Origin of the sequence: Streptomyces sp. NPDC059166 (assembly GCF_042755185.1) — a bacterium.
Lineage (GTDB): Bacteria > Actinomycetota > Actinomycetes > Streptomycetales > Streptomycetaceae > Streptomyces.
In genome coordinates this window covers 1-52,535 of record NZ_JBHZCI010000048.1, presented here as the reverse complement: position 1 = coordinate 52,535, position 52,535 = coordinate 1, and the positions used below count along the sequence as shown (strand labels likewise).

At 70.4% G+C, this 52,535-nt stretch carries 43 protein-coding genes and 6 pseudogenes; 29 read left to right on the top strand and 20 right to left on the bottom strand.

The features are described 5' to 3' along the window. Window positions 1–196 precede the first annotated feature (196 nt). A complete protein-coding gene (locus tag ACFXOA_RS28295) occupies window positions 197–649 on the top strand; it encodes a glutaredoxin domain-containing protein (RefSeq protein WP_385034341.1) in 453 nt (150 codons plus the stop codon). A gap of 304 nt (window positions 650–953) precedes the next feature. On the opposite strand, the gene ACFXOA_RS28290 is transcribed toward ACFXOA_RS28295, so the two are convergent. Further along, on the bottom strand, window positions 954–2,084 hold the full coding sequence (locus ACFXOA_RS28290; RefSeq protein ID WP_385034339.1) for an AI-2E family transporter: 1,131 nt from the start codon (window positions 2,082–2,084) through the stop codon (window positions 954–956). A gap of 337 nt (window positions 2,085–2,421) precedes the next feature. On the opposite strand from ACFXOA_RS28290, the gene ACFXOA_RS28285 reads away from it, so the two are divergent. Both ACFXOA_RS28285 and ACFXOA_RS28280 read left to right on the top strand, forming a co-directional pair. Continuing rightward, window positions 2,422–2,760 (top strand): DUF6233 domain-containing protein, encoded by a 339-nt coding sequence (locus ACFXOA_RS28285; RefSeq protein ID WP_385034337.1) that lies wholly within the window; start codon window positions 2,422–2,424, stop codon window positions 2,758–2,760. A gap of 453 nt (window positions 2,761–3,213) precedes the next feature. Further along, the gene (locus tag ACFXOA_RS28280; protein WP_385034335.1) at window positions 3,214–4,443 is read left to right on the top strand and encodes a cation:proton antiporter; all 1,230 of its coding nucleotides are present in this window, start codon (window positions 3,214–3,216) and stop codon (window positions 4,441–4,443) included. Window positions 4,444–4,502: 59 nt separating this feature from the next. Here ACFXOA_RS28280 and ACFXOA_RS28275 read toward each other — a convergent pair whose 3' ends face one another. Together ACFXOA_RS28275 and ACFXOA_RS28270 are read right to left on the bottom strand one after the other, a co-directional pair. Further along, window positions 4,503–6,140, bottom strand: a complete 1,638-nt coding sequence (locus ACFXOA_RS28275) for an acyl-CoA dehydrogenase family protein (RefSeq protein ID WP_385034333.1) — start codon at window positions 6,138–6,140, stop codon at window positions 4,503–4,505. Window positions 6,141–6,167: 27 nt separating this feature from the next. Then, window positions 6,168–6,776: a TetR/AcrR family transcriptional regulator gene (locus tag ACFXOA_RS28270; protein WP_385034331.1), complete on the bottom strand. Its 609-nt coding sequence runs from the start codon at window positions 6,774–6,776 to the stop codon at window positions 6,168–6,170. Between the two features lie 281 nt (window positions 6,777–7,057). On the opposite strand from ACFXOA_RS28270, the gene ACFXOA_RS28265 reads away from it, so the two are divergent. The 4 genes from ACFXOA_RS28265 (at window position 7,058) to ACFXOA_RS28250 (ending at window position 11,927) form a co-directional block, all read left to right on the top strand. Beyond that, on the top strand, window positions 7,058–7,660 hold the full coding sequence (locus ACFXOA_RS28265; RefSeq protein ID WP_385034329.1) for a TetR/AcrR family transcriptional regulator: 603 nt from the start codon (window positions 7,058–7,060) through the stop codon (window positions 7,658–7,660). 235 nt (window positions 7,661–7,895) lie between these two features. Next, on the top strand, window positions 7,896–8,831 hold the full coding sequence (locus ACFXOA_RS28260; RefSeq protein WP_385034327.1) for a TauD/TfdA dioxygenase family protein: 936 nt from the start codon (window positions 7,896–7,898) through the stop codon (window positions 8,829–8,831). 39 nt (window positions 8,832–8,870) lie between these two features. Next, window positions 8,871–10,169: an MFS transporter gene (locus tag ACFXOA_RS28255; protein ID WP_385034325.1), complete on the top strand. Its 1,299-nt coding sequence runs from the start codon at window positions 8,871–8,873 to the stop codon at window positions 10,167–10,169. Window positions 10,170–10,214: 45 nt separating this feature from the next. Continuing rightward, window positions 10,215–11,927, top strand: a complete 1,713-nt coding sequence (locus ACFXOA_RS28250; protein WP_385034323.1) for an aldehyde dehydrogenase family protein — start codon at window positions 10,215–10,217, stop codon at window positions 11,925–11,927. 78 nt (window positions 11,928–12,005) lie between these two features. On the opposite strand, the gene ACFXOA_RS28245 is transcribed toward ACFXOA_RS28250, so the two are convergent. The 5 genes and pseudogenes from ACFXOA_RS28245 to ACFXOA_RS28225 all read right to left on the bottom strand — a co-directional run bounded on the left by ACFXOA_RS28245 (window position 12,006) and on the right by ACFXOA_RS28225 (window position 15,371). Further along, window positions 12,006–12,353 carry a VOC family protein gene (locus ACFXOA_RS28245; RefSeq protein WP_385034321.1) on the bottom strand — a complete coding sequence of 116 codons (348 nt, stop codon included), beginning with the start codon at window positions 12,351–12,353 and terminating at the stop codon, window positions 12,006–12,008. A 110-nt stretch (window positions 12,354–12,463) separates the two neighbouring features. Continuing rightward, complete coding sequence (locus tag ACFXOA_RS28240; RefSeq protein ID WP_385034319.1) at window positions 12,464–12,964, bottom strand: DUF3291 domain-containing protein; 501 nt, start codon at window positions 12,962–12,964, stop codon at window positions 12,464–12,466. A 41-nt stretch (window positions 12,965–13,005) separates the two neighbouring features. Further along, complete coding sequence (locus ACFXOA_RS28235) at window positions 13,006–13,677, bottom strand: helix-turn-helix transcriptional regulator (protein ID WP_385034317.1); 672 nt, start codon at window positions 13,675–13,677, stop codon at window positions 13,006–13,008. Between the two features lie 104 nt (window positions 13,678–13,781). Then, window positions 13,782–14,196, bottom strand: a pseudogene (locus ACFXOA_RS28230) (cupin domain-containing protein). 158 nt (window positions 14,197–14,354) lie between these two features. Next, on the bottom strand, window positions 14,355–15,371 hold the full coding sequence (locus tag ACFXOA_RS28225) for a zinc-dependent alcohol dehydrogenase family protein (RefSeq protein ID WP_385034315.1): 1,017 nt from the start codon (window positions 15,369–15,371) through the stop codon (window positions 14,355–14,357). A 254-nt stretch (window positions 15,372–15,625) separates the two neighbouring features. Between ACFXOA_RS28225 and ACFXOA_RS28220 the strand changes: the two genes are divergently transcribed. Then, window positions 15,626–16,516, top strand: a complete 891-nt coding sequence (locus ACFXOA_RS28220; RefSeq protein ID WP_385034313.1) for a helix-turn-helix transcriptional regulator — start codon at window positions 15,626–15,628, stop codon at window positions 16,514–16,516. A 96-nt stretch (window positions 16,517–16,612) separates the two neighbouring features. On the opposite strand, the gene ACFXOA_RS28215 is transcribed toward ACFXOA_RS28220, so the two are convergent. The 3 genes from ACFXOA_RS28215 to ACFXOA_RS28205 form a co-directional block, all read right to left on the bottom strand. Then, window positions 16,613–17,266 (bottom strand): endonuclease, encoded by a 654-nt coding sequence (locus tag ACFXOA_RS28215; RefSeq protein WP_385034311.1) that lies wholly within the window; start codon window positions 17,264–17,266, stop codon window positions 16,613–16,615. Between the two features lie 105 nt (window positions 17,267–17,371). Beyond that, on the bottom strand, window positions 17,372–17,500 hold the full coding sequence (locus ACFXOA_RS28210; protein ID WP_385034309.1) for an LPFR motif small protein: 129 nt from the start codon (window positions 17,498–17,500) through the stop codon (window positions 17,372–17,374). 111 nt (window positions 17,501–17,611) lie between these two features. Further along, window positions 17,612–18,175: a type 1 glutamine amidotransferase domain-containing protein gene (locus ACFXOA_RS28205; protein WP_385034307.1), complete on the bottom strand. Its 564-nt coding sequence runs from the start codon at window positions 18,173–18,175 to the stop codon at window positions 17,612–17,614. Between the two features lie 548 nt (window positions 18,176–18,723). Here ACFXOA_RS28205 and ACFXOA_RS28200 point away from each other — a divergent pair. Beyond that, complete coding sequence (locus ACFXOA_RS28200; RefSeq protein WP_385034305.1) at window positions 18,724–19,050, top strand: plasmid stabilization protein; 327 nt, start codon at window positions 18,724–18,726, stop codon at window positions 19,048–19,050. 365 nt (window positions 19,051–19,415) lie between these two features. On the opposite strand, the gene ACFXOA_RS28195 is transcribed toward ACFXOA_RS28200, so the two are convergent. Further along, a complete protein-coding gene (locus tag ACFXOA_RS28195; protein ID WP_385034303.1) occupies window positions 19,416–20,270 on the bottom strand; it encodes a LysR family transcriptional regulator in 855 nt (284 codons plus the stop codon). Window positions 20,271–20,410: 140 nt separating this feature from the next. Here ACFXOA_RS28195 and ACFXOA_RS28190 point away from each other — a divergent pair, with 140 nt between their 5' ends. From ACFXOA_RS28190 to sbnB, 12 genes are all read left to right on the top strand, one after another. Beyond that, window positions 20,411–21,265: an alpha/beta fold hydrolase gene (locus ACFXOA_RS28190; RefSeq protein WP_385034301.1), complete on the top strand. Its 855-nt coding sequence runs from the start codon at window positions 20,411–20,413 to the stop codon at window positions 21,263–21,265. A 939-nt stretch (window positions 21,266–22,204) separates the two neighbouring features. After that, on the top strand, window positions 22,205–23,485 hold the full coding sequence (locus tag ACFXOA_RS28185) for a condensation domain-containing protein (RefSeq protein WP_385034299.1): 1,281 nt from the start codon (window positions 22,205–22,207) through the stop codon (window positions 23,483–23,485). A 409-nt stretch (window positions 23,486–23,894) separates the two neighbouring features. Beyond that, on the top strand, window positions 23,895–26,360 hold the full coding sequence (locus ACFXOA_RS28180; RefSeq protein WP_385034297.1) for an ATP-grasp domain-containing protein: 2,466 nt from the start codon (window positions 23,895–23,897) through the stop codon (window positions 26,358–26,360). Further along, on the top strand, window positions 26,357–27,658 hold the full coding sequence (locus ACFXOA_RS28175) for an MFS transporter (protein WP_385034295.1): 1,302 nt from the start codon (window positions 26,357–26,359) through the stop codon (window positions 27,656–27,658). The genes ACFXOA_RS28180 and ACFXOA_RS28175 overlap by 4 nt, the downstream gene beginning before the upstream one ends. A 55-nt stretch (window positions 27,659–27,713) precedes the next feature. After that, window positions 27,714–28,025 carry a hypothetical protein gene (locus ACFXOA_RS28170; RefSeq protein WP_385034293.1) on the top strand — a complete coding sequence of 104 codons (312 nt, stop codon included), beginning with the start codon at window positions 27,714–27,716 and terminating at the stop codon, window positions 28,023–28,025. Window positions 28,026–28,048: 23 nt separating this feature from the next. Next, the gene (locus tag ACFXOA_RS28165; protein WP_385034291.1) at window positions 28,049–28,741 is read left to right on the top strand and encodes an SDR family NAD(P)-dependent oxidoreductase; all 693 of its coding nucleotides are present in this window, start codon (window positions 28,049–28,051) and stop codon (window positions 28,739–28,741) included. After that, the gene (locus ACFXOA_RS28160) at window positions 28,741–30,111 is read left to right on the top strand and encodes a long-chain fatty acid--CoA ligase (RefSeq protein ID WP_385034289.1); all 1,371 of its coding nucleotides are present in this window, start codon (window positions 28,741–28,743) and stop codon (window positions 30,109–30,111) included. The genes ACFXOA_RS28165 and ACFXOA_RS28160 overlap by 1 nt, the downstream gene beginning before the upstream one ends. Beyond that, window positions 30,104–30,733 (top strand): hypothetical protein, encoded by a 630-nt coding sequence (locus tag ACFXOA_RS28155; protein WP_385034287.1) that lies wholly within the window; start codon window positions 30,104–30,106, stop codon window positions 30,731–30,733. Before ACFXOA_RS28160 ends, ACFXOA_RS28155 begins: the two co-directional genes overlap by 8 nt. 10 nt (window positions 30,734–30,743) lie before the next feature. Continuing rightward, window positions 30,744–32,456, top strand: a complete 1,713-nt coding sequence (cmlS, locus tag ACFXOA_RS28150; RefSeq protein WP_385034285.1) for a chloramphenicol-biosynthetic FADH2-dependent halogenase CmlS — start codon at window positions 30,744–30,746, stop codon at window positions 32,454–32,456. Between the two features lie 168 nt (window positions 32,457–32,624). Next, window positions 32,625–33,989, top strand: coding sequence for a cation:proton antiporter (locus ACFXOA_RS28145; RefSeq protein WP_385034283.1), 1,365 nt, complete (start codon window positions 32,625–32,627; stop codon window positions 33,987–33,989). 299 nt (window positions 33,990–34,288) lie between these two features. Further along, the gene (sbnA, locus tag ACFXOA_RS28140; RefSeq protein ID WP_385034281.1) at window positions 34,289–35,254 is read left to right on the top strand and encodes a 2,3-diaminopropionate biosynthesis protein SbnA; all 966 of its coding nucleotides are present in this window, start codon (window positions 34,289–34,291) and stop codon (window positions 35,252–35,254) included. Continuing rightward, window positions 35,247–36,230, top strand: coding sequence for a 2,3-diaminopropionate biosynthesis protein SbnB (gene sbnB / locus ACFXOA_RS28135; RefSeq protein WP_385034279.1), 984 nt, complete (start codon window positions 35,247–35,249; stop codon window positions 36,228–36,230). Before sbnA ends, sbnB begins: the two co-directional genes overlap by 8 nt. Before the next feature lie 476 nt (window positions 36,231–36,706). On the opposite strand, the gene ACFXOA_RS28130 is transcribed toward sbnB, so the two are convergent. The 3 genes from ACFXOA_RS28130 to ACFXOA_RS28120 form a co-directional block, all read right to left on the bottom strand. Next, complete coding sequence (locus ACFXOA_RS28130; RefSeq protein ID WP_385034277.1) at window positions 36,707–37,156, bottom strand: hypothetical protein; 450 nt, start codon at window positions 37,154–37,156, stop codon at window positions 36,707–36,709. Window positions 37,157–37,596: 440 nt separating this feature from the next. Next, on the bottom strand, window positions 37,597–38,277 hold the full coding sequence (locus ACFXOA_RS28125; RefSeq protein WP_385034275.1) for a response regulator: 681 nt from the start codon (window positions 38,275–38,277) through the stop codon (window positions 37,597–37,599). Further along, the gene (locus tag ACFXOA_RS28120; RefSeq protein ID WP_385034273.1) at window positions 38,274–39,578 is read right to left on the bottom strand and encodes a sensor histidine kinase; all 1,305 of its coding nucleotides are present in this window, start codon (window positions 39,576–39,578) and stop codon (window positions 38,274–38,276) included. The genes ACFXOA_RS28125 and ACFXOA_RS28120 overlap by 4 nt, the downstream gene beginning before the upstream one ends. A gap of 212 nt (window positions 39,579–39,790) precedes the next feature. On the opposite strand from ACFXOA_RS28120, the gene ACFXOA_RS28115 reads away from it, so the two are divergent. The 3 genes and pseudogenes from ACFXOA_RS28115 to ACFXOA_RS28105 form a co-directional block, all read left to right on the top strand. After that, window positions 39,791–40,495: an ABC transporter ATP-binding protein gene (locus ACFXOA_RS28115; protein ID WP_385034271.1), complete on the top strand. Its 705-nt coding sequence runs from the start codon at window positions 39,791–39,793 to the stop codon at window positions 40,493–40,495. Between the two features lie 80 nt (window positions 40,496–40,575). Further along, window positions 40,576–42,852 carry an ABC transporter permease gene (locus ACFXOA_RS28110; protein ID WP_385034269.1) on the top strand — a complete coding sequence of 759 codons (2,277 nt, stop codon included), beginning with the start codon at window positions 40,576–40,578 and terminating at the stop codon, window positions 42,850–42,852. A gap of 406 nt (window positions 42,853–43,258) precedes the next feature. Beyond that, a pseudogene (locus tag ACFXOA_RS28105) lies at window positions 43,259–43,650 on the top strand (transposase); the annotation flags it as partial. A 573-nt stretch (window positions 43,651–44,223) separates the two neighbouring features. Here ACFXOA_RS28105 and ACFXOA_RS28100 read toward each other — a convergent pair. Together ACFXOA_RS28100 and ACFXOA_RS28095 are read right to left on the bottom strand one after the other, a co-directional pair. After that, the gene (locus tag ACFXOA_RS28100) at window positions 44,224–44,907 is read right to left on the bottom strand and encodes an ABC transporter ATP-binding protein (RefSeq protein WP_385034267.1); all 684 of its coding nucleotides are present in this window, start codon (window positions 44,905–44,907) and stop codon (window positions 44,224–44,226) included. Then, a pseudogene (locus ACFXOA_RS28095) lies at window positions 44,904–45,128 on the bottom strand (ABC transporter permease); the annotation flags it as partial. The pseudogene ACFXOA_RS28095 and the gene ACFXOA_RS28100, both read right to left, overlap by 4 nt. A 49-nt stretch (window positions 45,129–45,177) precedes the next feature. Between ACFXOA_RS28095 and ACFXOA_RS28090 the strand changes: the two are divergent. After that, a pseudogene (locus ACFXOA_RS28090) lies at window positions 45,178–46,465 on the top strand (IS256 family transposase). Between the two features lie 27 nt (window positions 46,466–46,492). Here the strand turns inward: ACFXOA_RS28090 and ACFXOA_RS28085 are convergent. Further along, on the bottom strand, window positions 46,493–47,302 hold the full coding sequence (locus tag ACFXOA_RS28085; RefSeq protein ID WP_385034265.1) for an SDR family NAD(P)-dependent oxidoreductase: 810 nt from the start codon (window positions 47,300–47,302) through the stop codon (window positions 46,493–46,495). Further along, the gene (locus ACFXOA_RS28080) at window positions 47,299–48,204 is read right to left on the bottom strand and encodes a helix-turn-helix transcriptional regulator (protein WP_385034263.1); all 906 of its coding nucleotides are present in this window, start codon (window positions 48,202–48,204) and stop codon (window positions 47,299–47,301) included. Before ACFXOA_RS28080 ends, ACFXOA_RS28085 begins: the two co-directional genes overlap by 4 nt. A gap of 180 nt (window positions 48,205–48,384) precedes the next feature. On the opposite strand from ACFXOA_RS28080, the gene ACFXOA_RS28075 reads away from it, so the two are divergent. Both ACFXOA_RS28075 and ACFXOA_RS28070 read left to right on the top strand, forming a co-directional pair. Then, window positions 48,385–49,227 carry an oxidoreductase gene (locus ACFXOA_RS28075; protein ID WP_385034261.1) on the top strand — a complete coding sequence of 281 codons (843 nt, stop codon included), beginning with the start codon at window positions 48,385–48,387 and terminating at the stop codon, window positions 49,225–49,227. 108 nt (window positions 49,228–49,335) lie between these two features. Then, entirely contained in the window at window positions 49,336–50,235 is a 900-nt protein-coding gene (locus tag ACFXOA_RS28070) for an NAD-dependent epimerase/dehydratase family protein (RefSeq protein ID WP_385034259.1), read from the top strand. Between the two features lie 3 nt (window positions 50,236–50,238). Here the strand turns inward: ACFXOA_RS28070 and ACFXOA_RS28065 are convergent. Further along, window positions 50,239–50,442: pseudogene (locus ACFXOA_RS28065) on the bottom strand (hypothetical protein); the annotation flags it as partial. 677 nt (window positions 50,443–51,119) lie between these two features. Between ACFXOA_RS28065 and ACFXOA_RS28060 the strand changes: the two are divergent. Both ACFXOA_RS28060 and ACFXOA_RS28055 read left to right on the top strand, forming a co-directional pair. Continuing rightward, window positions 51,120–52,297 (top strand): annotated as a pseudogene (locus ACFXOA_RS28060) (IS110 family transposase). Further along, window positions 52,294–52,535 (top strand): hypothetical protein (locus ACFXOA_RS28055; RefSeq protein WP_385034257.1); only part of this gene is annotated, 242 nt, incomplete at its 3' end. The pseudogene ACFXOA_RS28060 and the gene ACFXOA_RS28055, both read left to right, overlap by 4 nt.

The window sequence follows — 52,535 nt, the reverse complement described above, 5'->3', positions numbered from 1 at the left end:
CGCGCCCCCCCCGGCCCACGCTGGGGGCCGCTATCCGCCGGCGGTCCCGGGGCGCCCGTTCCTGCCACACGGGGCGGGCCCCCCCCGGGGGTGGGGGGGGGGGGGGGGGGGCGCCCCGCCCCCCCCCCCCCCACCGCGCGTCCCTCGAACCGGCCGCCGTACCGGCACCGGCCGAGCACCGGTAGCCTTCGGCTCCATGACACGCGCCTGGATCCTGCCGCTCCTGCTCATGGCATGCGGAGCACTCGTCGCGACGGCTCAGTTCGTCAGAGGGAGCGCGGTCGGCGCCGTACCCTTCCTGCTCCTGTTCGCGCTGCTCGCGGGGATGAACTCCCCGCTGGTGTTCCCGAAGTCGGTCACCGAGGCGGAGGCGCGGCGCCGGAGCCAGGCCGACGGGAGGCCGGTCGTCTACTGGCGGGCGGGGTGCAAGTACTGCCTGCGCCTCCGCTTCCGCCTCGGTCCCTCCGCGCGACAGGCGTACTGGGTGGACATCTGGCGTGACCCGGCCGGGGCGGCGGCGGTTCGGGCGGTCAACGACGGCGACGAGACCGTACCCACCGTGGTGGTGGCCGGCCGGCCACACGTGAACCCGGACCCCGCATGGGTACGCGCCCGACTGCGTGAGAGCCGCTCGGCCGAGGCGGGTTGAGGCCGCCCCGGCCCCCGCCCGCCGGTGTCTTCGCCGGCCGGTCCCAGCAGACAGAACCGCATCGGAACGACGTGCTGCGCCGTCGAGGCCGTCCATGGACACGAGTTGCCGGTGACCGGACGCCACTCGGTCTGCGGCACCTCGGCGATCGGGATGAAGCCGGCGGTGGAGGATTGTCCGGTGCAGGCCGGACAGCCCGACCGGGTGCGCCGCTTCAGGTGACGGTACGTCCGCGACCGGCTGGTGCCACCCTCCCCGGGTCCACGCCCCGTGCCGGAACGGTGGACCCGGGGAGCTCGTGGTCTCAGGCTCCCGCGACGGGGTCGCCCAACGTCCCCCGGGGCGACGGGACATCGTCGTCCCCTTCGGCCTCCGGCTCGCTGAGCTGTTCGCGCAGGTAGTTCCAGACCACCGCGATCAGCGCGGCGACGGGTACGGCGAGGAGGCTGCCCACGATGCCGGCCAGGCTGCCCCCGAGCGTGACGGCGAGCAGGACCACCGCGGCGTGCAGGCCGAGCCCACGGCTCTGGATCATGGGCTGGAAGACGTTGCCCTCCAGCTGCTGCACCACGACGATGACCGCCAGCACGACCAGGGCGTCGGTGGGGCCGTTCGAAACCAGCGCGATGAGCACCGCCACGAATCCCGCGAACAGGGCTCCCACGATCGGCACGAACGCGGACACGAACGTCAGCACGGCGAGGGGGAGCACCAGCGGGACCCCGACGACCCAGAGGCCGATTCCGATGAGCACGGCGTCGAGCAGGCCGACGTACGCCTGGGAGCGGACGAATTCGCCGAGCGTCGACCAGGCGCGCTCCGCGACGACGGGGATGTCGGTGGCGAGGCGGCCGGGCAGCTGGCGTCCGAGCCACGGCAGGAAGCGGGTGCCGTCCTTGAGCATGAAGAACATGAGGAAGACCGCGAGTACCGCGGTCACCACCCCGTTGACCACCGTGCTCACCCCTGTGACGACGGTGGTGACCATGCTGCCCACGCTGTCCTGGATCCGGGCGGTCGCCGAGTCGAAGGCGCCGGTGATCTGGTCGTCGCCGATGTTGAGGGGCGGTCCGGACGCCCACTCGCGCACCCGCTGGATGCCCTCGACCACCCCGTCCGCCAGCTCACCCGACTGTGAGGCGACCGGAACGGCGATCAGTGCCGCCACCCCCACCGCGAGCAGCAGGAACAGCACCGTCACCGCCGACGCCGCCAGAGCGGGGGGCCATCCCCACTGGCGCAGCCGTCGTGCGGCGGGCCAGGTCAGCGTGGTGAGCAGCAGTCCGACGACGAGGGGCCAGACGACCGACCACATCCGTCCCAGTAGCCAGAGGAAGGCTGCGGTCATGACAAGTACGAGGAGCAGTTCGACGGAGACACGCGCCGATGTGCGCAGAGCCGCGCGCGTCCTGGTGGAGCTCAGCGTGACAGACATGCGGGACACCCTATTGGCCTACGCCACCGGATACCCGCGCGGCGCCGGGGCACGCCACCCGCCGAGCGCTTCACTCCCCGTCGGTGATCGAAGCGCGCCCGAGGCGCGGTGCGCGCTCGCATCCGCAATTCGAACAGACGTACCCTTCCGGTGTGAGCACCTGCACCTTTCCCCAGGACCGGCGCGACGCCCGGCCCTTCCCGCGACGCCGCCCCGCTGCCGCCCGAAGCACGGCACCCGCCCGGCCGCACCAGGGCGCGCCGGAGAGTCACGGGCACACCACGGGGTGTACGGGGTGGGCCGGCTCCGGTCGCACCCGCGAGGCGGTCCGAGCCCTATGACCGGACACGACGGGCTCTCCCGTCTGGACAAATGGCGGACCACGCGTGAGTACCTCGCTTGGCAGCTGCGATGCGCCGACCAGAAGGTCCGGGAGCTGGAGGCCGAGGAGAGGCAGTCCAGGCTCAGGCGGGAGAAGGCGCACGCCGAGCGCTCGTGGAAGATCCAGCCGCAGCGCTCCAGCGACAGCGCGTTGCTGCACCGGGGTTCGTGCACCTTGTACAAGAGCGACTTCGGCTACATCAGCCGCCAGGAGGCCCTGGTCGCCCTGGCGGAGCCGGACATCGAGGCGTGCCAGATCTGCCGGCCCGAGACGGGTCTGACGGGTCCGGAGTAGTGGGGCCCGCCGCCTGGTCCCGGCGGGCCGGGCCCCCGCGTGCCACCGCAGAGCCGACGGGCCGCACCCGCCCTCGTGGACGCGTGTCCGGCCCGGGGCGGGCTCACGGCCGCACACCGGATCGGTGCCGCCCGACGCGCGCCGGCGGGGGCCCGCACCGCGGGCGCGCACGCGTCGCCTACCGCCTCGCGGCACCGTTCGTCCTGTCGGACCAGCCCCGGTAGTGCGCTCGCCGCAGGCGGGTGAGGGTGGCAGCGACCGTGTACGCCGTCGGGCTCCGGCCACGGCGTGCCCGACTGCGAAGGAGTGCCGAGATGTCCCGATCCACGGATGCCGGGCCCGCGGAACCGACGACCGTGCCGGGGCGGCGGCCGGGGCTCGTGCGCCGCCTCGGCGCTCCCGGCCCCGGCCTCACCGCCCTCGCTCCGTGACCCGGCACCGCGGCGGCACCTCATGAGCCACCCGGGCACGCTCGTCCTCATCCTGGCCGCCGCCGTACTGGCCCCCCTTCTGGTGTACGCGACCCGGCGCAGGTTCCCCGTCCCGCTGGTCATCTTCGAGATCGCCCTGGGCATCCTCATCGGCCCCGACGTGCTGGGCTGGGCCGAGCCCGACCAGGTCGTCGACACGCTCGCCGACCTCGGGCTGTCGATGCTGATCTTCCTCGCCGGGTACGAGATCGACTTCGCGGCGGTCCGCGGCGACACCCTGCGCCGTTCGCTCTGGGCCTGGCTGATCTCGCTCGCCGCCGGTATCGGACTCGGCTTCCTGATCAGCGGCGGGGCGACGTTCAAGGCGTTCGTCATCGGGACGGCACTGACGAGTACGGCGCTCGGTACGGTGCTGCCGATGCTGCGGGACCGAGGTGAGCTGAAGGGCCGGTTCGGCACCGTCATGACAGCGGTCGGCGCGGTGGGGGAGTTCGGTCCGGTCGTCGCCATCGCGCTGCTGCTCAGCGGACGCCGCCCTGCGGAGTCGGCCGCACTCCTCGCGGCCTTCGCGGTCATCGCGGCAGCCGCCGTCTTCTGGGCTCTTCGCCCTCGGCCCCCTTGGTTCAGCCGGCTGACGGAGCGGACCCTGCGCAGCAGCGGACAGTTCGCGGTCCGCTTCGTGATGCTCCTGCTGGCCTGCATGCTGGGCCTGGCCGAAGCGTTCGGCCTGGACGTGCTGCTGGGCGCCTTCGCCGCGGGTGTCGTCACCCGGCTCGTCCTGCACCGGGCTGCCCCCACGAGCAGCGACGAGGTGCTGGGCAAGGTCGAGGCGATGGGCTTCGGCTTCCTGGTGCCGCTGTTCTACGTGGTCACCGGCATCGAGTTCGATCTGGACGCGTTGCTGGACAACCTGGCGGACCTGATGGTGGTGCCTCTGTTCCTGCTCCTGTTCCTTCTCGTCCGGGGCGCCCCGGTGTTCGTGTTCGCGCCGAGGGATCTCGACCGCGCCGACCGGGCCGGCCTCGCCCTGTTCGCCTCGACGTGTCTTCCCCTGGTCGTCGCGATCACCACGATCGGCGTGGACCAGAAGATCCTCGCTTCCAACGAGGCCGCGTCGATGGTGGGTGCCGCGATGCTGTCGGTGCTGGTCCTGCCGTGGATGGCGGGCCGGGTGCGTTCGGCGTCCGCCCGGCCGGACACGGCCGACCGGGCGGATTCCCCGTCGGCCGCGGCGGACTCCGAGGCCTGGTGACCGCCTCGGGGCGCGTCCGGGTCACCGGGCCCGCGGTCCGCGCGTGAGCACGGTGCCGTTCAGGCCGGGAGCCGCTCCAGCAGTGCGGCGAAGTCCGTGCCCGGTTCCAGGGTCCCGAAGGCGAGTCCGTGGTCACCCGCGAGACGCGACGCGCAGAAGGCGTCGGCGACGGCGGGGGGCGCGTGGCGTACGAGGAGCGACCCCTGCAACACGAGTGCCGCGCGTTCGATCAGCCGACGGGCCCGCAACGGGGCGTCCTCGGTGAGGGTCAGCTCGCCGCTGAGCTCCCGCCAGGCGGCGTCCAGCCGCCGGTCGGCCCCCGCGGCCTGCTCGATCTCCGCACGGAAGGCTTCCAGGCACTCCGGCTCGCGTGACAGCGCCCGCAGCAGGTCGAGGGCGTTGACGTTGCCGGACCCCTCCCAGATGCCGTTGAGCGGAGCCTCACGGTAGAGACGCGGCATGCCGGACGCCTCGTCGTACCCGTTGCCGCCCAGGCACTCCAGCGCCTCGGCGACCGCGACGGGCTGCCGCTTGCACACCCAGTACTTGGCGACCGCCGTGGCCACCCGGAGGAAGGCGCGCTCCCGGGTGTCACCGCGCTGCGCCCGGTCCGTGGCGCCCGCGAGCCGGAGGGCGAGCGAGGTGGCGGCCTCGGACTCCAGCGAGAGGTCGCCGAGGACGTTGCGCATCAGCGGCTGGCCGATCAGTTCGGTGCCGAAGACCGAGCGGTGCCTGGCGTGGTGCGCCGCCTGCGCGAGGGCGGCCCGGGTGCCGGCCGCGGAGCCCAGCACGCAGTCGAGCCGCGTCATCGTCACCATGCCGATGATGGTCCGTACGCCCTTGCCCTCCTCCCCCACGAGCCAGGCGACGGTTCCGTCGAACTCGGGCTCACTGCTGGCGTTGGAGCGGTTGCCCAGCTTGTCCTTCAGGCGCTGGATGCGGAAGTTGTTGCGGGTGCCGTCCGGCAGGACGCGAGGGACGAGGAAGCAGGACAGCCCGCCCGGTGCCTGGGCGAGCACGAGGAAGAGGTCGTTCATCGGGGCGCTGGTGAACCACTTGTGTCCACGCAGATGCCAGGTGCCGTCGGACTGTTCGGCCGCGGTGGTGGTGTTGGCCCTGACATCGGTGCCGCCCTGCTTCTCCGTCATGCCCATCCCGGCGAGCAGCCCGGCCTTCGCCGCCGGGGTGCGCAGCCCGGGTTCGTAGACACGGCTGGTGAGCAGGGGCTCGTAGGTCCCGGCCAGGTCGGGTGCGTGGCGCAGCGCGGGCACGACGGCATACGTCATGGAGACCGGGCACAGGTGTCCCGGCTCCACGGTCCCGGCCAGCATGAGCCCCGCCGCCCTGGCCACGTGCGCGCCCGGCCGTTCGTCCGCCCAGGCGGCGCCGGCGAGCCCCGCGCCGACCGACATGTCCATCAGGCGGTGGTAGGCGGGGTGGAACTCGACCTCGTCGATCCGGTGCCCGTAGCGGTCGTGGGTCCGCAATTCGGGCTCGTGACGGTTGGCCTGGTCCGCCCAGTGCTGCGCCTCCTCGGAGCCGACGACCCGGCCGAGCCGGTGCAGTTCGTCCAGGTGCCAGGCGGCTCCCTCCCGCCGGACGGCCTCGACGAGGACCGGGTCGTCCGCGACGTCGTGGCCGGTGAGGGGCGGGGCCTGGTTGGTCACCTCGTGGGTGGACGGGCCGCTGGTCGTCATGGGGGCTTCCTCCGGGGGTGTTCGTGGTCAGTCGGTCGGGGCGCCGGCGCACCTCAGTGCTGTGGCGACGAGATCGTCGAGCAGTTCTTCGGTGGCACCCTCGTCCGGGGCTCCCAGCGGGTCGACGAGCACCTCGCCGATCGCGCCGGTCAGTGCGGCGGCGGTGATCCCGGCGTTCTGGGGCGGGAGTTGCCCGGACGTCACGCCCTGGTGGACGATCTCGGCGAACAGGGCCCGGTAGCGGCGCCGGAACTCGAGTCGCTCCGCGCCCACGGCGGGCTCGGCGGGCGCGGCGAGCAGGGCGTAGGCGAGGCCCCTGTTCTCCAGGGCGCGACGGGCGAAGACCTCTGCGCCACGGCGCAGCCGCTCGACCGGGTCGCCCACGCCGTGCAGCACTTCGCCGAGCACCTCCACCTCGCGCCCGGCGGCGCGCCGGAACACCTCGACGGCGAGCGCCGCCTTCGACGAGAAGTGCTGGTACACCGAGCCGGCGGCGATGCCCGCCGCGTCCGCGACGGCCGCCACGGACGCCTGTGACCAGCCCACATCGGCGACGACCTGGGTGGCGCAGGTGACGAGGTGCTCCCGTGCGGCTTCGAGCCGGCCGATCTCGGCCGGGGTCTTGCGGTAGGCCATCCAAGAAGTGAACCATCATTCAAAGTTTCCCGCCACGGTCGCCCGGTACAGGATCCCGCGCGAGGTGGTGCCGCGATGGATCTTCCCCGCACCCCGTCGGGGAGATCGCCGAGCACTCGCCGAGGGCCCGTCCGACGGCCCGTGAGAAGCCCGCCGCGGCCGGCCGACAGCCGCATACCCGCGCACCCCGGGGGCACCCTCCCGACCCCCGGAGACCTCGCGTGCACAGCCGGCCGCATCCCCGCTCACGCCGGGGCGCCGATGCCGCGTAGGGTCGTGCCATGACGGAGGAGCGGGCGCAGGGCACACGGAGGGGGCCGGGACGGCCCCGCCAGGCGCATGTCACGCGCGCCGTCCTCGACGCCGTCGTCGAACTGGTGGCGGAGAGCGGCATGGGCGCGCTGACCATGGATGCGGTCGCCGCCCGAGCCGGCGTCAGCAAGCCCGCCATGTACCGCCGCTGGCCCACCAAACAGGATCTCGTCATCGCCGCGGCAGAGTCACGGATCGGCCCTCTGGCCGTCCCCGACATGGGGGACTTCCGCACCGAACTGAGGGCGGTACTGACCGCGCGGATGGAGGCCTACCGCCGGCCGGGCGTCGACCGGTTGCTGGCCGGTGTGATCGGCTCCGCCGCGGAGGCCGGAGCCGAGACGGGCGCCTACCGGGACTACACCTCGCGCGTCATGAGCGAGACCCGGCACCTGCTGGAGCGCGGGGTCGCTCGTGGCGACGTCCGGCCGGACGTCGACGTGGCTGACGCGGCCACGCTCGTGGCGGCCGCTCTGGTCTTCCGCATGGTCGGCGAGCAGCGGATGCCCGACGCGTCGCTGGTGGAGTCCGTGGTGGACATGGTCGGCCGCGCGGTGAGCACGCAGCCCTGAGGGCCGCCCCGGCGCCCCCCCTCGCAGCGGCCCCCTGCGTGCGTCCAAGAGCAGGTGAACCCGTCGCGCACGCGGGGCGGTCGCCCGCGTGCGCCGCCTCGCCACGCCCGGCGGCGACCTCGTTCGCGCCTCGGGGAATCCACCGGAATCAAGTCCTCCCGACCCCTTGACCCGCCTCGGCGCAGATATCGATACTGCCGGTTACGTAATACGAATCCGTAGCCGGGAGGCACCCATGCAGTCCGTCGCTTCGACCTCTGTGACGAATCCCAGGCCCGTGCTCGACAAGCCCCTCATGCACTACGGGAGCCGCGTCCTGGACCGGGTGGCGCCCGGTGCCACCCCGTTCGAGTACCGGCTGCTCGACGTCGCCCCGCTCACCCCGCACTTCGGCGCGGTGCTCGGCGGCGTCGATCTGACCCGGCCCGTGAGCGAGGAACTGGCGGAGGAGCTGCGGCAGGCCCTGCTCGAGTGGAAGGTGATCTTCTTCCGCGGGCAGACCGGTTTCAACGCCGAGCACCAGCTGGCCCTGTCCGGCCTGTGGGGCCCTCCGGAGGCCAACCCGTTCTTCGCGCAGACCGGGACGCCGGGCATCTCCCGCCTCGCCAAGGACGCGAAGGCGGCGGGGAACAAGAACATCTGGCACAGCGACCACTCGTTCATGGCCAACCCGTCGCTCGGCGCGGTCCTGCGGGCCGTCGAGGTGCCCGCCGCCGGTGGCGACACGATGTGGGCGGACATGGCGGCCGCCTACGACAACCTGCCCGCCGACCTCAAGGCGCGGATCGAGGAGCTCACCGCAGTACACGACTGGGAGGCGAGCTGGGGGGCTCTCATGGACGAGGAGCAGAAGGCCTCGTTCCGTGAGAGCTGGCCGCAGGTCGAGCACCCGGTCGTCGTACGCCACCCGCGCAGCGGCCGGAAGACCCTGTACGTGAACGAGCCGTTCACCCGGTACATCAAGGGCCTGTCCGAGGCGGAGAACCGTGAACTCCTGGACGTCCTGGTGCTCCAGGCGCGTATCCCCGAGTTCCAGATCCGCTTCCGCTGGGAGGCCGACTCCATCGCGATCTGGGACAACATCGCCACCCAGCACTACGCGGTCAACGACTACTTCCCGCAGCGCCGCGTGATGGAGCGCATCGCCATCGCCGGTGTCCCGCTGTCCTGACCGCCCATCACTCCCCCTCCTCACTCCCCAGGAGCACCCATGACCGCGGTACCCACCGTGCCCCAGCCGTCGACGGGGGCCGCAGAGCCCACCGGTGACGGCGGACGGCGCGCCTGGACGGTGACCGTCCTGCTCGTGGTCTTCATGATGGTCAACTTCGCGGACAAGTCGGTGCTCGGCCTCGCCGCCGACGAGATCCGTGCGGACCTCCATCTGAGCGCCACCCACTTCGGTCTCGCCAACAGCGCGTTCTTCCTGCTCTTCTCCGTGGCCGCCGTCGTCGTCGGCCTGGCCGCCGACCGGATGTCGCCGAAGCTGCTGCTGCTGGTCATGGCGGTCCTGTGGTCCGTGGCCCAGGTCCCGGCCGCCGTCGGCGGGGGCCTGGCCGTGCTCGTCACCTCGCGCGTCTTCCTCGGCGCCGCCGAAGGCCCCGCCTTCCCGGTCGCGCAACAGGCCACGCTGGCGTGGTTCCCGGACCACCGGCGCAACCTGCCCGGCGCGCTGATCACCCTGGGGGTCACCCTCGGAGTGATCGTCTCGGCTCCTGGACTGTCCTGGGTGATCCAGAACCACGGCTGGCGGGCGGCCCTGTGGGTGCTCGCCGCGGCGGGGGTGCTCTGGGCCGCCGCCTGGGCGGCGCTCGGCGCGGACGGGCGCCACAGCACGGCGACGACCGCCGTGACCGGCCGGCGGGAGGAGCGGCCGGCGGTCCCCTACCGGAGGATCTTCACCAGCCGCACCTGGATCGGTGCCACCCTCGCCTACTTCACCAGCTACTGGACCGTCGCCCTCATGCTGGTCTGGCTGCCCTCCTACCTGCGCAACGCGCTCGGCTACGCGGCCGGACAGGCCGGCGTCGTCGTGGTCGCGCCCTGGGCGGTCGGCGCGGTCGTACTCCTCGCTCAGGCCGGCATCACGGGGCGGCTGATGCGGCGGGGCGTCAGCAGCCGCCACGCCCGGGGCCGGGTCGGCGGCTGGATCCTGGCGATCGGCGCGGCCTGCTGTGCGGCGCTGCCGTTCGTGGACGGCACGGCCGCGAAGACCGTGCTGGTGGCCCTCGGCTTCGGGTTCGGCGGCTCGTACGCCACGGTCGCGGCGACCACCGTCGCCGAACTGGCCCCGCCGGCCCGGGGCGGCGGCGCTCTGGGCACCATGAACGCGGTCGTGACCGCGGCGGGTCTGGCCGCCCCCGCGATCGTCGGAGCACTCGTCGACGCCCAGGGCAACGACGGGTACGGCAGTGCCGTCCTGCTGTCCGGTGCGCTGCTCGCCGTGGGCGCGGCGGCGTCCTTCCTCCTCGTCGATCCGGCCCGCGACATCGCGCGGCTGAGCGGCTGACGCGGCCTCACCACCCCAACCCGACACACCCAACGGAGTTCACCTGTGACTGCCGCACCCCCGCTCGACACCGCCTCCCTCGACGCCGCGCTCTGCGACCTGCGCGACCACGCGGAGTCCTGGACGGTCCTGCCGCTCGCCGGGCGCATCGGCCTGCTGGAGCGGCTCCTTCCCCGCATCGGTGACGAGGCCGCCGCCATGGCCGCCGGCTCCGCGAGTGCCAAGGGCTACGACCCCTCCTCCGGCTGGGCCGCCGAGGACTGGGTCACCGCCCCCTGGGCACTGGCCCAGACGGTGAGCGCGTATCTGCACGTACTGCGCCGCCTGGCGGCCGGGAAGGAGCCCGTCCCCTCCCGTGCCGTCCGTACCCGGAACGGCCGTACGGTCGTCGACGTCTTCCCCGCCACGGCCACCGACCGGCTGCTGCTCAACGGATTCACCGCCGAGGTCCGGACACGGCCGGGCACGACCCGGGAGCAGGTCCTGGCACGCGCCGCGGGCGAGTACCGCGGCCGCCCCGGCGCGACGGCCGTCGCGCTGGTGCTGGGCGCCGGAAACGTCCCGTCCATCACCCCGCTCGACATACTGCACAAGCTGTACGCCGAGGGTCAGGTCGTCCTCGCCAAGATGAACCCGGTCAACGCCCATCTGCGACCGCACTTCGAGAAGGTCTTCGCGGAGTTCGTCGAGGCGGGCTGGGTGCGCTTCGTGGACGGCGGCGCCGCCGAGGGTGCCTATCTCACCACCCACGACACGGTCGACTCCATACACGTCACCGGCAGTGAGCGAACCCACGACGCCATCGTGTGGGGCACCGGCGACAGCGGTGAGGAACGCCGGCGGTCCGACACCCCCGTCAACGACAAGCCGTTCACCAGTGAACTGGGTGGGGTCAGTCCCTGCATCGTCACCCCCGGCCCGTGGAGCGCGGCGGACTTCCGCTTCCAGGCGGAGCACATCGTCACCAGCAAGCTGAACAACTCCGGCCACAACTGCGTCGCCACGCAGATCCTGCTCGTGCCCCGGCACTGGGACGGCACCGAACGACTGCTCAACGAGATACGCCGGGTGCTGCGCGAACTGCCGCAGCGCGGCGACTACTACCCCGGCGCGGCCGGCCGCCTGGGCGCCGTGACCGGCGCCCACCCGGAGGCCGAGGTGTACGGCGACGGAGCCTGCCGTGTCCTCGTACCGGACATCACCGGCGACGACGACACGATGCTCACGGACGAGGTGTTCGCCAGCGCCCTCGGTGTGGTGCGGCTGCCGGGCGAGGACGCGCCCGGATTCCTCCGCGCCGCGACGGAGTTCGCCAACGACAGGCTGCCCGGCACCCTCGGCGCCACCCTGCTGGTCCATCCCAGGACCGAGCGCGCGCATCGGGCCGCCGTGGACGAGGCGGTCGACGCACTGCGGTACGGCACGCTCGGCGTCAACTGCTGGTCGGCGTTCGGGTTCCTCATCGGATACACACCCTGGGGGGCCTTCCCGGGCCACACCCGTCAGGACATCGGAAGCGGCACCGGGTTCGTGCACAACGCGTTCATGCTGGAGGACGTGGAGAAGACGGTCCTGCGGGCACCGTTCGCGCCCGCTCCGCGCGGGCTGTTCACCGGCTCGCCCTCCCTGTCGCCCCGGCCGCCGTACTACGTCACCAACCGGACCGGGCTCACGACGATGTCCCGCCTCACCGCCTACACCGCCGATCCGCGCGTGTCCCGCCTGCCTGCCGTGTTCGCGTCCGCGCTGCGGGGCTGAGCCCGCCGGGGCGTGGGGCCTGGGGCGGTCACCTGCCCGGGCACGCGGAGTCCGGACGCCGGGGACGGCTCGCGGTGGTCAGAGGTGGCCGAGTACGTTGACGACCGTGCCGCCGGGGTCGCGGACGAGGAAGCGCCGCACGCCCCACTCCTCGTCCTGGAGGGGGTGGAGGATCTCGGCACCGGCGTCCCGCACGGCCGCGTACGCCGCGTCCACGTCGTCCACCTCGATGCTCAGATCAGGGGTGACCGGGGCGGTTCTGTCACCGGTCATGATGCTGACATGTGCCGCCGGGGCGCCCGGGGAGGCGAGCGTCATGATCCAGCCGTGGTTCATGACCTCCTCCAGTCCCAGCAGGCCGTAGAACTCGCTGCTCCGCGAGAGCTCCCGCGACCGGATGTTGGGTACGACACGGCGGACGGACACGGGCTGCTCCTCAGCATCGCTGGATTCCGGGACGCTCCACGAGTATTCCCGCGCGTCCCCTGCCACGCGGGATCTCGCGAGGAACGGCGCGCCCGGATCGGCCTCTCAGGTCAGGTCTCGTCGGCCACGGCGTACGTCGCCTGGAGCGCCTCGGCGCAGGTGTACGAGGACGTGAAGGTGAACGCTCTCGGGGACGGGCCGTTCACCCGCAGCTCCGCCAGTCGCTCCAGGGCCTCGGCGACGGTCGGGAGGTGTCCGGCCGGCACCCACCACAGAACCAGGTGCGCCTCGACGTTCTTCTCGAAGAACTCGCGGCGCCGCCGCAGCAGGTCCAGGTGCCCGCTCCGGTATGTGAAGTCCCACAGGGCTTGTCGTGTCTCCCACACCGAGAGGTTGACGATGACGTGCTCACCGGCCGGTCGCAGGCCGGTGGCGTCACTCTCCCCGTCCCCCACCAGTCGCCAGACGAACCCGGGTGTGCCGTCGGCGACGGCGTTCAGCGGCTCGAGCATCTCGACGAAGGGCGCCATCCGCGGGTCGTCGAGCGGGTGACGGAGTGTCGAGACATTGAGCTGGGCGAGGTGCGCGGCAGCGTGCCGGGAGGCGGTCATGGCCCCATCCCAGCACCCCTCGGATTTCTATGTCAACGAATTTACATTTTAGAGTCCTGGACCGTCACACAGCACTCCCCCGCCCTGGCGTCCATCCGGGCACGCATCGGGCTCCCCCTCCCCAGCAGCCCTTCGACGAGGGCGAGGTTCATCCCGCACACCAGCGGCGGGTAGCGCTCCGCGACGGCGTGAAAGGGGCAGTTGCGCATCCGGACGGCCCGGCCCTCCGAGCCCGTCGCGCCCCCTGCCGCCTCCAGGTGCGGTTCGTAACCACGCGCGGCCAGCAGGTCCACGACCGCTTCGAGATCACCGCAGGGTTCCGCCGTACCACGCAGGGCTTCACCCCGCCGGCGCGCGGACACGCAGAGTTCCGCGTCCAGACCGGCGCCCTCGGCGGCCTCCGCGAGCAGTTCGGCGGCGGTGCGGTAGTCGCGGGCGGGCAGCGAGAAGGTCCGCTCACCGCCGGCGCGGGTGTAGACCTTGGCAGGACGGCCCGCCCCGGGACCCGAGCGGCCGGTCAGGCGGCGGCTGCCGCTGTCCAGCAACCCGACGGCCGTCAGCTTGTCCAGATGGTGCGCGGCAAGGGTGCGCGCCACACCGGCGGCCTCGGCGGCCTCGTTCCGGCCGACTTCGCGTCCTTGTGCGGCCACGTACTCGTACAGGCGGCGGCGCACGGGATCCTGCAGCGCCGCGATCGCGTCGATGTCCTCCACCGGGCCATTCTAGGAACAACGCAACTTGTCGACAGAGCTGCGCTCCCGGGCCCGCAGCCGCCCCGGCACCCCGGCGGTCGCGGGCCCTGGAGCCCACGTGGCGGTCAGCCGTCGGCCGCGCCCGTTGCCGCGGCGTACTGCTCGTCGGTCACCGGCTCCAGCCAGGTGGTGCCGTCGCCCTCACCGTCGCCGACGACCATGGCGATGTGGGCCATGAACGTGGTGTCGGTAGCTCCGTGCCAGTGCTCCTCACCGGGCGGGCACTTGACCGTCTGCCCCGCGCCGACACGTACGACGTCGCCGTCACGGGTGCCGACGAGGCCGGTGCCGTCGGTGATGTGGAGGGTCTGCCCGTTGGCGTGGGAGTGCCAGTTGGTCCGTGCCCCCGGGGGTGAAGCGCACCAGTGCGGCGGCCAGCCTGGCGGGGTCGGCGGGGGTCTCGATCATGTCGAGGTGGACGTCGCCGGTGAAGCGCTCGGCGGGGCCCTTGACGGTGGGTGTCCGGGTGATGTGTTCCACGGTGCTGTTCCTCTCGCGGGTTCAGATGACGGAGGGTCGGTTCCGGCGATGGTTCCCACCGGGGCGCGACGGCGCGGCGCGCCCCGGGGCGGCCGGACGGCCGGGGCGCGGCCCGGGGCGGGCGTACGGCCGGGGCGCGGCCCGGGGCGGCCGGACGGTCAGGGCTTGAGGAGGGCCTTGACCGCGCGGCGTTCGTCCATCGCCTTGTAGCCCTCGGCGACCTGGTCCAGGGGCAGGGTCAGGTCGAAGACCTTGCCCGGTTCGATACGGCCCGTCAGGACCAGGTCGACCAGTTCGGGAAGATAGCGCCGCACGGGTGCGGGGCCACCACGCAGGCCGACGTGGGAGAAGAAGAGCTCCTGGCCGTCGACCGCGACCTCGTGGGGGACGCCGACGAATCCGACGTTGCCGCCGGGACGGGCGGACCGGAGAGCCTGCCGCACGGCCTGGGCGGTGCCCACGCACTCGAGCACGCTGTCCGCGCCGATGCCGCCGGTGAGGTCCTTGATCCGAGCGATGCCCTCGTCGCCGCGCTCGGAGACGATGTCGGTGGCACCGAACTCCCGCGCGAGCTTCTGCCGGGTCTCGTGCCGGCTCATCGCGATGATCCGCTCCGCGCCCATCTCCTTGGCGGCGATCACCGCGGACAGGCCCACCGCGCCGTCTCCGACCACCACCGCGGTCGAGCCGGGCCTGACCTCGGCTGCGTCGGCGGCCCACCAGCCGGTCCCCATGACGTCGGAGACGGCGAGCAGGCCGGGCCAGAAGGCCTCGTCAGGCACCTGCTCGGTGGCGACCAGGGTGCCCTGGGCGTTGGGGATGCGGACGTAGTCGGCCTGGCAGGTGCTCATGAACTCACGGTGCAGGCAGTTCGACTGGAATCCGTTGCGGCAGTTCGCACAGGTGTTGTCCGACGTCGCGAACGAACCGACGACGAACTGCCCGGGCCGGACGGAGGTGACCTCGCTTCCCACCTCCTCGACGAAACCGACGTACTCGTGGCCCATGGGGTGCGGGTCGCCGATCGGCTCCAGGCCCCGCCACTGCCACAGGTCGGATCCGCAGACGCAGGTGACGGCCGTGCGGATGATCGCGTCGGTGGGCGTGAGGATCTTCGGGTCGTCGAGCGTCTCGAGACGGACGTCGCCGGGGGCGTGGATCACTGCGCCGCGCATGATGGTGCTTCCTTACGTACGGGGGTCGGGCCCGCCCGTGGCGGCCCTCGTGCTGCCGGATCCGGCCGGGGGCGCCGTGACGCCCCCGCTGCTGCCGGAATCCCGGTGGCCTCCGTCCTGCCCGCGCCTGTGAGGGAACGGGGGGAGCGCCACGTCATCCAGGAAACCGCTGTTCGGCGGACGCAGCCAGTCACCGTCGATGGGTGTACCGGCAGTACACCTCTCCGACGGCCCGATGCACGTACCGTCGAAGGGTGGACAACCAGCAAGAGGTCCGCGAGTTCCTCACCTCGCGAAGGGCCAGGATCACCCCCGAACAGGCAGGGCTGCCCTCGGGCACCAGGCGTCGCGTCCCCGGGCTGCGCCGCAGTGAGGTCGCCGCCCTCGCCGACATGAGTGTGGAGTACTACGCCAAGCTCGAACGAGGCAGTCTGGCGGGCGTCTCCCCCGCCGTCCTGGAAGCGGTGGCCCGAGCCCTCCGGCTCGACGACGCCGAGCGCGCCCACCTGCTGCACCTGGCGCAGGCGGCCGACGGCTCCGACTCGCTGAGCCGCCCCAGGCGCCGGCGCACCGCCCGGCAGTGGACCCCGCACCCGAGCCTCAGGTGGACCCTGGACGCCATCACCGCGGGACCCGCCTTCGTCCGCAACGGGCGCATGGACATCCTGGCCGTGAACCCGCTGGCCCGGGCCTTCTACAGCGATGTCTACGCCACGCCGCACAACCAGGAGAACCTCGCCCGCTTCACGTTCCTGGACCCCGCCTCGCGCCGCTTCTACCCCGACTGGGACCTCGCCGCCGATGTCACCGTGGCGATCCTGCGGACCGAGGCCGGCCGCAACCCGCACGACAAGGACCTGCACGACCTCGTGGGAGAGCTCTCCACGCGCGACGACGCCTTCCGCACGCGCTGGGGCGCGCACGACGTCCGCAACCACGGAACCGGCACCAAGCGCTTCCGTCACAGCGCCGTGGGTGCGCTCACCCTCGCCTACGAAGGGCTGGAGATGGCCGCCGAGCCCGGCCTCACCCTCACCATCTACGCCGCGGAGCCGGGCTCACCGTCCGAAGAGGGCCTGCGCCTCCTGGCCTCCTGGGCCGCCACACGGGAAGTGCCCTCGGGGAGCGCCCCGGCCCCGGGGTGACACGTTGCGTTCGCGCGGACCCGCGCTGCTCCGGCGACCTGTTCCGCCCGGCCGGTCACCGCCCGCGACGTCTGCCGGGTGCCCCGGTCGGCGGGTTCACGCCCTGGGTGCCCCGTCGACGGGCGAAGCCCCTTCGTCCCGTCGATCGAGTCGGGTCCTGACCAGCGCCGCAGCGAGCCGGGGTAGGTCCTCGTCATCGACGAGGAGAGCGAGCTCGTCCGGGGCGTGCGGCAGCCCCAGGGCGTCGGCGGCGTCCCTGGCCCGCTCGTCGAAGGCGGGGCGCAGCTCCGGCCAGACGCCCTGGGCCTCGCGGCTGAAGATGTCCGCCCCCACCGGACCGATTCTCGGGAACTCCCGCAGCAGCTCACGCACCTGTCCGGGTTCTCCCGCGGCGTCCTCGCGCAGGCGGCGCAGATCTCCGCGGTACCGGTCGAGGGCGAGCCGGGCGGCTTCGCCGAGTGCGGTGGCGGTGCTCTCGTCGTACCGGCGGTAGTGGGCGCGCCCCAGCGCGTCCACCCGGTCCTGCCAGGAGGCCTCGGCCATCGCCGCGGGCGTGCGCATCCCGGCGTCGAAGAGTTCCCTGGCCGCGGCCACCGCGATTCCGGCCTTGATCCGGGCCGAGAGGAGCACGCAGAGAGTCAGCAACTGGAACAGCGGCATGGGAGTGTCCCGCAGCCGGATGCCCGCTTCCTCGGCATACGTCCGCCCGTGGGCCTCCAGCAGGCGCTGCACGGTGGTCGATCCGGACATGAGACCTCCTCTCGGGCCGACTCGGCGCGCGGCGTGGCGTGCGGGACGCCGGAGCCTTCCGGACGTCCCGGGGCGGGTGGATTCAGCCCCGCGGGCGCCGCTTTGTCAGTGGCGGCCGTGGGCGCCGGCCGAGGCGCCCCCAAGGAGCCGGGCGAGTGCCCGGAAGGGCAGGGTGACGACGGTGGCGACGGCGCCACCGATCGAGCGCAGTACGTCGGCGATGGCTGTGAGCATCTGCCTTCCCTCCTCGGCCGGGGATGAGTCCCCGTGGTGGTGGCGCCTGTCTGCGGCGCCGGTGCGGGGACCACTCGGCGGGCCGTCCCCGCACCGGCGCCGGCGGTTCGGTCAGGTGCCTCCGAGAGTCCTGCCGACGGCGCCGATGAAGTGGTCGAGGTCCTTGGGTGTGCGTGAGGTGACCAGCGGATACCCCTCGGTGTCCGTGACCACCGGTTCGTCGACCCAGGACGCGGCTCCCGCGTTGCGGATGTCGGTGCGCAGGGACGGGTACGACGTCAGGGTCCTGCCCCGGACGACATCGGCCTCCACCAGGGCCCAGGGACCGTGGCAGATGGCGGCGATCGGCCTGCCCGAGGACGCGAAGGCCCTCACCAGTGACATGGCCGCGTCGTCGAGACGGAGCTGGTCGGCGTTGAGGGTGCCGCCCGGCAGCAACAGGAGCTGGTGGTCTCCCGGGTCGACCGCGTCGATCGTCGTGTCGGGCTGCACCGTCCGTCCGATGTCCTTGTCACCCACGAGTGTCTGGATCGGCTGCGAGCCGGTGGCGGCCACGATCACGTCCGCGCCGTCCTCACGCAACCGCTCCAGCGGCATCAGCAGTTCGTCCTGTTCGACTCCGTAGTTCGTGACGAGCACCAGCACACGGTGTCCGTCCAAGGGCAGGTCGGTCATGGTGGTTGCGCCTTTCGTCCGTCCTGAGGCCGCGCGGCGGACGTACGCGGTCATTGCGCGCGTACGTCCGCACCAGCCGCTTCGCGTGTACCGCGGGCTGTCCGGCACCCGGACCCGCCCGGGCGGCGCGTCGCAACGCGCGCTCCTCGATGGGCCGGGCAACCGCGGTTCTCCTGTCACGTGTGCTCAGCGCGGCACGCTTCGACACCACATTCCTCCAGTTCACTCCGTCCTTCGGCGCCCCGCGACCCGTGGGACGACGGCGTTCCGCCCCGCTCCCCGGGGCAGAGCGTGTCTTCGAGCGGTGCCGGCGAGTGGGCCGGCGACGCTCCTGCGGAATCGCGGGGTTCAGCACGCCTTCACCCGAGCGCACGGCCCGGCGGGCGTGCTCGACCGGAGGGTGCCAGGTTTCGGACGAGGCCGGCCCGGCAAGCCGGGTACGGGACAGCCATCAGGCGGCAGCCGGCATCGGTCCGGCCGCACGGGCGCCGTCCCGGGACCCGGCCCCCCGAATCGACGACCGGCACGAACACGAGGAGGACGTCGCCATGCCGGCAGGATCCAGCCCCAAGCGCGAGCGTCAGTACGAGCACGTGAAGGAGAGCGCGGAGAGACGCGGCACTTCCGAGAAGCGCGCCGAGGAGATCGCGGCCCGTACCGTCAACAAGGAACGCGCCCGGTCCGGTGAGTCGCGGACGGCGAGCAGGACGTCCACGCACGACCCCAAGTCGGCCTCCCAGCGGGGCGGTGAACGCTCCCACAAGGGCGCTCAGGGCCGCACGAAGGACCAGTTGTACGAAGAGGCGAAGAGGAAGAACGTCAAGGGCCGTTCCACGATGAACAAGGAGCAGCTCCTGAGGGCCGTCAGTCGTTGAGTGACGGAGGACGGACGGTCTCCCGCAGTGCGTGTCGTCATCCTGTCCGCGGGCACGACACGCACACCGCCCCCGTCCGCTCGCCTCGCGGGGGCGGCACGTCGGCCTCCGCGCCGCCTGCGACGACATGAAGCTACGGCCGCCGTGGGCCGGTGACGCCCGACCGTGGACGCCCCTGGCCCCGGCCACCGCCCGGTCGGCGACGCCCGGCGCCGCGTCCGCGAGTACGTACCGACGGGCCGGCGTCGCCCATGAGGGCAGCCCGCACGACTGCGGGACCGCATCCCGATGGCCTCCCCCGCCCCTCCGGGCCGTCGGGGCGGGGTCCGGAACCGCTCGAAGCGGAACCCCGGGTCCCCGGCGCGTCACACCAGGACGTGGTCCAGGAAGGCCCGGGCGGCCGGCGTGCACCGGTCGAGGGAGGGCAGCGCCAGCGCGAGATTCCTGCGGATCGCCGCGTCCAGGGGGCGGGTCACGACCTCACCGAGGTCGGCTGGCAGACCGAGGGTCGGCACGATGCTCACTCCGAGGCCGGCCTCCACCATGGCGATGATGGCCGAGAGTTCACCCGCCTCGTAGGCGATGTCCAGGGCGGCACCGGCCTGGCGGACGCCTTCCAGGATGACCGGCCTGCACCCTCCGGTCGTGAGGATGAACGGATCCCGCGCCAGCTCACGCACGGCCACCGTCTCCGCGGCTGCGAGGGCATGCCCCCGTGGCAGCAGCGCGACCATGGCGTCCGTGCCCAATTGCACGGTGTGCATGCCGGGTTCCGGGAGGATCACGACTCCGATCTCGGCGGCTCCGTTCTCGAGCCACCTGCGGATCTCCGGGCTGTAGCCCTCCAGCAGGCGCACGTTGACCAGCGGATAGCGGTCGCTGAACGTACGCAGCCGCTCGGCGATCAGGGTGCCCGTGGTGCTCGGCAGACTCGCGAGGCGCAGGGGTCCCGTCACCTGCCCTCCGGCACCCGCCACATCGGGGCGGATCAGGTCGAAGTGCCGCACCGTCTCCCTCGCCCGGGACACCGCCCGATGTCCCGCCTCGGTGAGTGTGACACCGTCCCTCCGGCGCACCAGAAGAGGTGCGCCCAGTTCGGTCTCCAGCGCAGCGATGGAACGGCTGACGTGCGGCTGGGACATGCCCGTCCGTTCCGCGGCGGCGGTGAAGCCCCCGGACTCGGCGACCGCCAGCAAGACCCGCAACTGTGACAGCTGCAACCCGCCCCACCCCCCTTGCCCCCGGCCATCAGCGGCTATGCGGATGGCCTATACCTACATGCCGTCGATGGTATTTGACGGCAGCGTCTCCAGGCCAGAAGGTCATGTCCTCCCCTTGAGGACACGACTCCGGAGGCGACATGCCGTCGAATTCCGTCATCCGCAAGGCCGTCGACGTGGACGGCCTGCCCGCCAGTTACCTCACCGCGGCCGGAGCGGACGGGCACACGGACGGTCCGCCCGTCCTGCTGCTCCACGGCACCTACTGGAGCCGCGTATGGCTGCCGGTGATGGCGGAGCTGGCTTCTGCCGGGCTGCGGCCCATCGCCGTCGACCTGCCCGGCCTCGGACAGTCCGCCGGCGAACTCGACGCGCGGTCGGCCACCGTGCCGGCGCTCGCCGACTGGGTGCGACGCTTCGCCGCGGCTTCGGGTATCGACGAGCCGCTGCACGTGGCGGGCCACGACATCGGCGGAGCGATCGCCCAGCACCTCGCGGTCGGCGGGAGCGGCGAGGTCGCCCGGCTGGCCCTCGTCAACTCGGTCACCTACGACTCGTGGCCGGTGCCGGGCGTCCAGCGGTTCCGGAACCCTGAGGTGGTGGACTCCACGAGCGTGGAGGAACTGCTCGCCGCCCGCCGTGCGGCCGTCACCGCCGCACTGGCCCGGCCGGCCACCGAGGCGGAGATCTCCGAGTACCTCGATCCCTGGCGCAGCCGCAGGGTGGGCCGCTCGTGGATGGCCCTGGCAGGTGCGGCCGACAGCCGGTACACCCTCGACCTGGTCCCGGCCATGCGCGCTTCGGACACGCCGAAGCTGCTGGTGTGGGGGGAGGACGACACCTTCCAGGGCATCACGTACGCCGAGCGATTCGCCGAGGAGATGCCGCACACCGCGCTGGTCCGCGTCCCGGACGCGGGCCACATCCCGATGGAGAACGACGCCAAGGCGGTCGCGACGGCCCTCTCCGCCTTCTTCTCGCCGGAGGGCGCGTGACCGCCGGCGAGGCCCCCCGCTGAAGTTCGTTCCGTGGCAGTCGGCCCCCGCAACGGCACATACGGAATTCAGCCACCGCCGACAGAAATGGAATGGATCGTTCCTGACGTCTCAGGACCGACCCGCAATCCGCGACGGGTCGGCGCGCGGCGTCGGGTGCGGCGCATCGCAGAGCGAAGGGGTGCCCGGGCAACGGATACGTCCGGGCATTCCGACAAAGCGCCGCGGCCGGCGGCGCTCGCCCGCAAGGGGTCACGGACAGACCAATGGCCTCACCCGGAGACGCGCCTTCACCGTTCCACCCGGTGGCGAAAAACAGCCTCTCCGGGCGGCTGTGCGGGAGTTCCGGCCTGACGGCACGCGCCACCGGACGGGCCGCCATTCGACCCGGTGGCATCGGGGGCGCCCTACGGAAAGAACGGCAGGTGAACACGAACCGGGCACGGCCAAAGGCAGAGGAAGAGATCCCCTTGCAGGCACCCTTCGGCCAACCATCTCGAGAAGTGGCCACCTCTTGACCGCCGTCCGTCAACAGGTTTAGATTCTGGACATCGCCGAGAGCATATTGCATCGATTCTTCCGGCCTTCTCACCACGCAATGAAGCTGGTTGGAAATGGCCACCGGCACCCCCGCCCTTTGCCAGTTCAACGGCGATCGCGCGTGGGCGCCGGCTCCGGAAGGAACGATTCTTTAGCCCCGGTGAGGCTTTGACGCCGGGCCCGCCGCGACGCGTGCCCGTGCGCCAAGGGTGCTACGCCGAATTCAGTTATGTGCTTGCATCTCAAAAATCCCCAGACCCCGGGTCACTACACTCATGCCCCGGGTGCGAGGGCGGCCGACCGGGCCCGCCGTGAACGATCAGGACCACTGCGGCCCGGTTAAGTTACCGGCGTCTCGGCAGACTCGGGGGGCGTCACGGCATGAATAGGTATTTCCATATGCACGCGAATGAAGTCGCCAGAGCACCAATCACTTTCGGGCAGCTGTCGCTTCTGCGCTCGATCCAGAACATCGACCCATTGGCGGCCAATCTTCCCCAGGTGTGGAAACTGCCCGCAGGAACCACCTCCCAGCAGGTCGACGAGGCCCTGACCGCGCTGCAGGAGCGCCACGAGGCCCTGCGCACGCGCTACCAGGATCTCGAGAGCGCGCGCCCGACGCAGCACGTCCTCCCTCCGGAGCCGGTCGTGGTCGCCGGCCCCGCCCTGGAGACCGACCCGCTGGAAGCGGCTGACCGTCTCGGCCTCGAGCCCTTCGACCTCGTCACGGATCCACCCTGGCGGATGGCTCTCGTGACCGAGAACGGCGAACTCCGCTGGCTGGCCATCTGCCTGCACCACATGGCGACGGACGGCTGGTCGGTCAACCAGTTGCACAAGGAGTTCCTGACGCTTCTGACCGTGGGCGACCTCCCCGGCGGTGAGATACCCACCTGCCGGTCGCTGGCGGAGGAGCAGTGGTCCGAGGCCGGCGAGACACGGCGAAGGTCGGCACGCAGGCACTGGCAGAAGCTTTTCGGCAAGGCGCCGGCGATGGTCCGGGACGAGGCTCCCGAATCCGTGAACGGCCGTTGGGGCCGATACGGCACCCCGGAGCTCACCGAAGCCGTGAGCCTGATCGCCCGGACGCACCAGCTCTCGCTGCCCTCGGTTCTCCTCAGCGCCTACTGCCGGGCTGCCGCTCAGTACGACGGCCTGGAGGAGATCATGGTCGCGGTCTTCACCAACAACCGCGCCGATCCGCGCTGGGAGAAGCTGCTCACGACCCAGGACCAGCTGATTCCCCTGGTCGTACGCGCCGAACCGAACGAGCCGTTCGGCACATTCGCCACCAGGGTCCACTGGGAGCTGTTCAAGTCCTACCGGCACGGTGAGCACAACGTGGACGAGTTGCTGGAGATCGCGGCCGAGCACGGTTTCACCGGCACGGTGAACGGGTGCTTCGACGGATCGGTGAGCGGGCTCTTCACCTACTTCTTCAACTTCATGGGCGAGTACCAGAAGGACCAGCTCTCCATCCCCGAAAATCTGGAGACCGGCACCACCGGACGCAACATCGGTGCGCCGCTCTATCTCCAGGTACAGGAGGGCGAATCTCTCGTGTCGACGCTCCAGGAGAATTCTTCCGCCACGGATTACAAGAGGATCACCGAAATCATCCGAATGATCGAGGAGATCCTCCTGACCGCCGCACGTGCCACGGAGTCCCCAGCCGATTAGCAGGCCTCCTGCTCCGTCCCCGGGAAAAGACCCGTAGGCGGAGCGGGTCCGTGACGCAGGCTCGCGGGGACCGTGGAAAGCGACGGCCCGCCACCACTCGAGACCTGAGCCGACCCATTCCCACCTGAAAGCAGAATTCCACCAGGAGCCATCCCGGACTCGCTTCCCACGGGCGGCTGCGAACGCAGCACCCGTGCGATTGCCCGGGCGGGGACGGATGGAATTCGACCACAACCTCTGGCAGTGACTGTTCCCTTCGCACACGAAGACATGGAACAGACGCAACGGCCACCGAAGGTCCGGGCCAGCCGGACACCTCTCGCACATGAACCGCCGGCTGGTCAGGCCACCAGTTGCGCATTGCATCCGCCCTCTGCACTGTCCTGGAGGAATAGTGTCGAAGCACGTCATGATCCTGCATCAGTGGACCGACCGTTTCGCGGATTACGAGTCCTACATCGACCACGCCGCCCACACGGTCACCTACGTCGCCGCACCGTGGTCGCTCGGTTCGATTCCCACCACGGCGACCGCGGTGAAGCAGATCGCCAGCACGGAGGACGAGTCCCTGCTCAGGGGCGCCGTCGACGAGCTCATCGCCCGGCACGGTGTTCCCCACCGCATCGTCGCGCTCAACGAATCGGACCTCGACCTCGCCGCCGTCCTCCGGGAGGAGCACGGCGTCCCCGGGCAGAGCCCGGCGGAGCTCGCCCCCTTCCGCGACAAGTTGATCATGGCGGAGCGCCTGACCGAGGCCGGTGTCGCCGTGCCCGCGACCCGGCACGCCCCCGACCACGAGGCCGTACGCTCGTTCGCCGGCGAACACGGCTGGCCCGTTCTGCTCAAACCGGCCTGCGGCACGTCCAGCATCGGCGTCACACGCCTGGACTCCGCCGACGAACTGGCGGCGTTCGCCTTCCCGCCGGACGAGGTCCTGCTGGTCCAGCCCTACCTTCCGCACGAGATCCTGCACGTCGACGGGATCAGCCTGGGCGAAGGGCTCGGACTCGGGGCCTGGCGGGCGTCGCGGTACGTCAACACCTGCTTCGGCTACACCAAGGGCGAGCCGCTGGGGTCCGTCGAGATCGACGACCCGGTGCTGCTCGCCCGCGTCGAGGACTTCACCACCAGGACGACCGCCGCTCTCGGCACCGGTCCCGCCGTCTTCCATCTCGAGCTCTTCGTCTCCGGCCCCGGGGACGCTCCACAGCTGCAGTTCCTGGAGATCGGGGCCAGGCCGGGAGGTGCCGAGATCCCCTTCCTCTGGCGGGAGATCCACGGCATCGACCTCATGAAGGCCACCTTCGCCCTGCAGATGGGGGACCCCGTACCGGACGAGGCGCGGTCGCTGCCGCCCGTCGAGGAGACCGAGCGCGTCGGCTGGCTGCTGGTCAGGACCCCGGAGGTCCGGCCCTGCCGGGTCCTCGCCTCCGACCTCGCGCTGTCCGCCCAGGACGGACCGTACGAGAGCGTCCGGCCGGTGCGGGGGCAGACCATGGTCGCCACCCCCGGGTACGAACACGGTTACGAGAACTCCGGTGCGCGCTTCCGCTTCCGCGGCCGCTCCACCGCCGAGGTGCTGGCGAAGGTCGAACGCACCGTCGCCGCCTACGACTTCCGTTGCCGTCCGGTGGACGAGGCCGCTCCCGAACTGGTCGTCTTCGTCGGCTCCGGTGAGCGCGTCTACCGGGAGTACGCGTACAAGGCGGTCGCGGGCGGGGCACGGATCGCGCTCGTCAGCACCGTGGAGGCGTCCTGGGAACACGAGTACATCACCACATGTCGTCAGGTTCCCGACACCACTCCTGACTCGCTGGTGGAGGCGATCGGTGACATCTTCGCCGAGCACGAGGGCAACGTCGGTGTCATGACGTGGGCCGAGACCCTGCTGGAGGACACCGCTGCCGCCGCCGCGCGCCTGGGCATGCGTCACATGTCGCCGGCCGCCGCGGCGAACTGCCGCGACAAGCTCACCACCCGCTCCCTGCAGACGACCGGCCTCGTCCGGTTCGCGCGCGTCGACACCGAGGACGAGGCTCTGGAGGCCGCTGCGTCCTTCGGCTTCCCGGTCGTCGTCAAGCCCCGCTCGCTCGCGGGCAGCGTGGGCGTGGCCCAGGCGAACACCCCGGACGAGCTCCGCGAACACTTCGCCATGACCTCGGCGAGCAGCTTCCCCGGTCTGACCCCCCTCGGCGGCTCGATCGTCGAGGAGTACGTCGACGGGCCCGAGATCAGCGTCGACTCGGTGGTCCACGAAGGGCGTGTGCAACCGGTGAACGTGGCACGCAAGCGCCTCGGATTCGAGCCCTACTGCCAGGAGGTGGGGCACCTCGTGGCACCGTGGCGGGACGAGGACTGGGCGGACGAGGTACGGGACATGCTCGTCCGGGTCCACCACGACCTGGGAGTGACCGACGGCGTGACGCACGCCGAGGTCAGGCTGTCGTCGTCGGGGCCGAAGCTGATCGAGCTGAACGGGCGTCTCGGCGGCGACTTCATACCCCTTCTCGGCCACCTCGCGACCGGCGTCGACCTGACCTCCGCCGCCGTGTCGATCGCACTGGGACACCCGCCCCGCACCGAGCAGGTGCGTGACCGCTGTGTCGAGATCAGGTTCCTCTTCCCGGCCGAGGACGGAACCGTCGAGTCCATCGACACCTCTGCCGCCGAGCAGCTCGAGGGAGTCGTGGAGGTGGTGCGCCTGGTCGAACCGCCCATCGCGCTCCGGCTGCCGCCGCGCGGCCTGGAGCCGCGCGTGCTCGCCGTCATCGTGACCGGCGACAGCCCCGAGGAGTGCCTCGGCATCCTGGACAAGGCGGAGTCACTCATCGACATCCGGCTGACGCCGCTCTCGTCCCCGGCGGCCCAGCGATGATCAAGGGCAGCCTCAGGAAACTGGTCAGCGACTACTCTCTACCCGGGCGGAACCACCGCATCATCGCCCTCGGCGTCGTCGTCAACGCGTCGGGCAGCGGGTTCTACCTGACGGGCAGCACCCTGTACTTCCTCAAGGGCATAGGTCTGACGGCCGCACAGGTCGGGCTCGGCCTGACCATCGCCGGACTGTTCGGCTTCCTGACCACGATCCCCGTCACGCTCCTGGCCAAGCGCCTCGGCCCCCTCACCCTGCTGAGGTCCCTCCAGTTGTGGCGCGCGGCCTGGCTGGTGGCGCTGGCCTTCTCGGACGGGATGGTCGGCTTCACCCTGTGCGCCTCCATGGTCATGGTGTCGCAGGGGCCGATCTTCCCCATGGTGCAGATCCTCGTCAACACGACCGCCGGGAGCGCGGACCGCACCCGGATGCTCGGTGTGATCAGCTCCGTCATCAACGTCGGGATGTCGTTCGGCACCCTGGCGGCGGCGCCGCTGATCTCGATGCACGGTCTGCCCTGGCTGCGGTCGGTCATCCTGGCCGGAGCGGCCTGCAGCGTGCTCTCGTCGCTGGTCTTCCGCATGCTGGACGTCGACACCTCCTCGGCCGAGCCCGCCCCGCAGAAGTGGTACGCCGGCCTCATGGATGTGGCCAGGGACCGCCCCTACCTGGCCCTGTCCGCCGTCAACGGCATCCTCTTCCTGCATCCCGTCCTCCTGGGCGTCGCCATCCCGCTCTGGCTCGTCGAGGCGACGAACGCCCCCCAGGGCCTGCTCAGCGCGCTGCTCTTCCTCAACACCGTCCTGGCGATCGTCTTCCAGGTGCACTTCGCGAAGAACATCAGGAGCACCGCGGACGGGACCCGCTCCCTGCTGCGGTCCGGTCTGGCCCTCGGTCTCTTCAGCCTCGTGCTGATCCCGACGCTGTACACCGACGTCTGGCTGAGCGTCGTGATCCTGGTGACGGCCACGATCCTGCTCACCTGCGGAGAGCTCTACCAGGGGGCGGGGGCGTGGGAACTCTCGATACGCCACGCGCCCGACTCGAAGAAGGCCGAGTACCTGGCCGTGTTCAGCCTCGGAGGCTCCGTCGCGAACATCGTGGGGCCCGCACTGGTCGCCGTCTTCATCACCTGGGGTGCGCCCGGCATGGTCGTCCTCGCCGCGCTGTTCGCCGTGGCGTCCGGCCTGGTCGTGGTGGTCGGCGGCCGGCTCGCCCGCTCCGGTCCTGCGGGGGAGGCCGGCCCCCTCGCCGCGGGGGCGCCCTCGGCGGACCCCGCCTCCGCAGAAGCGGCCTCCTGAAGGCCGTCCCACGTCCGCAGCCTCCGACCCTTCCGTCCAGAAATGGAGAACACCCATGCAGGAGCGCCTGCTCGCCCTCATCCTCGGCGTCATCGAGGAACTGAACGAGAGACGGGACGAGAAGATCCCGACGGACAACCCCATGGAGGTGAGCTTCTACGGGAACTCGGCCGTCTTCGACTCCATGCAACTGGTGAACTTCCTGGCGCGCATCGAGGAGGCCATCGAGGACGAGTACGACGTGGAGATATCCCTGACCTCGGAGAAGGCCGTCTCCCAGCGGATCAGCCCCTTCAGCAGCGCCCGCCGCCTCATCGAGTTCGCCATGGGTGAGCTCGAGGAGGCCGGCGTCACCGAGAACGCCTGAGCGGCCGCGAGACCATGGCGACGATGCTGATCACCGGTACCCGCACCGGGATCGGAAAGTCCTTGGCTGAGCACTTCCTGGGACGCGGGGACACGGTGATCGGCTGCAGCAGGCGCCCGTCCACGATCGACCGTCCCGGGTACCGCCACTTCGCGTCGGACCTGACCGACTCCCAGCAGCTGAAGCGCATGTTCCGCACCATCCGGCAGGAGTTCGGCCACCTGGACTGCGTGGTCAACAACGCCGGGACCGCGGTCATGAACCACTTCATGCTGACCCCGGAGGAGACGACGCGGAAGATCTTCGACATCAACTTCTTCGCGGTGCTTGCCTGCAGCCGGGAGGCGGCCAAGCTGCTGCAGCGGAGCGAACGTGCGACCACGTCCATCCTCAACATCTCCACGGTCGCCGTCCCGTGGGCACTCGACGGCCAGCTCGCCTACTCGGCGAGCAAAGGCGCCGTCGAACAGGCGACGCGGGTCATGAGCAAGGAACTGGCGTCCTTCGGCATCCGGGTGAACGCCCTGGGGCTGCCGGTCGTCAGGACGGTCCTGACACGGACTCTTCCGGAGGAGACGAGGGTGAAGGTCCTCGCCCGACAGGCCATCGACCGCATGTGCGAGTTCGAGGACCTGGTCGGCCCCGTCGAGTTCCTGACTTCGGAGCGGTCCGGATTCGTCACCGGAGAGACGCTCTATCTGGGAGGAGTGCACTAGTGCGCGACACACTGACGGACCGGCTGAGGAGTCTGGGCGACCGCGTCGCCGTCATCGACCGCGGAACCACCCGCTCCTACGCGGAACTGGCGGACGAGACCGACCGGCTGGGGGCGTTGCTGGAGGACTCAGGCGTACGGGCGGGGGCGACCGTCGTCCTCCACGGCGACTTCTCCTTCTCGCAGATCGCCGCGTTCTACGCGCTCTACGTACACCGCAGCATCGTCGTTCCCATCGTGTCCTTCACCGAAGCCGGGTACGACACCGTCCGGAGCAGCTGCGGTGCCGAGTACGTCGTCCGGGTGGGCGACGAGGTGACGGTGGAGAGGTACGAACCGGCCGGCGGCGAGGCGCCGGAGCGTGTCGGGGCCCTGCGGTCGCGTGGGGAGTCCGGTCTCATCCTGCTCTCCAGCGGTTCGACGGGGAGTCCCAAGGCGATCCTCCACAACCTCGACGCGATCTTCGCGGAGAAGGCCGATGCGGGGGCGCACGTCAGCCGGACCCCGCGCAACGTACTGCTGTTCCTGCTGGCGGACCACATCGGCGGCATCAACTCGCTGCTCGGGGTGCTGCGATCGCGGGCCAGCGCGGTGATCCCCGCCGAGCGGACCCCCGCCGAGATCTGCTCCCTCATCGAGAAGTACGGCATCCGGCTGCTGCCGACCAGTCCCACCTTCCTCAACCTCATCCTCATCGGCGGGTTCCACGAGAAGCACGACCTGTCGAGTCTGAAGCTGATCACCTACGGGACCGAATCGATGCCCGAGCAGCTTCTCCAGCGGGTGCACACCGCGATTCCCGGGGCCCGCCTGCTCCAGACCTTCGGGACGAGCGAGACCGGCATCTCGACCACCAGCAGCAAGTCGTCCTCCAGCACCGCCTTCCGGATCGAGGACGGCGGCTCCGAGTACCGGATCGTCGACGGTGAACTCCAGCTGCGGACGAAGACTCAGTTCCTCGGCTACCTGAACTACGACGACGACGCCGTGACCGAGGACGGCTGGTTCCGCACCGGCGACCTGGTCGAGGAGACCGGCGACGGCTTCATCAGGGTCAAGGGCCGGGCCGCCGAGGTCATCAACGTCGGCGGCGAGAAGGTGCTCCCGCTGGAACTGGAATCCGTCCTCCTCGGCAGCCCCGAGATCTCCGACTGTGTGGTCTTCGGCGCGCCGAACTCCATCACAGGCCAAGCGGTCCATGTCGAAGTGGTACCGGCCGGGAATCTCGGCAGGGCTGAACTCCGGCGCCACATAAGGGAGTTCCTTGACGGCAAGGTGGAGCCGTTCAAGATCCCGTCCAAGGTCACCGTCGTCGCGCAGACGGCCGTCTCAGCCCGATTCAAGAAGGACAGGAAGCTGAACCGTGGGTGATGTCGTACTGCTCGGGGCGTCCAAGTTCGCCGCCGAGGTGGCCCGTTACGTGCAGGGCGCGGGGCACCGGGTCGACCGCTACCTCGCCCTCCCGGGCGAGGTGGTCACCGTCCCCGAAGGCCGGTGGGAGGACATCTCCCGCGAGGCGCTGCCCGACGGCACACCGGTCGTGCTCGCGGTCGCCGACACGGAGCTCCGGGCGTCGGCCGTACGGGACTACATCGAGGCGTGGAACCTCGACGCGGTCAACGTCGTCGACACCAGCTCGACCGTCGAGGACGGTGCCCTGCTGGGGGTCGGCAACATCATCGGGCCCGAGAACTACATCGGGGTCAACACCACGCTCGGCAGCTTCAACGTCCTGCACTACAAGTCGAGCATCGGCAACCACTCGCGCGTGGGCTCGCTGAACTTCATCTCCCCCAACTTCCACACCGGAAACACGGTCACGATCGGCTCCGGGAACTTCATCGGGATCGGCTGCCAGCTGGCACCGGGCGTGACGGTCGGGGACGGCTGCCGCATCCAGGCCGGGCTCACCCTCTTCGAGGACGCCGTGGACGCCCGCTCCTACATCGTGCCGAGCCGCGTCAAGTCCCTTCCCATCCAGCAGACCTCCTAAGGACATCGCCATGAACCAGCAGCGTGTGGCCATCATCGGTGCCGGCCCGACCGGCTGTGCTGCGGCCCTCACCCTGAACAAGCTCGGTCACGAGGCCGTGGTCTTCGAGCGCGGCTCCTTCCCGCGCTACCGGGTCGGGGAATCCTTCCTGCCTGGTTCGCTCTCGATCTACAACCGCCTCGGCCTGGAGGAGAAGATCAAGGACGCCGGCTTCCTCAAGAAGCCGTCGGCGACCTTCCTCTGGGGCAAGGGCGAGGTGCCCTGGACCTTCTCCTTCTCCACCCCGAGGACCGCCCCGTGGGTCCTCGACCACGCCATCCAGGTCGACCGAGGCGAATTCGACCTGATGCTCGTCGACGAGGTGCGCGAGCGCGGCATCCCGATCCACATGGACACGCCCGTGACCGCCGTGGACATCTCCGACCCGGATCGCGTGACCGTCTCCTACAAGCAGTCCGGTGAGGTCGCCACCGACCGCTTCGACTACGTCATCGACGCCGGCGGCTCCGGCGGGCCGCTGGCCCGGCAGCTCAGGAAGCGCCGCTACGACGAGTACTTCCGGTCCTTCGCGATCTGGTCGTACTTCAAGAAGGCCGACCCCTTCGAAGGCGACCTGAAGGGCACCACCTTCTCGATCACCTTCGAGGACGGCTGGGTCTGGATGATCCCGCTCAAGGGTGACGTCTACAGCGTCGGCCTCGTCGTGGACCGCTCCAAGGCCGACGAGGTCAAGGAGCGCGGCTACGAGGAGTTCTACACGTCGACGCTGGCGAAGGCCGACCGTGCGATGGCGATCCTCGACGGGGCCGAGCGCTGCGACCAGGTGCGCATCGTCCACGACTGGTCCTACGACTCGGAGGAGTACTCCGGAGGACGCTGGTTCCTCAGCGGCGACGCGGCCGCCTTCACCGACCCGCTGTTCTCTCAGGGCGTCCAGATGGCCGCCCAGTCCGCGGTGTCCGCCGCGGCCGCCATCGACCGCCTCGGCGCGCACCCGGATGAGGCCGCGACCGTGCACGCCTGGTACACCCGCGCCTACCAGGAGACCTACGAGAAGTACCACGAGTTCCTGGCAGCCTTCTACACGATGGCCTCGTTCAGCGAGCCCGACTCCGAGTTCTGGTCGAAGCGCCGCATCCGGGAGTCCGACGACGACCGGGTCCAGCGCCGGAACTGGTTCGGCAACCTGGTCAACGCCGAGGACGGCTCCGGATGGTCGGCCGAGGTGTTCCGGGAGCGCGCCACGACGATGATGAGCATCGGACGCCATCAGCGGGACGGCCTGAGCTCGGAGTTCTCCGACGACGAACTGGTCCCGGCCCGCGTGCGGTGGGTGGCGAACCTGCACAAGGCGCTGCGGAGGATCACTCGGCTGGAGTGGGTGGGCGAGGAGGTTCTGCTCAAGCCCTACTACAAGGTCGACCCGGTCGACTTCCGCCTCGTGCCCAAGCAGGTGGTGGCGAACGAGTCCGGGCGCGAGATGGTCAAGTGGCGCCTCGACGAACGGCACCAGAAGATCCTCCAGCGCATGCAGCAGGAGAACTTCGGGTTCAAGGAGCTGGAGAGCGAGCTGGCCGACGCCGACGGCGCGGACGTCAGTTCCCAGATCGTGATCCGCCTCTTCGAGGCCGGCCTGCTGCGCGGCTTCGACAAGAAGGGCGACCGCGTGGTCATCCAGGACCGTCTGCGGTTCGACGGAGTCGGCACCGAGTACGAGGTCTGAGTACGGTCCTGCCTCCCCGCCGCCCGGGTCGCGCCCCGGGCGGCTCCCGCCCCGGCCCGGCCTGACACCGAGGTTCCGCCGGTGCCCGGCGGCCGGCACCCGGCCCGCTCGCACCAGGGTCACCGCACCTTACGCACGCAAGGCCCATCCGACAGGGGGAACCCCAGCATGTCCAGCTCGCTCCAGATCGCGGCTGCCGTCACGGACAAGAACCTCGAACTGGTTCTGAAGGTCCTTCCGGCCATGATCCTCATCATGGCCGCCTCATGGGTCTGCGGACGCCTCGCCCTCATGGTGAAGCAACCCCGCGTACTCGGTGAGATGGTCGCCGGCGTACTGCTCGGCCCTACGCTCTTCGGCGCGGTCTGGCCCGACGGACAGGCGTTCGTCTTCCCGCCCGAGGTCAAGCCGATCCTCTACGTACTCAGCACCATCGGCCTCACCCTGTTCATGTTCCTGGTGGGTGTGGGCTTCGACCACAGCGGCAGCACCAACGGCAAGCAGGAGGCCAAGCGGGCGGGCCTGCTCGCGCTGTCCGGCATGATCCCGTCGCTCCTGCTCGGCGGTGCCGTCGGCTGGCTCCTTTACGACCACCTGTCCAGACCCGGTGTGGGCACCGTCGAGTTCGTCCTCTTCATCGGCGGCGCCCTGTCCATCACCGCCTTCCCGATGCTGGCCCGGATCCTGTACGAGCGGAACCTGCAGAACACCTCGCTCGGCAGGATGACCCTGCTCGGCGCCTCCTTCGACGACGCGGCCGCCTGGTGCTTCCTCGCCGTGATCTCTGCCATGCACGCCAACGCCGGCGGCGCGGCCGCCCTGGTGACGATCGGTCTCTCCGTCGCCTTCGTGGCGTTCATGCTCCTCGTGGCGCGCCCGCTCCTGAAGCCGCTCGGCGACCGTGTCGAGCGGACCGGCAAGTTCGGCCTCGACGAGATGTACCTGGTGCTCGGCGTCGTCGTCGCCGCCGGGTACTTCACGGACTACATAGGCATCTACTCGGTCTTCGGCGGATTCGTCGCGGGCCTGGCCATGCCGAAGAACCCCGCGTTCCGCGAGGCCGTGATCCAGCGCATGATGGAGGTCGTCAATGTCCTCCTGCTCCCGATCTTCTTCACCTTCTCGGGCCTGAACACCCAGCTGAACGGCCTCGGCGGATGGGCCATGATCGGCCCCTTCCTGCTGATCCTCGTGGCCGGCTTCATCGGAAAGTACTTCGGCTGCGGTCTCGCCCTGCGCGGGGTGGGGCTCTCGTGGCGTGAGTCCCTTGCCATCGGCGGTCTGATGAACGCCCGTGGCCTGATGATCCTGATCTTCGTCAACATCGGGCTGGCGCAAGGGATCATCAACCAGGAAGTCTTCTCGATGCTGGTGCTCGTCGCCGTCATCACCACCGCTCTCGCGGTGCCTCTCTACCGCTGGGCCATGCCCGAACGGCTGGAGAAGGAGATGCTGGTCAACGAGGGCATGACCGGTGACCTGGACACGGAGGCCGACGAGGGCCGGCGCGAACTGGCGGCCTCCGTGGGGTGACCAGCTGTCCATGGGCCGCCGGGACCGGCGGCCCGTGGCCCGGCGCGCGCGTCCCAGGGCATCGATGCCGGAGACACACAGCGGTACGCCCGCTCGCGGCGCGCTCGAACTGCCGGCTTCCGCACGGCCCGCAACACCCGCTCCGCTTCCACGAGTGCAGACCCGGCAGAGCCTGTCGAGGAGGGACGGAGACGGCACGCCCCTGAGGGCTGTCCCGCACTTCGCGGGACAGCCCTTGTCATCCGTCAAGACCCCGGCCCCTCGGGCCACTTCGTCGGTGCTGTCGGAAGGATCCCCCGTTGATTTACCAGAATGCGACCGAGATCGTCCATGACGACGTGTTCCTGGCGCTTCCCGGCTTTCTGCCCGGATCGGACGTCTACCTGAAGATCGAGGGGCTGAATCCCGCGAGCTCCATCAAGTTCAAGGCGGCCATCAGACTTGTCGAACAGGCCGAGAGAGCGGGGACCCTGGTACCCGGTGTGAGCCGGGTCGTCGAGTCCTCCTCGGGCAACCTCGGGATCGCACTCAGCATCGTGTGCGCGATCAAGGGCTACCCGCTGACCGTCGTGGCGGACCTCAACACGGTCGAGTCGGCGGTGCTGGCGATGGAGGCGCTCGGGGCGGAGGTCGCCGTCATCACCGAACCGGACGAGAACGGCGGGTTCCTCCACAGACGCCTGGTCCTCGTCGACGACATGCTGAAGGCCGACCCGAACCTCGTGTGGCTGAACCAGTACAGGAGCCGGGCCAACGTGGAGGCGCACCGCGACACCACGGCCCGGTCGATCCACCGGGAGTTCGGGCCAATCGACTACCTGTTCGTCGGCGTCGGTACGTCGGGGACGCTCATGGGCTGCCTGGAGTACCGACGGGAACAGAAGCTGACGCACCGCGTCGTCGCCGTCGACGCCGAGGGATCGATCACCTTCGGCGGCAGTCCCCGACGCCGCTACATCCCCGGGCTCGGCTCCAGCCGGATGCCCGAGATCTTCCTCGACGACGGCAGCTTCCACAAGGTACTCGTGCCGGAGAACGAGAGCATCGCCCAGTGCCGCCACGTCGCCCGCTCGTACGGACTCCTCGTCGGGGGATCGACCGGCACGGTGCTCGCCGGTGTCCGGAGGATGCGGGACGAGATCCCTCCGGGCTCCCGCATCGTCGTCATCTCCCCCGACCTGGGGGACAAGTACCTGTCCACCCTCTATTCGGAGCGGTGGCTGAACGACCACCCGACCCTGATCAAGGAGCCCACCCATGTCTGACTTCATCGTCGTCGCCGGCCCCGACATCGCCGGAATCCTCGACGGCGACAAGGAGAAGGTCCGAGAGATCGTCGCCTCGGCCTACCGCCTCCACGACGCGGGCCACACGATCAACCCGGACAGCTACTTCCTCCGCTTCCCGCACAAGCCGAACTCCCGGGTCATCGCTCTGCCCGCCTACATCGGAGCAGATGTCAACCGGATGGGCATCAAGTGGATATCCAGCTTCCCTGACAACCTCTCGCGCGGGATCCCGCGTGCCTCGGCCGTGCTGATCCTCAACGACTTCGAGACGGGCCGCCCGCTGGCGTGCCTGGAGTCCGCACACATCAGCGCAGCGCGTACGGCGGCGTCGGCCGCGGTCGCGGCGGAGCAGTTGTGCACGGGCTCCGGCCTCACCGTGGGCGTGGTCGGAACCGGGGTCATCGCGTCCACGATCCTCGACCACCTGCACAGTTCCACCGTCGACATCGTCGGCGTGGTCGCCCACGATCTCGACCACGGCCGGGCCGCCGCATTCGCGGAGCGGGTGCACACGAAGATCGGCACAGACGTCGACCCCGTCGGTCTGGACGCCGCCCTCAAGGCAGACCTGGTGGTCTTCGCCACCACGGCGGGCGAACCCTATGTGGACGCGGCGTACCGGTTCACGCCGGACCAGGTCGTCCTCAACGTGTCGCTGCGTGATCTTCCGCCGGAGGTCATTCTGGCCTCGACCAACCTGGTGGACGACGTCGAGCACTGCCTCAAGGCGAACACCTCACCGCATCTGGCCGAACAGGTCGTCGGCCACAGGGACTTCATCCAGGGAACGCTGGGTGGTCTGCTGAACGGGAAGGTCGAGGTGGAGCGCGGCAAGCCGGTGATCTTCTCGCCGTTCGGGCTCGGAGTCCTCGACATCGCCGTCGGCGACTACGTCATGGGCCGGGCCCTCGAAGCGGGTACGGCCACCGTGGTCAACGGGTTCATCGGATGATCGCCGAGGTCGCCATGTGACTCCTGGAAGGAGTGCCCCGCCCGGTGCCCATCCGCCGGATGGAGCGGAGGCGTGGGCAGGTCTCCTGAAACGCGGGTGCGTGAGGCTGTGTCGGTCCTGAAGGATGCGCGGTGTGACTCCTGAGACTGATACAGCCCTGCCACCGCCGTCCGTCCTGCAGGCCTTCCAGCTCACCGGACGGCCTGAGCCGCTCGAAGGAGGCCAGGGCCGGAGTGTCCGTGCTGAAGCCGGCCGGTGACAGCGCGGACGTCGAGTGGACAGCGAGGCTGATGGAGGGGCTGCAGGGGCGGCAGGGCTTTCGTGTCCCGCGATTCCTGCGCTCCCCGAGTGGCTGTTTCGTCGTCGAGATGGTGTCCCGTTGTGAGGTCCTTGGCACCTGGGTTGTGGTGGCGCAGTTCGCTGGGTACGCGCTCGTCGACAGCCCTGACGTCCCAGGATGAGCTGCCGAACTCGGTCTACCAGGGTGAGCGGGTGTCGCGGCGTGCTTCCGGGGTCTGCTCGGGCAGAGCTGTGTGCTGGTCGGTGCGCAGCAGCATGCCCGGGTAGGGTTCGAAGTCCTCATCGGGCGGTGCCGGCTGGTGGAAACGCTCGGTACGCGGAATGGTGACTTCCACCAGTCGGCCCTCCTGGAACATCCACAGCCCGAAGCAGTCGTCGTCCTGGTCGCGAAGCAGAACCTGCACCGTGTGCGGATGCGGCCACGGCAGCGACTCGAGGTGCTTGAGCAGGCCCTTGCGGCCACGCAGTTTCTCGAACTCCAGGGCCCACCCGAACTCGTAGCCCCACTGCCCCGCTATCGGGACGAAGCGACCTCGCCACGTGCGTTCCGGGTCGTCCCGGGTCAGCGGTTCCATCACCTCGTCCGACCAGCGGGCCAGCACGATCACCTCGGCGTCTCTGCTCATGCCGGAGTATGACCGCATGCGCCTGATCCACCGCAACCGAATTCCTCAACCGGCCGACACAGGCAAGGACGGCCGGATCGGCGACGAGCTCTCCGTGCCGGCGAGCCCGACGACAGCGCCTCGGGAGAAGCTCATCTGCGCCTGTGCCACAGACCTGATCAGCTCACACGGCCCATCGGACGGCCCTTGGACCTGCACACACGGCGACGCCTCCGCCTGACAGCCGGCCCCGGACGGCATCGCGGGGCGAACTTGCAGCAGCAGGTCACACCTGACACCGCATCGCAGGTGAGCCAAGGCGAGCAGGGCCTGCCGGTCTGCGGGCAGAAGCCGCCGGCGCGTCCCGGCCTCCCTCCGCCGGGCATGCAGCCGAGCGGCTGAAGTCGCCCGCCACCGCGCCGCGAAGTCGCTGCCGTGGGGGGCGGTCCTCGGCAAGGCGCCTACCCGGCCGTCCTGGGGCTGACCAGTCCGGTTTCGTAGGCGGTGACCACGGCCTGGACGCGGTCCCGGAGTTGGAGCTTGGCGAGGATGCGGCCGACGTGGGTCTTCACGGTCGTCTCGGACAGGAAAAGACGCTCGGCCAGTTCGGCGTTGCTCAGGCCCTGGGCCAGGAGGCGCAGGACTTCCAGTTCGCGTGGAGTGAGGGTTTCCAGGTCGCGGTGCAGGGCGCTGTCCGGAGCGGGCGCGGCGGCGGTGTGGGCATAGCGCTCGACGAGGCGGCGGGTGATGGCCGGCGCGAGCAGGGCGTCACCGGTGCGGACCAAGCGGACGGCGGCGACCAGATGCTCGGGGGTGACGTCCTTGAGCAGGAAGCCGCTGGCTCCGGCGGCGAGCGCGGCATAGACCAGGTCGTCGAGGTCAAAGGTGGTCAGCATGATCACGCGGGGCTCGTCGGGGGCGCCGGTGAGGATGTGGCGGGTGGCCTCCAGGCCGTCCAGCTCGGGCATGCGGATGTCCATCAGGACGACGTCGGGCCGGGTGCGGGCCACCGCCTCGACCGCCTCCTCGCCGTCTGCGGCCTCGGCGACCACGTCGATGCCGTCGGCCATGAGTATCAGTCGGAAGCCGGAGCGTACGAGTGCCTGGTCGTCGGCGACCACCACACGCAGGGGCGCATTCACACGGTCTCCACAGGAGGCAAGGGGATGTGGGCCCTGACGCGGTAGCCGCCGGTCAGGCGGCGCCCGGTGTGCAGGGTGCCGTCGTAAACGGACAGGCGCTCGCGCAGGCCGAGCAGGCCGCGGCCGTTGCCGGTGGCCGCAGTGACGGAGGGGGCGCCGCCGGTGTCGGTGATCTCGACCTCCAGGTGGTCGTCAGCATAGTCGACGCTGACGTTCGCCAGCGCTCCGGCGGCGTGCTTGACGGTGTTCGTCAGAGCCTCCTGGACGACGCGGTAGGCGGCAAGCCCGACGCCGGAGGGTACGTCGCGCGGGGTGCCGGACGTGGTGAGGGTGACGGGCACTCCGGTGTGGCGCACGCGGTCGACGAGGGAGTCCAGCTGGTCGAGGCCCGGCTGTGGGGCGAGGTCGGGGGCGGTCGGCTGGTCGGGGTCCTGTGGGTCGTTCATGGTGAGCAGGCCCATGGTGTGGCGCAGTTCGGTCAGCGCCGAGCGGCCAGCCGCCTCGACGGCGAGGAGGGCCTCGCGGGCATCGTCGGGAGCGAGGTCCATGACCTTCCGGGCGGCGCCCGCCTGGATGGTCATCATGCTCACGTTGTGCGTGACGACGTCGTGCAACTCGCGAGCGATGCGGGCTCGCTCCTGCTCTGTGGCGCGGCGCAGGTCTTCGGCGCGTTCGCGTTCCAGGGCCGACACCCGGTCCTGGCTTGCGGCGGTACGCAGCTTCCATGTGCGCATGCCGTTTGCCGCGAAGATCAGCGGGATGAGGATGAGCAACGGGACGTACTGGGTGGGGACGATGGGCGGCGAGGTCATCGCGCCCATGATGCGGGTGTGCTCATCCGTGCCGATGGTGAATACGGTCACCGGCAGGCTGAGCAGGGTGGCGGCCCGGTAGGGGCTGTAGACGGCCGCCGTGTAGGCGGCGATGACGATCGCGTAGAAGGTGATCCGCTGGGCGCCGGCCGGCGTCATCACTGCCGCGGCCGTCACGGTCCACAGCACTGCCAGAGGGTATCGGCGGCGGAGCACCAAGGGCCCCCAGGCGAGAGCTGTCAGCACCACCACGGTGATCTCGATGCCCACCTCCGAGCCGAGCACGAGTGTGGCGATGCCGTCGGGCGAGTTGCGCAGTTGTTCCGCGCCGTTGTTCACGGCCCAGTGGAGTACGACACAGCCGATGACCAGGACGAGCAGCACGTCGAAGACCAGGTTGCGCCGGGCAGGGCAGGGCGGCGGGCCTGTCGGTCGCCGCAGCAGGGCGATGCCGTCGCTCAGCCTGGCTGCCACGGGCGCTGTGTTCATCGGGCCATTGTCGCCGAGCAGCCCTGCGCCTCGCATCGTTCCCGCAGATCACCCGCGTACGCCGCACGACTACTCCCCAAGGAGGACCCCCGCCGGGATGTCGTCCTCGCGTTCCGCCGATGTAGGTCCGGTTGCCGACGCGGCGCGGCCCTCCTCGCTCCTAGCGTCGGTCGGGCCAGCCGGGTGAAACGTACGGACCAGAGGAGAACCCCATGCCCACCACGCCAGTGGTCGAACTGTGCGACGTGAGCCGCCGCTACGACGCAGCCTCCGAGGGGCCGCCCGCCCTGCAGGGTGCCTCCCTGACCGTGCAGGCCGGTGAGGCCGTCGCGATTCTCGGGCCGTCGGGCAGCGGCAAGTCCACACTGCTCAATCTGATCGCGGGCCTGGACCGGCCGGACGCGGGGACGGTCACTGTGGACGGCGTACGGGTCGACGAGCTCGGTGAAGCGGCGGCGTCCCGCTTCCGGAGGGCCAAGATCGGGATGGTGTTCCAGTTCTTCCATCTGCTCGACGATCTGACCGTCGCCGACAACGTGGTGCTGCCCGCCCAGCTGGCCGGCATGGCGCGCGGCGCGGCGTACCGGCGGGCGGCGGAGCTCCTGGAGAGCCTGGGCGTCGACCGGCATGCCCGCGCCTATCCCGGCCGGCTCTCGGGTGGTGAGCGGCAGCGCGTCGCGGTGGCAAGGGCGTTGATGAACCGGCCGCCGCTGCTGCTGGCCGACGAGCCGACCGGGGCCCTGGACTCGGCGTCCGGCGAAGAAGTCAGCGAGCTGCTGCGCGAGCTGCATGCCGACGGCCAGACCGTTGTCCTGGTCACCCACGATGTGGCCCTGGCTCAGGCGTGCACGACCCGCACGATCCGCCTTTCCGACGGTCGGATCACCGCCGACTCCCTTTTGAAGGCGACCCGTTGAGCGCCCGACGCCGAGGGTCACTGCGCGGTCGCGCGGGCGCTCTGAGCCGTGTCGTCCGCTCCGGAGTGGGGCGCCGGCGCGTGCAGACCGTGGTGATCGCGCTCGCCGCCCTGATGGCCGTGGCCTCTTCAGTGCTCGCCGGGTCGCTGCTCGTGGCCTCCAGCGGGCCGTTCGACACTGCCTTCGCGCGGCAGGACGGTGCGCATCTGTCCGTGCAGTACGCGGCGGGCACCAGCGACGCCGAGCTGCGGGCCACTGGCGACGCTGCCGGGGTGAGCGCCGCGGCGGGTCCTTTCCGTACGGCTACGCTCACCCCGCGCTTCTCCGACGGCTTCCCCGAGCCGCCGATGACCGTGGTCGGACGGGCCGAGCCGGGCGGAACCGTCGACCGCCTCGCACTGACCGCGGGCCGATGGGCCACCGGCCGGAGCGAGATCGTGCTGCCGGCCGGCGGCTGGAGCCCTTCGGTCATCGGCCGGCAGCTCACCTTCCCCGATCTGCCTGGCAGTCCGGCCCTCAAGGTGGTGGGCTCGGCCCGCTCCGCGACCGGCACCGCCGAGGCCTGGGTCACCCCGGCCCAGCTCACCGCCCTCACCCCGCACGGGCAGGCGAACGGACGCCAGATGCTGTACCGCTTCGCCGCAGCGGACACCGCCAACCAGGTCGCGGCCGGCCGCAGGGCGGTGACCGCGCAGCTTCCCGCGAAGGCGGTCGCCGGGTCCCAGTCGTGGCTCACCGTGAAGAAGAACGCCGAGCGGGACACCGCGCTCTACGTCCCCTTCCTGGTGGCGTTCGGGGTCCTCGGCTTGGTCATGTCGGTGCTCATCGTGGGCAACGTGGTCGCGACCACGGTCGGCTCCGGGATCCGCCGGATCGGCATCCTCAAGGCGATCGGATTCACTCCCTCCCAGGTCGTACGCGCATACCTGGGCCAGGCCCTGCTGCCGACGCTCGCTGGCACGGCGCTCGGCGTGGTGACGGGCCACCTGCTTGCCGTCCCGATCCTTTCCGACGCGGAAGAGGCCTACGGCACCAGCGGGTTGGGGGTGGAGCCGTGGGTCGACGCGGCCGTGATCTCCGGGGTGCTCGGTCTTGTGACCGCGACCGCGTGCGCCAGCGCCTGGCGGGCGGGCCGACTGCGTACCGTCGACGCGCTCGCCACAGGCCCTGCTCAGCAGGCAGGCCGCGGCCGGTGGGCGGCACGCCTGGCGGTTCGGCTGCCCGTGTCCCGTCCGGTCGCGCTCGGCCTGACACGGCCCTTCGCCCGGCCCGCCCGCACTCTGGCCATGGGCACGGCGATCGTGTTCGGTGCCATCGCCGTCACCTTCACGGTGGGCCTGGGCTCCTCTCTCGGAGAGGTGATGGCGGCCCGGGACCATGACGCCGCGGATGTCACCATCGGCGTCCTCCACCCACCGTTCCCGGGGACGGAGGAGCCACAGGCCGATCCGAGCAAGGCGATCGAGGAACAGCCCGGCACCCGGGCATACTTCGGCACGGCCACCACGTCGGTGACGGTGGCCGGTGTGTCCGGCTCGACCCGAGTCACCGCGTTCACCGGTGATGCCTCGTGGGCCGGGTACGCGATGGTCGACGGACGCTGGCTCGACAAGCCCGGCGAGGCCGTCGTACCGACCGGATTCCTCACCGCGACAGGACGGCAGGTGGGCGACGTCATCACCCTCAACGGCCGCCGGGCGCCCGTCACGGTGCGGATCGTGGGCGAGATCCTCGACCCCCGCTACGACGGCATGCAGGTGCTCACAGACGCCACGACGCTCAAGTCCGCCGAACCGGGTCTCGCGCCCACGGCCCACCACATCGCGATCACATCCGATACGGATGCGGGCAGTTACGCGGACGCCCTGAACAAGGATCTGAGCCCGCTGGGTCTGACCGCCGACGTAGGCGGCTCCGAGGGCGGAAGCGAGATGGTCGTCACCCTCAACTCTCTGTCCGCGCTGCTAACCCTGATGCTCGTCGCGGTCGCCGCGCTCGGTGTCCTGAGCGGTGCACTCCTCGACACCCGTGAGCGGGTCCGCGAGCTGGGCATCCACAAGGCGCTCGGCATGACACCGCGCCAGACCACCAGCATGGTCCTCACCTCGGTCGTGCTGACCGGCCTGGCCGGCGGCGCCCTCGGAGTGCCCCTCGGGATGGCCCTGCACGGCTGGGTGCTACCCGCGATGGGCGACAGCGCGGGGCTGCGCCTGCCGGATACGGTGATCGCCGTGTATCAGGCGCCGGAGCTGGTGCTGTTGTGTCTGGGCGGGCTGGTCATCGCCGTCGTCGGGGCGCTGCCGCCAGCCCGGTGGGCGGCCCGGATGCGGACGGCTGCCGCCTTGCGCACGGAGTAGACCCACCACGGACAACCGCCCTGCATGCTAATGAGCGAGCCCTCCGCCGCCGAATAGGCGGACGCACCCGCCGGAAGTCCTGAACGCCCCGGCCTCCTGGAGACCGGGGCGTTCGTACTGGGCGCGCATCGGGTGGCTGCAGGCCCGTGGCCTGACCCTGAGTGAGCTAGCTCCGCGTTGACGGATACGGAGACAGGGCCTGATCCGGGCGGCAGTTCAGGAGCGGACAGGCGCCCCCTCCATACCCGTTCACGTCCCCGAACCTACCCCCCTTCATCCAGTCCTCGCGCGCACGACTGACATCCGGGCAGGCACTACTCACACGAACTCGTCTCCAAGGGACCGGCGTTGGTGCGCGGCGGCGACTATCTAGCGCTCTGACAGGGTTGGTGGTCGAGGCAGTTGGATGTGCGGTGGCGTCCGATCCGACCGGTGGCGGTGCGGTGGCCGAGCCTGTCGTGTGCTCAGATTGACCAACCAGGAAGGGCAGAAGCTGCAGCAGATCGTGCGCCGGGGCAGCACCAGTTCGGTACGCTACCGGCGCGCGATGATGCTGCTGGCCTCGGCTGGCGGGAACCGGGTCCCGGTCATCGCCCAGCTGGTACAGGCGGACGAGGACACGGTCCGCGACGTGATCCACCGGTTCAACGAGATCGGCCTGGCCTGCCTGGACCCTCCCTGGGCGGGAGGCCGTCCCCGCCTCTCAGTCCTGACGACGAGGACTTCGTCGTCGCAACGGCCGTCGCTCGCCCGACCAAGCTCGGCCAGCCTTTCACGCTCTGGTCGATCCGCAAACTCACCAGACGTCGCCTTCGCCGACCACCCGCAGCTCGGCATCATCGCAGCCCTCGACGACCGTGTCTCCGGCCTCAGCGGGCTCGCGCTGGTGAAGGACGGCTGGCGGCACAACTCGAGCCTGGACATCTACACGCTCCCCGCGACCACCGATCGCGTCGAGGCGCTGGGGAAAGTCGCCGACGCCACGGTGGCCCTGCACCGTTCAGGGCTCCAGGTCGCAGTGCAGCCCCGCCTCGCCCAAGAGGTGACGGCTCGGCCCCGCCCTGCTGCCACGCCGGCCGCCGGCCGTGATCGCGGCCGTGGTCCCGCCCGCGCGTCTCCGTTGAGCGCCGCCGCGCTCGCCGCCAGCCCGGCCCGTGCCGGTATCCCGGGCAGGGCGCCGGTCCCCGCCGCCGTCGCCACACCGGCGGTCCGGCCGGATGACCTCCACATCGCGTACTCCCGCGACCGCTGATCCAACTCCTCAAGGAGGCCCTTCCAAGGCCGTTGTTGGTAAGCCCGGCTACCAGAACCTGCGGAATGGTCGTCGTACGCGGAGCTCGCTTGGCCCTGTGGCTCGTGCAAGCCGATCCCTTACCGGGTCGTGGCCGGGAGGCGCAGGCGCCCGTCGTGGACTTCGGCGATCTGGTCGACGGCGGTGAGGTGGGTGCGGTCGTGGGTGACCAAGATCGTGGCGGTGGCCAGTTGGTGGGTGAGGCGGGTGATGAGGTCGAGGACGGCACCGCCGCGTTCGTGGTCGAGGGCGCTGGTGGGTTCGTCGACCAGCAGGACGGTGGGGTTGTTCATCAGGGCGCGGGCGATGTTGACGCGCTGGCGCTGGCCGCCGGAGAGCTGGTGGGGGCGGCGGCCAGCCTGGTCGGCGAGACCGACGGCGTCGAGGAGTCCCATCGCGCGGTCACAAGCGGTGCGGGGTTTGCGGCCGTCGATCTGGGCCATGACCTGGAGTTGTTCGGCGGCGGTGAGGGAGGGCAGCAGGTTGGGCTGCTGGAAGACGATGCCGATCCTGTGCCGGCGTAGTTCCGTCAGTTCGCCGCGGGTGAGGCCGGTGGTGCTCTGGCCGTCGATGGTGACGGTGCCGGTGTCGGGGGTGATCAGAGTGGCGGCGACCGCGAGGAGGCTGGACTTGCCGGAGCCGGAGGGGCCCACCACGGCGGTCAGGCTGCCCTTGGGAACCTCCAGACTGACCTGGTCGAGAGCGGTCAGGCGGGTGTCGCCGTCGGGGTAGGTGAGGGTGATGTCGGTCAGGTTCAGGCTCATCGGGCGCTCCCCAGGGCGGTCAGCGGGTCGACGGAGGTGATGCGGCGGATGGACAGGGCGGCGCCGAGCGCGCCGAGGAGGATGATCACGACGGCCGGGATCAGGACGGTGGCGGGGGTGAGGAGGAACGGCACAGCGGAGCCGGATACGAGTGCGCCGAGGGCGGCAGCGATGCCGGTGCCGATCAGGGTGCCGCCGACGAGCAGGACGACTGCCTGGCCGGGGTCTGTACGGTGAGTGGTGTAACTCCCGAGCTGGAAGCGACAGTTGATGACTGACGTGACGAGTGACACCGAGGCCGGGAAGGCCGTTGTGAGTGGGGCGGGCGCCGTGGATGACGGGCTGGTCGCCGAGCTGGTTGCCCGGGCTCAGGCCGGTGGTGTGAAGCTCACCGGGGAGGGCTGTCTCCTGCAGCAGCTGACGAAGCGGGTGCTGGAGTCCGCGCTGGAGGGCGAACTCACCGATCATCTCGGCCACGAGCCCGGTGAGCGGGCCGAGGGCAGCCGGGAGAACTACCGAAACGGACACCGCTCCAAGACTGTGATCACCGAATCGGGGCCGGTCGAGATCGCTGTCCCCCGGGACAGGGCCGGGTCGTGCGAGCCGCAGTTGGCCAAGGAAGCGGCAGCGGCGTCTGGGCGGCGTGGACGAGATGGTCCTGTCCCTGTCGGCAAAGGGACTCACGCATGGGGAGATCTCCGCGCATCTCGCCGAGGTCTACGGCGCCGAGATCTCCAAGTCCACGATCTCCACGATCACCGACAGCGTGATGGCCGGCATGAGCGAATGGCAGAACCGTCCGCTGTACAGCGTCTACCCGGTCGTCTTCATCGACTGCGTGAACGTCAAGGTCAGGGACGGGCAGGTCGCCAACCGGCCTGTCTACATGGCGGTGGCGGTCACCGCCGAGGGGCACCGGGACATCCTGGGCCTGTGGATCGGCGACGGCGGTGAGGGCGCGAAGTACTGGCTGCAGGTCCTGACCGAGATCAAGAACCGCGGGGCGGCCGATGTCCTGATGCTGGTCTGCGACGGCCTGAGTGGCCTCCCGGACGCAGTGAACACCGTCTGGCCTGCGACGATCGTCCAGACGTGTGTCGTTCACCTGCTGCGGAACAGCTTCCGTTACGCGGCCCGCCAGGACTGGGAGAACATCGCGAAATCTCTCAGGCCCGTCCACACCGCGCCGACCGAGGAGGCCGCGCTGGAGCGGTTCGTGGAGTTCAGCGACGCATGGGGCGGCACGTATCCGGCGATCGTCCGGCTCTGGGAGGCTGCCTGGGCGGAGTTCGTGCCCTTCCTCCAGTTCGACGTGGAGATCCGCAGGATCGTCTGCACCACCAACGCGATCGAGAGCATCAACGCGCGCATCCGCAAGACCGTCCGGGCACGGGGACACTTCCCCACCGAACAGGCCGCCCTCAAATGCGTCTACCTGGCCGTCATGAGCCTGGACCCGACCGGCACCGGACGCAAACGCTGGACCATGCGCTGGAAAGCCGCACTCCAAGCCTTCGACATCACCTTCGACGGCCGGCTCACCGCCGGACGCCGCTGAACAAATCCGACTGAGTTCCACCGTTCGCTACACAGACCCGTGTTGAGGGCGGGGCTTGGCCTTGGTGGCGTGGCGGGCGGCCTTGTATGTCTCGGGCAGGAAGCGGTGTTCGATAGCGGTGCGTTTGGTGGCGGCGTCGCCGCCGACGACCTCGGCGCGGCCTTCCATCATGGCGACGAAGCCCTGGCGGGCGACTTCCTGGCGGCTGTTCTTCTTCGCGCCGGTGCCGAAGGCGGTGTTGTTCATGCCGGCGCGGGCGTGAAAGTCGCTGTCGGTGGCGCCGGGCATGAGGCAGGTGACGGTGACGCCGTGTTCCTTGAGTTCTTCGCGCAGTCCGAGGGCGAACATGCGGGTGAAGGCGCGGGAGGGCCCGTAGACCGTTTCGTACGGGGTGGGCAGTGTCGCGGACAGCGACGAGGTGATGAGGATCTTCCCGTCATCGTAGGCGGCCATGTGCCGGGCCGCGCGCTTGGCGAGGTGGACGACCGAGGTGACGTTGAGGGAGATCAGGGAGAGTTCGTCATCGAGGTCGGTGTCGAGGAACGCTCCGCCGATGCTGCGCCCGGCGTTGAGGACCGCGGCGGCCAGCGGGCGGCCGGTCTTCTCGACGGCCTTCCACACGGTCTCGACGCCGTCGGGATCGGCGAGGTCGGCGCGCACGGGGATGACGTGGGCGCCGTCGCGGGTGAACTGCTCGGCGGCCTCGTCGATCTTGGCGCTGCGGCCGGTGGCGACGAGGTCGAAGCCGTTGGTGGCGCACAGGCGGGCGATCTCGTAGCCGATGCCGTTGGAGGCGCCGGTGACCAGGGCCAGGGGGCGGGTGGAGGGCGTGCTCACAGGCTGCTCCTGTCGTCGGAAGGGGAAAGGGCGTCGTCGGCCGGTTGGGGATGGTCGGGGGCGTAGGTGTTCCAGTCGGCGAGCAGGCGCCAGGCTTCCTGGGAGGTGCGGTCGTCGGCGGGCATGTAGAGGAAGAGGGTCTGGTCGTCCTCGCCGGGCGGGGTCAGGGCCTGGTAGTCGATGGTGAGCTCGCCGACCAGGGGGTGGTGGAAGCGCTTCTGTCCGTGGGTGCGGGTGAGCACACGGTGGTCGTCCCACCAGCGGCGGAAGTGCTCGCTCTTCATGGTCAGCTCGCCGACCAGTTCGGCGGTGCGGGCGTCATCCGGGTGCCGGCCGGCGTCCAGGCGCAGGATCGCGGTCATCTCCGCCGCGATCCGCTCCCAGTCCGCATACAGGGCGCGGGCCTCGGGGGCCAGGACGATCCAGCGGGTGAGGTTGCGCTCCCGGTAGGGCATGGCGTCGAAGTCGGCGATCAGGACCCGGCACAGGTGGTTGGTGGCCAGGATGTCGCCGCGTCTGCCCAGGATGAACGCGGCGTGGTCGGTGAAGGACTCCAGGAACCGCAGCAGGCCGGGGCGGGCGCGCTGTACTGCGGGGGTGGCGCGGCGGGCACGGCGGCCGGGCCGGGCCTTGACCAGGTCGTGCAGGTGGGTTCGCTCCGCGTCGTCCAGGCGCAGTGCCTCGGCGATGGCGTCCAGGACGCTGTCGGAGGGGGTGATGTTGCGGCCCTGCTCAAGGCGTGTGTAGTAGTCGGTGCTCACTCCGGCGAGCTGGGCGACTTCCTCGCGCCTCAGTCCGGGCACGCGGCGGTAGGCGCCGCGTGCCGGGAGACCGAGCGACTCGGGGTCGATGCGGTCCCGGCAGCGGCGCAGGAACTGGGTGAGGTCCACGTTGCCGGCCATACCTTCATCCTCATGCCCCACTGGGGGCGCCGCGATCGCGGTGGGTGGGTCGCTGCGTCCTAGGAAGTCGCGTCCCTGGGTCGAAGCGGCCCCGGAACCACAGGCTGAAGGCCGGGCCGGCCGCCGGGTGGCGCAGGCGCCGTCTTCCAAAGATCGTTCACGACGCAAGGACTTCCTTTCATGACCACCTGGCTGATCACCGGCTGTTCCACAGGCTTCGGCCGCCAACTCGTCGCCACCGTCCTGGCCCGCGGCGACCAGGCCGTTGTCACCGCTCGCCGCCCCGAGCAGATCAAGGATCTGGTCGACACCGCCCCCGACCGGGCCCTTGCCCTGGCCCTGGACGTCACCGACCCGGCCCAGATCCAGGCCGCCGTCACAGCGGCCGAGGACCGCTTCAGCAGCATCGACGTGCTGGTCAACAACGCGGGCATCGGATACTTCGCCGCGGTGGAGGAGAGCACCGACGACGAGATCCGCCGCATGTTCGAGATCAACGTCTTCGGCCTGTCCGCGATGACGAAGGCCGTGCTGCCCCAGATGCGCGCGCGCCGCAGCGGCACCATCGTCAACTTCTCCTCCATCGGCGGCCTGCGCTCCTTCCCGGCCGTCGGCTACTACAACGCCACCAAGTTCGCCGTCGAAGGACTCTCCGAGGCCCTGTGGCAAGAAGTCGAGCCGCTCGGCATCAAGGTGCTGCTGGCCGAGCCCGGCCCGTTCCGCACCGACTGGGCCGGCCGCTCCGCCAAGGAGACCGTGCCCGAGCACGAGATCGCCGACTACGCCGCCACGGCAGGCGCCGCGCGCGCCTCGTTCCGCGAGAACACCGGCGACGAGCCCGGCGACCCGGCCCGCGCCGCCGCAGCCATCGTCGCCGCGGTCACCGCCGAAAACCCGCCCCACCGGCTCCTGCTCGGCAGCCCCGCCTACGACATGGCGCTGGAAAAGCTCGACGAACTGCGTACTGAGTTCACCGCATGGGAGGACCTCACCCGCAGCGCGGACTACCCCGCCCAGCAGTAACCACCGGCCATCGCCGGCATCTGTCCGGGGCCCGGCCGGACCCCGGACAGATGCGGCCGCACCAGGGCCGACAGAGACTGACCGACGAACGCCAGAGAACGGAGCCTCATGTCCCCGCACAAGCCTCTTCGCGTCGCCGTGACCGGCTGCAACGGCAAGGTCGGCGTGCACGCCGTCGACGCTCTGCTCGCCGCCGGACACGAAGTCGTCGGCATCGACCGGCAGCCGCCCGGCCGCACCGACATCACCTCGATCGTCGCCGACCTCACTGACTATGGGCAGACCTTTGATGCCCTCGGCTCCATCGGCTGGGACATCCTCGGCGACACCACCGACCACGCCTTCGACGTCGTCGTCCACCTCGCCGCCATTCCTCACCCTCGGATGTTCAGCAACGCCGAGACCTTCACCAACAACGTCACGGCCGCCTACAACGTCTTCGAAGCCTGCCGCCGCCTCGGACTGCGCGACATCGTCCTCGCCTCCAGCGAAACCGTTCTCGGCGTCCCCTTCGACGACGCCATCACCTACCTGCCCCTGGACGAGCACTCCCCACGCCGCGGCCGCAACGCCTACGGCCTCAGCAAGCTCCTCATCGAGCAGATCGCCGAGGAGTACGCCAAGAACGACCCCGACCTGCGGGTCACCGCACTGCGCCTGTCCTACGTGCAGAACGTGGAGGAGTACGCGGAGTACCCCGACTTCGCCGACGACCTCGACTACCGCATTTGGGACCTGTGGTCCTACATCGACGGCCGCGACACCGGCACAGCCGTCGAGAAAGCCCTGCACTCCCAGCCGCGCGGCTTCGAGACCTTCCTCATCGTCGCCGACGACACCGCCATGCCCACCCCCGCCCCCGACCTCGTCGAAGCACGCTTCCCCAACGGGCCCGTCAAGGGCGAGCTGGACGACCGCACCCTTTTGCTGTCCAACCAGGCCGCCAAGCAGCGCCTGGGCTTCCACCCCCAGCACAGCTGGTGCGACCACGTTCCCACAGGGCACTGACGCTCACTGCGGGCTGTCATCTTCTTCATCCAGCCCGGCGGCCTCCGGGTCCCGCAGCGGGCGCAGAGCGCCAGCGGGCGGAGTGGAGGCGGCGAAGCTGTAGCGGCTGAGCAGGTTCAGGTTGCGGTACTTGAGCGAGGACAGGCGGGCGATGTCCTCGTCGCGGATTTCGTGACCCTCGGCCCGGAGCTGGGCAACGGCGGCATCGCACTTCGCCACCTGGCACCAGAAGATGCGCCGCCTGCGGGGGCCGCGGCCGAGAAGGGACCGCTGGGACGCTCCCAGACACACCAGGCCAAGCAGGGGGCCACCCAGACCAACGCCTTCCTCACCTGGCTCGCCGACCGAGGCCGCACCGTCGAACACTGCCAGCAGGCCGACCTCGACGCCTGGCGCACCGAGAAACCGGCCACCCGGCGCCCGGCTCAGAGGGACTGGCGAGTAGCCGGGCTCCGCCGAACCGGACACTGCTTGTACTGGCTGTCCAGGTGGGGGCAGACGCTCAGGGAAGTCGAGCGCCGCGACCCGTCAACACCGCAGACAGCAAGAGAGGGCTTGCGCTTGTGGTGGCCACCCGGATGACCGGGCATCTCGGCCATTCGAGTGAAGTGCAGATGAGCACGGACTGCTGGCGCGCCTCGAACGAGGGAGACGAGCAGGACAAGGCCGCCTGGCTCATTTTCGCGGTCCTGCAACGGGACCGCTGGCCTCCGGGCCCGGGAGGTGTCGTATCGGAGACGCTGATCAGAGGTCCGGCCACCGCCCGGTCCGGCGCAACGCCGGACAGCCCTCTGGACGGCAGGTCTGCATAACGTGGATGCGCGCGCACGACACTGACGCCGAGGCCGGCACCGTGAACACCTCTGGGGAGAGGGAAAGTAACGATGTTCGACACCACCGAGGTGGGCGTCTTTCTGGGCCTGGATGTGGGCAAGAGCAACCATCACGGACACGGGCTGACCCTGGCCGGGAAGAAGGTCTTCGACAAGCAGCTGCCCAACAGCGAACCGAAGCTGCGGGTCGTCTTCGAGAAGCTGGCGGCGAAGTTCGGCACCGTGCTGGTGATCGTGGACCAGCCCGCCTCCATCGGTGCCCTGCCCCTGGCCGTCGCCCGGGCCACAGGCTGCAAGGTCGCCTACCTGCCCGGACTCGCGATGCGCCGGATCGCCGATCTGTATCCCGGGGAGGCGAAGACCGACGCCAGGGACGCCGCGGTGATCGCGGACGCCGCCCGCACCCTTCCCCACACCCTGCGCTCGCTGGAACTCACCGACGAGATCACCGCCGAGCTGACCGTCCTGGTCGGCTTCGACCAGGACCTCGCCGCCGAGGCCACCCGCACCTCCAACCGGATACGCGTCCTGGGCCCCCGTCTGGACCACCAGGCCGTCACCTGGCTCCTGGAGCGCTACGGATCCCCGGCCGCGTTGCACAAGGCGGGCCGACGCCGCCTCGTCGAACTCATCCGCCCCAAGGCCCCACGCATGGCCACCCGGCTGATCGACGACGTCTTCGACGCCCTGAACGAACAGACCGTGATCGTGCCCGGGACTGGCACCCTCGACTTCGTCGTGCCCTCCCTGGCCCGGTCCCTGGGCGCCGTCCATGAACAACGCCGAGCTCTGGAAGCCCAGATCACACCCTGCTGGAGGCCCACCCTCTTTCCCAGGTCCTGACCTCGATGCCCGGCGTCGGCGTCAGGACCGCCGCAGTCCTGCTGACCACTGTCCGCGACGGCACCAGCTTCCCCACCGCCGCCCACCTCGCCTCCTACGTCGGCCTGGCCCCGACAACGAAGTCCTCGGGCACCTCGATCCACGGCGAACACGCACCCCGAGGCGGAAACCGGCAACTGAAGCGGGCGATGTTCCTGTCCGCCTTCGCCTGCATGAACGCCGACCCCGCCTCCCGGGCCTACTACGACCGCCAGCGAGCCTGCGGCAAAACCCACACCCAGGCCCTCCTCCGCCTCGCCCGCCAACGCATCAGCGTCCTGTTCGCCATGCTCCGCGACGGCACCTTCTACGAGCCTCGAACCCCCGCCGTCACCCTCGCGGCATGAACAGGACCGACACCCCCAAAACTGACAGTGCGGGATTGACGAACGACATAGAGGCCCCCCTGAAGCCGGTGCTCAAGCCCCTCATCAGCGGTCCGTCGATGCCTCCGGGCCCGGTGACACCCCCCCCGGTTCATGAACAACAAGGGGGGTGCCTCTATGTCGTTCGTCAAGGCATCCCTGTCGGGTTTGGGGTGGTTCGGATGGTGGGGTTATGCGGCGAGTTCGACGTCCTTCGGTG

Bases quoted from the DNA above. Each gene is read 5' to 3' on its own strand.
- ACFXOA_RS28170 (WP_385034293.1), top strand. From the start codon at position 27,714: ATGCAGGAGCGCCTGCTCGCCCTCATCCTCGGCGTCATCGAGGAACTG.
- ACFXOA_RS28280 (WP_385034335.1), top strand. From the start codon at position 3,214: ATGAGCCACCCGGGCACGCTCGTCCTCATCCTGGCCGCCGCCGTACTG.
- ACFXOA_RS28165 (WP_385034291.1), top strand. From the start codon at position 28,049: ATGCTGATCACCGGTACCCGCACCGGGATCGGAAAGTCCTTGGCTGAG.
- ACFXOA_RS28225 (WP_385034315.1), bottom strand. From the start codon at position 15,371: ATGCGCGGCGCAGTGATCCACGCCCCCGGCGACGTCCGTCTCGAGACG.
- ACFXOA_RS28180 (WP_385034297.1), top strand. From the start codon at position 23,895: ATGATCCTGCATCAGTGGACCGACCGTTTCGCGGATTACGAGTCCTAC.
- ACFXOA_RS28070 (WP_385034259.1), top strand. From the start codon at position 49,336: ATGTCCCCGCACAAGCCTCTTCGCGTCGCCGTGACCGGCTGCAACGGC.
- ACFXOA_RS28260 (WP_385034327.1), top strand. From the start codon at position 7,896: ATGCAGTCCGTCGCTTCGACCTCTGTGACGAATCCCAGGCCCGTGCTC.
- ACFXOA_RS28205 (WP_385034307.1), bottom strand. From the start codon at position 18,175: ATGACCGACCTGCCCTTGGACGGACACCGTGTGCTGGTGCTCGTCACG.
- sbnB (WP_385034279.1), top strand. From the start codon at position 35,247: ATGTCTGACTTCATCGTCGTCGCCGGCCCCGACATCGCCGGAATCCTC.
- ACFXOA_RS28275 (WP_385034333.1), bottom strand. From the start codon at position 6,140: ATGACGACCAGCGGCCCGTCCACCCACGAGGTGACCAACCAGGCCCCG.
- ACFXOA_RS28295 (WP_385034341.1), top strand. From the start codon at position 197: ATGACACGCGCCTGGATCCTGCCGCTCCTGCTCATGGCATGCGGAGCA.
- cmlS (WP_385034285.1), top strand. From the start codon at position 30,744: ATGAACCAGCAGCGTGTGGCCATCATCGGTGCCGGCCCGACCGGCTGT.
- ACFXOA_RS28080 (WP_385034263.1), bottom strand. From the start codon at position 48,204: ATGGCCGGCAACGTGGACCTCACCCAGTTCCTGCGCCGCTGCCGGGAC.
- ACFXOA_RS28100 (WP_385034267.1), bottom strand. From the start codon at position 44,907: ATGAGCCTGAACCTGACCGACATCACCCTCACCTACCCCGACGGCGAC.
- ACFXOA_RS28115 (WP_385034271.1), top strand. From the start codon at position 39,791: ATGCCCACCACGCCAGTGGTCGAACTGTGCGACGTGAGCCGCCGCTAC.
- ACFXOA_RS28185 (WP_385034299.1), top strand. From the start codon at position 22,205: ATGCACGCGAATGAAGTCGCCAGAGCACCAATCACTTTCGGGCAGCTG.
- ACFXOA_RS28130 (WP_385034277.1), bottom strand. From the start codon at position 37,156: ATGAGCAGAGACGCCGAGGTGATCGTGCTGGCCCGCTGGTCGGACGAG.
- ACFXOA_RS28285 (WP_385034337.1), top strand. From the start codon at position 2,422: ATGACCGGACACGACGGGCTCTCCCGTCTGGACAAATGGCGGACCACG.
- ACFXOA_RS28075 (WP_385034261.1), top strand. From the start codon at position 48,385: ATGACCACCTGGCTGATCACCGGCTGTTCCACAGGCTTCGGCCGCCAA.
- ACFXOA_RS28120 (WP_385034273.1), bottom strand. From the start codon at position 39,578: ATGAACACAGCGCCCGTGGCAGCCAGGCTGAGCGACGGCATCGCCCTG.
- ACFXOA_RS28145 (WP_385034283.1), top strand. From the start codon at position 32,625: ATGTCCAGCTCGCTCCAGATCGCGGCTGCCGTCACGGACAAGAACCTC.
- ACFXOA_RS28175 (WP_385034295.1), top strand. From the start codon at position 26,357: ATGATCAAGGGCAGCCTCAGGAAACTGGTCAGCGACTACTCTCTACCC.
- ACFXOA_RS28255 (WP_385034325.1), top strand. From the start codon at position 8,871: ATGACCGCGGTACCCACCGTGCCCCAGCCGTCGACGGGGGCCGCAGAG.
- ACFXOA_RS28270 (WP_385034331.1), bottom strand. From the start codon at position 6,776: ATGGCCTACCGCAAGACCCCGGCCGAGATCGGCCGGCTCGAAGCCGCA.
- ACFXOA_RS28215 (WP_385034311.1), bottom strand. From the start codon at position 17,266: ATGTCCGGATCGACCACCGTGCAGCGCCTGCTGGAGGCCCACGGGCGG.
- ACFXOA_RS28290 (WP_385034339.1), bottom strand. From the start codon at position 2,084: ATGTCTGTCACGCTGAGCTCCACCAGGACGCGCGCGGCTCTGCGCACA.
- ACFXOA_RS28265 (WP_385034329.1), top strand. From the start codon at position 7,058: ATGACGGAGGAGCGGGCGCAGGGCACACGGAGGGGGCCGGGACGGCCC.
- ACFXOA_RS28200 (WP_385034305.1), top strand. From the start codon at position 18,724: ATGCCGGCAGGATCCAGCCCCAAGCGCGAGCGTCAGTACGAGCACGTG.
- ACFXOA_RS28190 (WP_385034301.1), top strand. From the start codon at position 20,411: ATGCCGTCGAATTCCGTCATCCGCAAGGCCGTCGACGTGGACGGCCTG.
- ACFXOA_RS28210 (WP_385034309.1), bottom strand. From the start codon at position 17,500: ATGCTCACAGCCATCGCCGACGTACTGCGCTCGATCGGTGGCGCCGTC.
- ACFXOA_RS28240 (WP_385034319.1), bottom strand. From the start codon at position 12,964: ATGACCGCCTCCCGGCACGCTGCCGCGCACCTCGCCCAGCTCAATGTC.